Genomic DNA, 54,551 nt, shown 5'->3' with positions numbered 1-54,551 from the left:
CTCGGGCAGCACGACGTCATCGGCGATGCGCTGCCAGTCAATGCGGCCAGCGTGATCATAGTCCACGCCCTGGCGGTCGCCCTCGCCCACGTGTTCATAGAACACGTGGCGGCGCACATTGGGATAGCGGCGCGCGGCCTCGGCCACGGCGTCGCGCATGGCATGCGCCGACGCGGCGCGGCAGGCATGCACAAAGCGCAGTTGCCGCGGCGGGCCGCCAGCCTCCTGGCGCTGCAACAAGGCATTGAGCATGGACATCATCGGCGTGATGCCCACGCCGCCCGAGATCATCACCACCGGCGTCTCGCCCTCGGTGTCGAGCACGAAATCCCCTTGCGGCGGCGCCACATCCAGCACATCGCCCTCCTGGACGTGGTCATGCAGGCGGTTGGACACCCGTCCGGCCGGGCCCGTGCCGGCCGGCTCGCGCTTGACGGAAATCCGCAGGCTGTCCTTGCCCGGCGCGTCCGACAGACTGTATTGGCGCGGCTGCATCAGTCCCAGCTCGGGGATGTACAGACGCACCGACAGGTATTGGCCTGGACGGAAATCCGGCAAGGCGCCGCCGTCGGCCGGACGCAGGTAGAAAGATGTGATCTCCGCGCTTTCGGGGACTTTGCCCACGACCTTGAATCCGCGCCAGCCGGTCCAGCCGCCTTGCTTGCTCGCCGAGGCGGCGTAGAGCTGCGACTCCAGGCCCACCAGCACATCGGCCAACTGGCCATAGGCCGCCGCCCAGGCGTTGATCAGCGCGTCGGTGGCCGCCTCGCCCAGCACCTCGCGGATCGAGGCCAGCAGGTGCTTGCCCACGATGGCGTAATGCTCGGGACGGATGCCCAGGCTGACATGCTTGTGCGCGATGCGTTCCAGCACCGGGCCCAGCACGGAGGGATCGTCGATATGCTCGGCATAGGCCGCCACGGCCATGGCCAGCGCCTGCTGCTGCTGGCCGCTTTGCTGGTGGCCCTGGTTGAAGACCTGTTTGAGTTCCGGATTGCCCTGGAACATACGGGCGTAGAAATGGCGCGTCAGGGCCTCGCCATGGGTTTTCAGGACGGGCGCCGTGGATTTGACCTGCTCACGGACGGTTACGCTCAACATGCACTGCTCCTAGAGGTTGCCGGTATTCCGGCTTAAACATGTATTTATTCTACATCTTTAAAAACCTGGGACAACTTGCCGCCCTGCCCGGCGCAGGGTTAAAACACGGGCTTTGCAGCAACCCTCAAGGATTTCCCCATGAGCACCGACACGCTCAAGACCACGCTCTCCGACGCCATGAAACAGGCGATGCGCGCCAAGGACAGCGCCCGCCTGGCGACCCTGCGCTTCCTGCTGGCCGCGGTCAAGCAGAAGGAGGTCGATGAGCGCCGCGACCTCAGCGACGCCGAGATCACCGCCATCATCGAGAAACAGGTCAAGCAGCGCCGCGAATCCATCGCCGCCTTCGAGGCCGCCGGCCGCACCGAGACCGCCGAGCAGGAAAAGGCCGAAGTCGTCGTGCTGCAGGAGTTTCTGCCGCAGGCCGCGGCCGCCGAGGAAATCGATGCCGCCATCGCCGCGGCCATCGCCGAGGTGCAAGGCCAGGGAGTCACCGGCCCGGCGGCCATGGGCAAGATCATGGCCATCCTCAAACCGGCCCTGGCCGGTCGCGCCGACATGTCGCAGGTCTCGCAGCAGGTCAAGGCCCGCCTGGCCTGAGGCTTGCCGCCCTAGAACGCGCCGCCGAACAGATCCGGCTGGCGCGCGCCTTGCCCGGGGTCGGCAAAGTTGCTCATGCCGACCCCGGCCAGCCGATAGTGCGTCTGCGCCGGCAGATCCACCCTCGCGCACAGCCGCCGCGCAATGGCGGCCAGCTCCTCGGCCGACGATGGCGGCTGCGGCAGCGTCAGGCTGCGCGTCAGGATGCGGAAACGGTCGGTCTTGAGCTTGAGCACCACGGTGCGCCCCAGCTGGCCTTTCTTGCCCGCCTGCTCCCAGACGCGGCCGGCCAGGCGGTCCAGGGCCTCGCCCAGTTCGGACAGGCGCAGGTCACGCTCGAACGTGGTCTCGGAAGAGACCTGCTGCAAGGGCTGGTCGGCTTGCACTTCGCGCTCGTCCACCCCTCGCGCCAACTCATACAGGCGTGTGCCGTAGCGGCCGAAATGATGCTCCAGCTCGGCCAGCTCCCGGGTGGCGAGATCGCCCACGGTATGGACGCCCAGGGCCTCCAGCCGCGCCTGGGTCACCTTGCCCACGCCGGGCACTTTGCGCACCGGCAGCGGCGCCAGGAAGGCCAGCACCCGGGAGGGGCGGACCACGAAGAGGCCGTCGGGCTTGTTCCAATCGGAAGCGATCTTGGCCAGGAATTTATTGGGCGCCACGCCGGCCGAAGCCGTCAGGCCGGTTTCCGCGCGGATCTGGGCGCGGATGGCCTCGGCCACCGCCGTGGCCGACGGCAGGCCTTGTTTGTTGACCGTGACATCGAGATAAGCCTCGTCCAGCGACAGCGGCTCGACCAGGTCGGTATGGCGGGAGAATATCTCGCGCACCTGCCTGGAAACGGCCCGATAGCGGTTGAAGTCCGGCGGCACATAGATCGCGTCCGGGCACAGGCGCCGGGCGCGCGACACCGCCATGGCCGAGTGCACGCCAAAGGGCCGCGCCTCATAGGAGGCTGCGCAGACCACCGAGCGCGCGCCCGTCCAGGCCACGATGACCGGCAGGCCCTTGAGCTCCGGGCGGTCGCGTTGTTCGACGGAGGCATAGAAAGCATCCATGTCGATGTGCACGATTTTGCGGGTCGGGACGGTCATGGCTTGCGCGCGGCCGTGCCGGCCGGCCGGACTACTGGATAAATATACGGTAGCACTATTATGACCGAGACTGACCACGGAGGGGACAGCCGCCTGGGGGCGGCCGGGGGTTTCGCGCTACAGTCCAGGGTTTGTCGGCACACCGGCCCATCGGGCCTCTCTCCCCATGACGCAACACAACACGATAGAACGCGCGCCCACGGATTATTTCGGCCTGGAAATCCCCATGATGGACTATCTGGGGCTGATCCCCGAGTCCCTCGACAATGGCGTGGCGCGCTGCCGTCTGCCCTGGCGGCGCGAACTGACCAACAGCCGCGGCCACGTGCATGGCGGCACCATGATGAGCGTGCTGGATTTCACCCTGAGCGCGGCGGCGCGCGGCAACCAGGCCGACATCGGCATGGCCACCATCGACATGACTACCAGCTTCATGGCGCCGGGCCTGGGCGACCTGGTCGTCGAGGCGCGCTGCCTGCGCAAGGGCAGCTCCATCGCCTTTTGCGAAGGCGAGATCCGCGACGAGAAGGGCCAACTGGTGGCCAAGGCCTCGGCCACCTTCAAGCTGGTCGCGCAGCGCCCGGGCGGCGACTGACGCGCGCCCCGCGCCCTAGCGGGGCTGGGGCAGCTTCCAGACCTCTTCCTTGGGCTGGGGATCGCCCGGCATATACGCCACGCAGGAGGGCACGCCGAAGGTGATGGCCTCCTTCATGGCGCGCAGGGCGTCGGCATTCCAGATGCTGCGCCCCCACATATTGATGTGCACGGCCGAGGAAGCCGGGCCGGTGGACGTGATCTCCACCCGTGCCATTTCGTTGCCGCCGAAAGGCGTGAGCACGCGCATCATGGCCGAGCGCTCATTGACCTGGCCGTCCACCCGGTAGCCGCCCTGGCCGACCAGGCAGCGCTCGGCCTGCGCCACGGCGGCGTCATAGGCCGCCTGGACCGGCACCTGGGCCTGCATGTCGGCCGACAGCGCGCCGCCGTTGGGGCCGGATCCGACCGAGCACCCGGCCAGGGCCAGGACAGCTGCGGCAAGCGGGATGGCTTTGAACATGATTCCTCCATAGACTGCGGCGGATTATCCCGCATTCGGGCCGGTTCGACACCTGTCCGGAGGCTGTGGCATGATCGAACACCCCAGGCGCCCGCCCCGATCCGGACGCGGCGCACGCTTTCCGGAGGTCATCTTGCTCAAAACCCTCACGCGCACTCTCCTGGCCGCGGGCCTGATCGGCGCTGCCCTGGGCGCCTCGGCCCAGCCGCCGCGCCAATATCCCCTGAAAGACTTTTTCCGCAATCCGGAGAAGGGGTTCTTCCGCCTGGCCGACGATGGCAAGACCCTGGGCTTCATGCAGCCGGTCAGCATCGAGGGCAGTCCCCCGCGCATGAACATCTATGTGCAGCCGCTGGCCGACGGCCAGCCGCAAGGCCAGCCGCGCAAACTCACCAGCGAAAGCCTGCGCGACATCAGCAACTTCTTCTGGAAGGGCTCGCACACGGTGCTCTACCAGAAGGACTTCGGCGGCGACGAGAACTTCCACGTCGTGGCCGTGGACATCCGCAACGGCAAGGTCACCGACCTCACGCCCTTCGAAGGCGTGCGGGCCGGCATCGAGGACGACCTGCCCGATGATCCCGACCACGTCCTGATCTCGCACAACCAGCGCAACCCCCAGGTCTTCGATGTCTACCGCGTCAACGTCCATACCGGCCAGGCCACGCGCGTGGCCGAGAATCCCGGCAACGTGGTCGGCTGGCAGACCGACCACCGGGGCCGCGTGCGCGCCGCCGTCACCAGCGACGGCCTGAACACCACCCTGCTCTACCGCGACGACGAGCAATCGCCCTTCCGCCCCCTCATCACCACCGACTACCGCACCAGCGTCAGCCCGTCTTTTTTTACGTTTGACGACAAGAAGCTCTACGCGCTGTCCAATCGCGGCCGCGATCGCCTGGCGCTGGTCGTGATCGACCCGGCCACCCCCGATGTCGAAGAGAAAATCTTCGAGGCCGACACGGTGGACCTGGACGCGGCCGGCTACTCGCGCAAGCGCAAAGTCCTCACGCTGGCGGCCTACCAGACCGACAAGCCGCAGTACCGCTTTTTCGACGCGGAAACCCGCCAGTTGTTCGACCGGCTCAAGCAGCACCTGCCCGGTTATGAGTTCGCCCTGCAAAGCTGGAACCGCGCCGAAGACACATTCATCGTGGCGGCCTATAACGACCGCACCCCGGGCGTGCGCTATCTCTACGATGCCGCCCGGGACAAGCTGCATGAGCTGGCCATCATCAACCCCGCCCTGCCCGAAGCCGACATGGCTTCGGTGCGGCCCATCCAGTACACCGCGCGCGACGGCCTGACCATCCACGGCTACCTGACGCTGCCCAAGGGCCGCGATCCCAAGAACCTCGCCTGCATCGTCAATCCGCACGGCGGGCCGTGGGCGCGCGATGGCTGGGGCTACAACCCCGAGGTGCAGTTCCTGGCCAACCGGGGCTTTTGCATCCTGCAAATGAACTTCCGCGGCTCGACCGGCTATGGCCGCAAGTTCTGGGAAGCCAGCTTCGGACAATGGGGCCTGGCCATGCAGGATGACATCACCGACGGCGTCAATTGGCTGATCGGGCAAGGCATCGCCGATCCCAAGCGCATCGGCATCTATGGCGGCAGCTACGGCGGCTACGCCACGCTGGCCGGCGTCACCTTCACCCCCGATCTGTACGCCGCGGCGGTGGACTACGTGGGCGTGTCCAACCTGTTCACCTTCATGCAGACCATCCCGCCCTACTGGAAGCCCATGCTCGAAAAAATGCAGGACATGGTGGGCGATCCGGTGCGCGACAAGGAGCGCCTGGCCGCCACCTCGCCCGCCCTGCATGCGGACCGCATCAAGACGCCGCTGTTCATTGCCCAGGGCGCCAAGGACCCGCGCGTCAACAAGGCCGAGAGCGATCAGATCGTCGAGGCGCTGCGCCGCCGCGGTGTCGACGTCGAATACATGGTGAAAGAAAACGAAGGCCACGGTTTCCATAACGAAGAGAACAAATTCGAGTTCTATGCGGCGATGGAAAAATTCTTCGTCGAACACCTCAAGCCGTGAAGCGGCGCGCGGGCGCGTAAAATAAGCGGGATGCCGCCCACGGGCGGCGTCCCTTTTTTGTCCGCGCACAAGCCCGCCGGCCTGCCCCGCCATGTTTGGTTACGGAAACCTTTGGCCCCCCAGGCCGGTCTATGCGGTTCTGCCCTAGAATCGGCTCCGATGAATCACGCACCGCACTCCCCGGACCGCCCGGCCAAGCCCGGCGGCAAACGACGTCTACTCGTCCAAGCAGGTATCGCCGCCGCCGGCCTGGCGCTGGCCGGCATCGTCACGCTCGGCCTGGCCCTGGCGCTGGCCTGGCCCAGCCTGCCGGAGCTGCACGCCATGACGGACTACCGTCCCCGGGTGCCGCTGCGCGTCTACACGGCAGACAAAGTCCTGATCGGCGAGTTCGGCGAAGAACACCGCAACGTGCTGCGCTTTGACGAGATCCCCGAGGTGATGCGCCATGCCGTGCTGGCCGCCGAGGACGATCGCTTCTATGAACACAACGGCATAGACTGGACCGGCGTGCTGCGCGCCGGCCTGACCAACCTGGTCAAGATGTCCAAGACCCAGGGTGCCAGCACCATCACCATGCAGGTGGCGCGCAATTTCTACCTGTCTTCCGAAAAGACCTATTCGCGCAAGTTCTACGAGCTGCTGCTCACCTACAAAATTGAATCGGAGCTCAGCAAGGACCAGATCCTCGAGCTCTACATGAACCAGATCTACCTGGGCCATCGCGCCTATGGGTTCGCCGCCGCCGCGCGCACTTATTTCGGCAAGGCGCTGGCCGACGTCACGCCGGCCGAGGCCGCCATGCTGGCTGGCATCCCCAAGGCGCCCTCCCGCTCCAATCCCCTGTCCAACTTCGGACGCGCCAAGGCGCGCCAAGGCTATGTGCTGGGCCGCATGCAGGCGCTGGGCTATCTCACCCCCGAGCAGGTCACCGAGGCGCGCGCCGAGAAAATCGTGCTGCGCGGCGCCGAGGGCGGCCCGTCGCACGGCTATGCCGTGCATGGCGAATATCCGGCCGAAATGGCCCGCCAGCTGATGTATGGCGTCTTCAAGGAAGACGCCTATACGCGAGGCATCGATGTCTACACCACCATCGACTCCAAGGCCCAGCAAGCGGCCTACCAGGCCGTGCGCGACGGCGTGCTGGACTACACGCGCCGCGCGCCCTACCCCGGCCCCGAAGGCCAGGTGGACTTGCCCGATGGCATCGAACGCGATGCCCAGGCGCTGGACGACGTGCTCGACGGCGTCCAGGAAGAGCATCCCGACAGCGATGGTCTGTTTGCCGCCGTGGTGCTCTCGGCCAGCCCGGGCGAGGTCAAGGTGGCCCGCAGCAGCAACGACATCATCACCATCAGCGACAAGAAGGCGCTGGCCGTGGTGGCGCGCGCCCTCAACCCCAAGGCCGATTCCAGCCTGCGCCTGCGGCGCGGGTCGGTAGTCTATGTCCACAAGAACGCCGACAGCTGGGAAATCATCAACATGCCGGCCCTGCAGGCCGCGCTGGTCTCGCTGCGGCCGCAGGATGGCGCGATCCGCGCCATGGTGGGCGGCTTCGACTACTACCGCGGCTCGTTCAACCGCGTCACGCAGGCCTGGCGCCAGCCCGGCTCCACCATCAAGCCCTTCATCTATGCCGCCGCGCTGGAGCGCGGCTTCACGCCGGGCACCCAGATCTCCGACCAGCCCTTCATGCTGACCGCCGCGCAGACCGGCTCGCGAGACTGGCAGCCCAAGAACGACAACAACCAGTACGAGCCCATGCTGACGCTGCGCGAAGGGCTCTACCGCTCCAAGAACATGGTCTCGATCCGCCTGCTGCAGGCCATCACGCCGCAATATGGGCAGGAGTACCTGACACGCTTCGGCTTCGAGCGCGAACGCTGGCCGGCCGTGCTGCCCATCGCCCTGGGCGCTGGGGCGGCCACGCCGCTGCAGGTGGCCAACGCCTACAGCGTCTTTGCCAATGGCGGCTACCTGCTCACCCCCTTCCTGATCGATCGCGTGACCGACCGCTCGGGCAAGGTGCTGATGCAGGCCAAGCCCGTGGTGGCCGGCGACGAGACCGCGCGCGCCATCGATCCGCGCACCGCCTGGCTGGTCGACGACATCATGCACGACACCACGGTCAAGGGCACGGCCGCGCGCGTCTACCGCAGCCTCAAGCGCAATGACCTGGCCGGCAAGACCGGCACGACCAATGGCTCGGTCGACGTCTGGTTCTCGGGCTATAACCGCGACATGGTCACCACGGTCTGGATGGGCTTCGACCAGCCGCGCAGCCTGGGCAGCAACGAGTTCGGCAGCGGCCTGGCCCTGACCACCTGGCTGGATTACGCCAGCCCCATGCTCAAGGGCGTGGCCGAGACGCCGCGCGCGCCCCGGCCGCAAGGCCTCATCGCCGACAACGGCAATTACTACTACACCGAGTTTCCGCCAGGCCAGGCCATCGCGGCGCTGGACTTGACTACGGGGGATTCGCTGTCCGACTTCCTGAACAACTTCCGTCCCGCCGACGACAGCGACACCCGCGTCAGGCAGCCCGGCCAGGCCGCGCCCGCGCCGCTGAGCATCCCGGTCCCGGCCGCCCCGCCCGCCGCCCATGCTGTCTCGCCAGCCGCGCCGACGCCCGCCGCGGCGCCGGCCGGCGGCGTGGGCACGGTGCAAGTGCCCAGCGCCATCGCCGCCCAGCCGCTCTGAACTAGGGCCGCGGGGCGCGTGCCGGCCGCGGCCAGGCGCTCAGGCTGCCCAGGTCCAACAACGTGAAATACCCTTCATCCTGCCAGCCGCCTGTGTCGATGTGGTAGACGTTGCCCAGCACCACCGGTTCGGGCACGGGCGTGTGGCCGGCCACCACCGCCCGCACATTGGCCACCCCTGAAGCATCCCCCTGGGCCAGCCGGTCGCGCGACCACTGGGCGCGCCCCCGCGCGCGCCGTCGATGCGCGCGCAGGGTCCCGGCCAGCCGCGACCAGTCGCGCACCGGGCTGTCGGCGTGCAGCAGGCCGACTGTGCCGGCGGCCGTCGCCAGTTCGATCACCACGGGCAGCGCTTCATAGCGCCGCGCCAGCACGCGCTGGCGTTCGGGCGGCAGATCCAGAAACCAGCCGCCGCCGTAGCGCCGCCAGTTATCCTGGTCGACCCGCCCGTTACGGACATGACGCACCGCCAGGTCTTCGTGATTGCCCTGGACCGCGAAAAACCAGGGCTCGTCCAGCCAGGCGACGGCCGACTCGCTTTGCGGGCCCCGGTCGATCAAATCCCCGACGGAAAACAGGCGATCGCGCGCGGGGTCGAAACCATAACGGTCCAACGCCTCGCGCAGGCGCGAAAAATGGCCATGGATGTCGCCCACGGCGACATCCCGGCCGCGAGGATTGGCCGGCAGGCGGAGAATGCCGCCGGCATCGGGAATATGGGTGGACAGCATGCAAGGAATTAAACCACCGCCCCCTGCCCAGTCACAAAATCTTGATTTATGATGTTGCGAATAACTATTATTCTTGGTTCTTTTCCGGAACGATCTCCCGCGCCATGACCGCCGCCGCAAAAATCAAGACCTGGTATCTGGTCCATAAATGGACCAGCCTGGTCTGCACGCTGTTCCTGTTCATCATCTGCGTCACCGGGCTGCCGCTGATTTTCCACCACGAGATCGAGCATCTGCTCGACGAGGGCAAGCCCATCGTCGACATGCCGCAGGACACGCCCATGGCCAGCGTGGACAGGATCGTGGCCACTGCCAGGGCCCAGTATCCCGATGAGCTGGTCGACTACGTCTACTTCGACCCCGACGAACCCCAGGCCTATGTCGGTATGACGCCCGACCAGGCGCGCGCGCGCGAAGTCGGCCACGCCGTGCGGGTGGACACGCGCACGGCCGAGCTGCTTCACGACGGCCCGCTCTACAGCGAGGACCGCTTTTCCTTCATGGGGATCATGCTGTCGTTGCATGTCGATCTCTTCGCGGGGCTGGCGGGCGAATTGTTCCTCGGCTTCATGGGGCTGCTGTTCTGCATCGCCATCGTCTCGGGCGTCGTGCTCTATGGCCCCTTCATGAAAAAACTGGAGTTCGGCACCGTGCGCGCCGGGCGTTCGACCCGCATCAAATGGCTGGACCTGCACAATCTGCTGGGCGTGGTCACGCTGGTCTGGGCTTTCGTCGTCGGGCTGACCGGCGTCATCAACGAACTGTCCACGCCGCTGTTCCGCCTCTGGCAAGCCACGGAACTGACCGCCCTGCTCGAACCCTACAAGGGCAAGCCCGTGCCCAAGCAGCTGGCCGCGCCCCAGGCCGTGGCCGACGCCGCGCTGGCGGCCCTGCCCGGCACCAAGATCACCACCATCGCCTATCCCGGCAATCTCTTTGGCAGCCCGCAGCACTTCACGGTCTGGATGCGCGGCGACAGCCCGCTGACTTCCAAGCTGCACACCCCCGTTCTGATAGATGGCGTGAGCGGCGAACTGACCAAGGTGGCGCAGATGCCGTGGTATCTGACCGCGCTGGAGCTCTCCCGCCCGCTGCATTTCGGCGACTACGGCGGCATGCCGCTGAAGATCATCTGGGCCATCCTGGACCTCATCACCATCGTGGTGCTGGCCAGCGGCCTCTATCTCTGGATCGCCCGCCGCAAGGCCACCGACGCGCGCGTGGCCGAACTGGTGCGCAAGCATGAGCAGGCCGCCGCGCCGCAAGGCAGGCCCGCATGACGCCCCGCCGACAGTTCTGGTTTGTCTGGGGCGCGCCCATCTACCTGGGCTTGCTGGCCGTGTTCGGCCTGCTGGCCGCCTTGCTGGGCACGGGACCGTGGCACTGGGCTTCCTGGGGCGCGCTGACGTGGCCCTTGCTCGTGATCGCCTGGTACTGGCTGCGGCCGCGGGAAAAAAAGGCCCGCGGCTAGCCGCCCCGCTCCAGGCGCGGCTCAGCGCCTGGCCTGGGTGAAGCCCGCCACCGGATGCGGCACATAGGCCGCCTCCAGCTGCGCGATCTCCTCCGCGTCGAGCTTGAGCGCCAGCGCGGCCTGGGCATCCTGCAGATGCCCCGGACGGCTGGCGCCAATGATGGGCGCGGTCACGCCCGGCTGATGCAGCAGCCAGGCCAAGGCGACCTGGGCGCGCGAGACGCCGCGCGCAGCGGCCACATCGGCCACGGCCTGCACCACCTGGCGGTCCGAATCGGCGGTGGCGCGATAAATGCTCTGCAAGACTTCGTCCGTCTCGGCCCGATGGCTGCTCTCGTCCCAATCGCGGGTCAGCTTGCCGCGCGCCAGGGGGCTCCAGGGCAACACACCGATCTTCTGGTCCGCGCACAGGCCCAGCATCTCGCGCTCTTCTTCGCGGTAGATCAGGTTGTAGTGGTTTTGCATGGTCACGAAGCGCGCCCAGCCCCGCTGTTCCGACAGGAACAAGGCGCGGGCAAACTGCCAGGCGTGCATGGACGAGGCGCCGATGTAGCGGGCCTTGCCGGCGCGCACCACGTCGTTCAGGGCCTCCAGCGTTTCCTCGATGGGGGTTTCATAGTCCCAGCGATGGATCTGGTAGAGGTCCACATAGTCCGTGCCCAGGCGGCGCAGGCTGGCGTCGATCTCGCGCATGATGGCCTTGCGCGACAGACCGCCCGCATGGCCGGCGACCGGGAAATACACTTTGGTGGCGATGACGACGTCATCGCGGTTGACGAAGTCGCGCAGCGCCCGGCCCACGATTTCCTCGCTGGAGCCGTCCGAATAGCTGTTGGCCGTATCAAAGAAATTGATCCCCATGTCCAGCGCCTGGCGCAACAGCGGCCGGCTCTGCGCCTCGTCCAGCGTCCAGGGATGTTTGCCGCGCAGGGGTTCGCCGTAAGTCATGCAGCCCAGGCAGAGCCGCGAGACTTTCAGGCCGGTGTTGCCCAATTTGACGTATTGCATGCTTTAGCCCTTGAACACAGCGGGGTCGGGCCCCAGCCGCTTGCCGGTGGGCAGGCCGTCGATGGCCTGCATATCCTCGCTGCTGAGGTCGAAGTCGAAAACATCGATATTGGCCCGGATGCGCGCCGGCGTGACGGACTTGGGAATCACGATCAGGCCGCTTTGCAGATGCCAACGCAAGATCACCTGCGCGGCGCTCTTGCCCAGGCTCCGGGCGATCGCGCCTATGGTGTCGTCGTGCAAGGCCACGCCCTGGCCGAGCGGGCTCCAGGACTCGGTGGCGATGCCGTGATCGGCATGGAAAGCGCGCAATTCGCGCTGCGCGAAGCCCGGGTGCAGTTCGATCTGGTTGACCGCCGGGATGACATCGGTGGCCTCCATCAACAGGGTCAGGTTTTCGCGCGTGAAATTGGACACCCCGATGGAGCGGGTCAGGCCGGCCTCGCGCAGCTCGATCATGGTGCGCCAGGCGTCCACGAAGGCGGTGCTGCCGGCCACCGGCCAATGGATGAGGTAGAGATCGACGTAGTCGAGGTCGAGCTTGCGCAGGCTTTCCTCGAGGGCCTGGCGGGCATGATGATGGCGGTCGTTCCAGAGCTTGGTGGTCACGAACAGCGCCTCGCGCGCCACGCCAGCCGCCTTCAGGCCCTCGCCCACGCCAGCCTCGTTGCCGTAGATGGCGGCAGTGTCCACCGAGCGGTAGCCAGCCGCCAGGGCGGCCTGGACCGCCGCGCTGGCTTCGCTGTTGGGGACTTGCCAGACGCCCAGCCCGAGCTGGGGCATGGAGTTGCCGTCATTCAACGGCATGACAGGAACGCTAGTCGCCATACAACCTCCTGGAATAGACCCGCCCCTTCAGCCGGCAGCGGTATTGCAGACCATCATAGCGTCGTGGACGATAATCCGGAGATTTCCCCTATCCCGCGGCCGGAAATGCCGCCCGCCATCCCACGATATGCCCGCAACCCTTTCCCGAGCGCCGCGCGGCGGCCTGGCCACCATCCGCACCCTGCTGCCCTATCTGTGGCCGCCCGGCCGCCCGGGCCTGAAGGCGCGCGTGGTGCTCGCCGTGCTCAGCCTGATCATCGCCAAGGCGGCGGTGGTCTATGTCCCCATCCTGTACAAGCAGGCCATCGACGCGCTGGGCCAGGGCACGCCCGGCGCGCTGGTCGTGCCCGTGGGCCTCATCCTGGCCTATGGCGCGGCGCGCGTGCTGTCGCTGCTGTTTTCGGAGTTGCGCGACGCCATCTTCGCCCGCGTGGCGCAGCACGCCATCCGCGCGGTGGGCCTGCAAATATTCCGCCACCTGCATGGCCTGGGCCTGCGCTTTCACCTCGAGCGCCAGACCGGCGGCCTGACGCGCGCCATTGAGCGCGGCACCAAGGGTATCCAGACCCTGCTGACCTTTCTGCTCTTCAATGTCCTGCCCACCTTCTTCGAGATCGGCCTGGTCTGCGTCGTGCTCTGGAAGATGTTCGACGGCTGGCTGGCTCTGGCCACCGGCCTGACGGTCACCCTCTACCTGGCCTACACCTTGATCGTCACTGAATGGCGCGCCAAGTTCCGCCGCCAGATGAACGAAACCGATTCCCAGGCCAACACCAAGGCCGTGGAAAGCCTGCTGAACTACGAGACCGTCAAGTATTTCGGCAATGAAGAACACGAGGCGCGGCGCTACGACAGTTCGCTGCGCAGCTATGAGCGCGCCGCGGTGCGCAGCCAGGTCAGCCTGTCCATCCTGAACATCGGCCAGGCGCTCATCATCTCGGCCGGCCTGACCGTGGTGATGTGGATGGCCGCCCAGGGCATCGCCCAGGGCCGCTACACGCTGGGCGATTTCGTGCTGGTCAACACCTACCTCCTGCAGCTCTATGATCCGCTGAGCTTTTTCGGCTTCATCTACCGCGAGATCAAACAGGCGCTCATCGATATGGAACGCATGTTCGAGCTCCTGGGCCAGGACCGCGAGGTGGCCGACAAACCCGATGCGCCCGCCCTGCGGCTGCAAGGCGGAGCCATCGAATTCCGCGACGTGGTGTTCGGCTACGACGACCGCCGCCCCATCCTCAAGGGGGTCAGCTTTGAGGTGCCGGCCGGCAAGACCGTGGCCGTGGTGGGCAGCTCAGGCGCGGGCAAGTCCACCCTGGCGCGCCTGCTGTTCCGCTTCTATGACGTCAAGCAGGGCGCCATCCTGATCGACGGCCAGGATATCCGCGGCGTCAGGCAGGACAGCCTGCGCGCCGCCATCGGAGTGGTGCCGCAGGACACGGTGCTCTTTAACGACAGCATCCAGTACAACATCGCCTATGGCCGTCCCGAGGCCAGCGAGGCCGAGATCCAGGACGCGGCCCGCCTGGCCCATATCCACCAGCTGATCATGAGCATGCCCGAAGGTTATCGCACCATCGTGGGCGAACGCGGCCTGAAGCTGTCGGGCGGGGAAAAACAGCGCGTGGCCATCGCCCGCACCATCCTCAAAAATCCCTGCATTTTTCTCTTTGACGAAGCCACCAGTGCGCTGGACTCGCACACCGAGCGCGAGATCCAGGACAACCTGCGCGAGGTCAGCCAGGGCCGCAGCACGCTCATCATCGCCCATCGCCTCTCGACCATCGCCGATGCCGACGAAATCATCGTGCTGGCCGAAGGGCGGGTGGTGGAACGCGGCCGCCACGCCGAGCTGCTGGCGCGCAAGGGCCTGTATGCCGGCATGTGGGCGCGCCAGCGGGAGTCGGGCGCTCCCATCGCCGTCTGAACCGCCGGCGCCCATGGCAAAATGGGCGCCGGCTGTCTTCCGGAATACCCGTATGTCCCAATCCTGTGCCGTGCGCGTGTGCGACGCGCAATCCCTGGTCGATGGCGGCCTGGGCGTCAAGCTGCCCGTCACCGATGGCGCGGGCCGCAGCACCGTCTTCTTTGTCCGCTACCAGGGCAAGGTCTACGGTTATCTCAACCGCTGCACCCATATCGGGGTCGAGATGGACTGGGAAAACAGCTTTTTCACGCGGGCGGGCGACCTGCTCATGTGCGCCCGCCATGGCGCCACCTTCCGTCCGGATACAGGGGTGTGCGTGGGCGGCGCCGCGAAAAACAGCCGCTTGACCGCCCTGCAGGTCGAGGAGCGCGACGGCGCGGTCTATTGGCAACCCACGGGCAAGATACAGCCGCTCTGATACGGGCTCAGTCTTCCTCGGGCGGCACCCAGGCCGCATCCGGCATCGGGTCGGGCACGCCCTCCTCCGTGACAAGGCGCACTTGGTCCAGGGCATTGCGGGCGGCCGACATGGCCTCGACCGTGCTGCGGAAACGCCGCGACAGAAAAATCTCGAACACCAGCGGCGCCTCGGGCGGCGGAGGGGTCTCGCCCTCGGCCGGCGGCGGGCCGGGCAGCCGCGAAGTCTCGATGAAAGCACGAGGCGGTGTCCGGCCTTGGGGCTGGGTGGCATAGGCCACGATGCTGAAGCCGTTCAATACCTTCTGCGCCATCTTGCTTCCTTCATTGTCCGGTCACGACACCAGAAATTGACGGCCGCCTGGCCGCCCAACTTAAATCCCGCTCACGGCGCCAGGCGGAACCCTAGATCCGCCCCCCATTTATCGGTCTCGCGCAGCCACTTGGCGCCGCACTCGATGCAACGGAAATGGTCTTCGCGATGCGACTCGCGCCCGCGCTGCGTAGGCTGCGTGTATCCCTGGTGGCCCAACTGCTGATGCGGCACGACCCCAGAAAGCCCCGGCTGGATAGACTGACACGCAGGACACATCACACTCATGGCTTCCCTCTTCAATAATTGCCAAATTGTAAGGGATAGCCACAAATAGGGCGAAGGAGGTAACGAATAACATCAGCGCCCTGGCGGCGTCAGGGCTGGCCGACGTAACCCGTCCAGAGGTGATAAGGCGTGGTGCTCGGCATATCGTGCCGCAGGACCTCGCCTTCCGGCCCCAACACCTCGTGCCAGCCGCCGGCGTGCAGGAAGCGCCCGCGCAGCGCCTGCAGCTGCCTTGGGCGCCGCGGGCTGGACATCAGGGCCAGATACCGCGCGTATTCGGTCTGGGCCCAGATACGCTGCCGGGCGTCGATGATCGTGCCGTCAGGAGCCAGCGCGGCGCACACGCCCCAGGTCTGGGGCGCCACCCCGTGTGCCTCGGCCCAGGCCGCCGCCCGGGGAATCACCGCGGCCAGCTCCAGGCCGGCGAAGACCTCGGGCGCGCTATCGAGCAGCGCATACCATTCGAACTGGTGGCCAGGCTCGATACGGTTGTCCGCCGTGCCCCGCGCCAACTCCATCACGCAATGCGTGCCGGCATCGACATAAACGTCAAAGACCTGCTGCGCCAGCTCACGCAGGCGCTGCGCGAACCAGGCCGGCTCAACCAGCCCGGCCGCCGCCAGATAGGCCTCGGTCAGGTGCATGACGGGATTCTGCTCGTGGCCGCGCAGCAGGCGGCCGTCCGCCGCGCGGGCGGCAATATACAGGCCCTGCTCATCACGAAAGCGGCTCTCGATATCGCGCACCGTCGCCAGCAGCAGCTTGTGCGCGTCGCTGCGGCGCGTGCGCTCGAAGAAGACGGCGCAGGCCAGCACCACGAAAGCATGGGTGTACAGGTCCTGCGTGGTGTCCAGGGGCTGGCCCGCGGCATCGACGCTGTAGTACCAGCCACCTGCCGGATTGCGGAAATGCCGCGACAGGGCATCGAACAGGCGAGCGGCATGCGCCTGGCCTTGCGGCGCGCGCGAATAAATGAATATCTGTCGCGCACAGGCCATGGCGCGATAGCGCGTGACCGGCAAGGGGCGAGCCGTCGCGCCGTCCAGGGCTTCGACAGGCAGATCGAGCTGGGCATTGAAACCCGCGTTGCGCCACAGGGGCAGCACCACGTCGCCATAATGCTGGCGCAAAAGAGACAGGATGTCGGCGAGAACGGATGGGGACATGCTTGCTGGCAAAGGAGATGCATCGCAACCGGCTTGCAGGATAACCCAAGTCGCCGGGCGGGCCCCAGAAACGACGAGGGCCGGCCCTGCTGCAGGGACCGGCCCGATCGTCAACAATGGTCAGGTTCAGCGATATACGTTCTCGCGCAGCCAATCCTGCGCAAACGACTCCGCGCGATCGCGCGCTTCATCGAGCGAAGCGCACTGGCCCAGGTAGGAAAACGCGGCGTCAATCTCGGTGCCGCCTTCGGCCGTCACGGTCAGCAAAACCCCATATCCGCCTGTGTCCATCGCGGCGGTAGACAGGTCTATCAGTACTTCCTGGTCGCGAAGCTGCATGGCGTCCTCCCAGTTTGCTTCAAGCCGGCCGGCTGGCCGTCTTGTGGAGGGCGGAAACTTCCCGCCTTTATTTCTTGGACTGTCCCAATGCCTGCAAGTTCAACCGTCCGGTGAGCGGGTTGCGCAACAGTGTGTTCCTTTATCCCCCTTAATGACGATGAATCGCTCCCGGCCCCTCCATGTGCAGTGCCAGCCTGCCTTTCTCCGTGATCACCAGCTGGCCCTGCTCGCCGCGCTGGACACAGCGCAGCGTCAACAACGCTTCGGCGAAATTCGCCGGCACCTGCGCCTCACCGCCCTGCTCGGCGATGATTTGCAGCCAATAGGCCAATTCTCCTTGTTGAAACGGGTGCCTTGCCATCTGAACCCCAAACTGAAAGCGCAGAACATATCATGCCCGCTTCCGGCGCCTTGCGGGCGCCTGAAACAATTTTCCTCTTGCAGGCGGCACGGCATCGCACTACATTGAAATCGCCGTGCTGCTGACACCCATTGCGTGCGCAAGCCGGCAAGAGCGCCTCAGACTCATCCGCGAGCTGAGGCGCTCTTCATTTGTGTCGCGCCCGCCCTCCACGGCCTGGAACCAGTGTGCCGCCTGTGGCGCGCCCAGGCCTCTCAAAGTGCAAGCCTTCCCGTCCTTTTTTGACTTACCGGCCGCCTGCGCGGCGGGCCGGCAACACGTCCCTACGCCTTTCTACATTGCGCAAGGTTTGCGCAATGCAATAATGCGGCGCAGCATTTCCGGCCCGCCAAGCGCAGGGTTTCGGGGCCTTTGCGCCGCTGGCCCGGTCTCGGACACCTCGCGTCGCCATTGACGCGGCGCAACCGGACAGCCGCCTGCAGCGCAACAGGCCTTGCCACCGCCTGATCCGCCCCTGGAAAACCCTAGGACACTTTCAGCACAAGGGGCGCACAATGAAATCACAACAGCATGAACAAGGCGCCGCGATCCCGCGACGCCGTTGTGCCCCTAGAGGGTGTGACGGAGGCAACATGACCTATGTAGCAGTCTGTTCGTTGTTGGTGATCCTGGCCATCGTCGGTCTCGTCGTGAAAACCTGGCAGTCGGCGGGCACTGAAGTGGCAGCGAAAATGTCCGCCGCCCTCGCGGGGTCGACATATGCCTTTCTCCTGATCATACCGTTGGGCTTTTTGCTCGTATCGTCCCTGGAGTAAGGCGCAAAGAAAAATCCCGGCGAGCCGGGATTTTTCTTTGCCGCGGCGCCATTCAACGCCGCCGGCGTATGGCGCCCGCCACGCGGCCCAGCAGATACGCCGCCGCGCCCACCGCCACCAGCGCGCCCACTGGATGGCGCCGCACCAGCGACTGCACGATATCGGCCACATCATCGATGCTGTCGGCGGCCGTGCCCACCGCGCCCTGCACCTTGCCTTCGACCTGATGCGCCAGCCCGCGCGCGCGCAGCCGGGCATCCTCCAATATCGTGCCGGCGGTCTCTTCGCTTCGGCCCGCCAGTTCCTTCATCTTGCCCGTCACCGTATCTATCGACATCGTCAGCTCCCGTCGTGGCGCCGCCCCCCGGGGCGGCGCGCCTCTTTACAGATCCAGCTTGTTGATCTTGGCCCCTTCCAGCGACACCCCGGCCATCAGGCCGGTGTTGTTCATGACAAAACCCACCACCGGCTGCCGGGCGGTATTGGTGTCGATGCGGCCGTTGGCCCCGATATTGGCCACCGCCACCGAGGCATCGGCGCCGGCGGTCCAGCCATTGCTCTTGCGGAAGCTATCCAGGGCATCCTGCGTCATGAACAGCAGGATGACGGCCTTGGACTGCGCGCCGGCCTGGAAACCCACCGAGCCGGCGGTCGTGCTGTAGTAGCCGGCATTGGCGCCGCCCACGCGCAACACGCCCTTGCCATACTGGGCGCCGACGATGAAACTGCCGCTCACCACTGCCGGGAAGACCAGCACGCCCTTGGCCCTTTCGACCATGGCGCGCGAATCGGGCGAGGCCTGGTACAGGCGCGACAAGGCGCTGTCCGCGCCGGAGTTGATTTCCTGCCGCTGGCTTGCGGCCGTGCCGCTGTCCTGGGGCTTGGTCGTCGTGCAACCCGTGAATACCAGCCCTGCCAGCGCCACCGCCGCGGCGGCCATCCCCGCGCGCCGGGTTCGAGTGTAGGCATCAAACATGGGACTCTCCTTCCGTGGTTGAAGTCCCTTTCACCTTAGCAAAGCGATGGCACCCGATCGCAACAATCCGGCGACAGATGGACTGCAAATGCTACGGACCGTAAGCCATCCGGCCGGCGCGCCGCTCCCCGGCGGCGCCCGGCGCCGCCTCCGGGGAGGGACGATACATCTGGTCATGCCTGTGCCCCGGCATGCGCCCCCCGGCTGCCGGCGACCATGGCCATGGCCGCGCCAGCGCTGCCGCAATGCGCCCTTATCCGCTACGATTGCAGCACACTTGAATGGCTCGGCCTTGAAACGCAATTCGCTCATGCCAGAAATCAACCTCGATGCCACCGACATCCGTATCCTGAACGAGTTGCAGCGCGACGCGCGCCTGTCCAATGTCGAACTGGCCCAGCGCGTCAACCTTTCACCCTCGCCCTGCCTGGCCCGTGTGCGGCGGCTGGAGGCCGACGGCCTGATCGACCGCCGCGTGACCTTGCTCAATGCGCGCAAGCTGGGCCTGAAGGTCAATGTCTTCATCCAGATCTCGCTGGACAAGCAGCGCAAGGCGGCGCTGGACGTCTTCGAGCGCGAGATCGCCGTGCTGCCCGAAATCATGGAGTGCTATCTGATGTCGGGCGACGCCGATTACCTGGTGCGCGCCCTGGTCGAGGATGTCGATGCCCTGGAGCGGCTCATCGTCGAACGCATCACGCGCATCCCCGGCGTGGCCAGCATCCGCTCGAGTTTCGCGCTCAAGCAGGTGCTATACACCACGGCCGTGCCGCTGCGCTAAGCGTCGCGCTCGTCGATGCGGCGCAGGCGTCCCTGCAGGCGGTGGGCCAGATCGGCATAGTGCTGGGCCAGTTGGCGCAGCTCGGCCTCGTCCAGGTCTTCGGCGTCGACCAGGCTGTCGCTGGCGCCCTTGACCGCCAGCAATAGCTCGTCGAGCTTGAGATGCAGGGCTTGGCTGTCCTTGTTCTGGCTTTGCTGGATCAGAAAGACCATCAGAAAGGTGATGATGGTCGTGCCGGTATTGATGACCAGCTGCCAGGTTTCGGAATAGCCGAAGAGCGGCCCGCACACCGCCCAGCCCAGCACGAGCGCCACCGCGCCGGCAAAGGCCAGGGAACTGCCGGTCCAGCGCGTGGCAAATCGGGCGAAATGGTCGAAACCGCGCGCCATGCGCGAGGCAGCCTGCGGCTGCGCGGCGGTCGTGGCCCGCCGAGGCCTGGACTGGGTCATGATTCATCCCCCCTGATGGTCGCCCACCGACCATAGCGCGCCAGCCTGCCGCGGGCAATCGCCTACACTGGCGTTTTGCATCAGGAATTAACATGGACAACCAGGAAGTCCTCGTCGCCTTCGCCCAGGCCATCCAAGAACTGGCCGCCAAGACCGCCGCCGCCGAATCCGCCCTGCACTGCCTCATCGAGGCGCAGGATGCGCAGGCACGCGCCCGCTTCGGCGCCGCCTTCGAAAACATCGCCGCCGGGCTGGTCCAGCCGCGGGCCGACCGCCCCTTGACCGGACATGCGCTTGCCCAGCTGACCCTGGCCGTCAATGCCTACCTGGAGGCGGCCGGCCGGCCGCCGCTGCAAGCGCCGGCCGCCTGACGCGCCGCGCACCTTGTGCTTTCCCGGACTGCCGCGAGACGGCGTTTCGCGGTAGGATCGCACAAGCCGGCCGCGCCGACGGCGCGGCCTGCCCGGGTCTTTCCGAGTGCGGCACTTCAGGGGACGACATGAGCAAGGCCAACGTACTGCGACTGTTGCATCTTTCCGATACCGATCCCGCCGTGGCGGCTCGCCTGCGGCCCCTGGAACGCTGGAGCGTCGCGGCCGCCGCCGAGACACTTGCCGCCCTCTCGCACGAGTTCGGCCTGCCTTTCACCGCCGAACAGGCGCGCGCGGCGCTGGCCAGCCGCGAAGGCCTGCCTTTGTACACGGCCGATACCGGCCGCGGCACCAACCGCGACCCGGGCTAGCGTCCTCCCCGGTCAGGCAGCCGCCGCAAACGCCGGGTCAAAGCTCACCTCCCCTGCCGGGATGGGGCCGTCCAGGCCATGCACCAGCACATACATGGGCGGCACGCCGGCCACATGCAACTGCGGCATGGCCGTGAATCCGAAACGGGCGTAATAGGCCGGGTCGCCCACCAGCACGCAACCCGCCGCGCCGCGCTCGCGCAAGGTGGCCAGCGCGCGCACCATGAGCTGGGTGCCGATCCCCTGGCGCTGGCGCGCCGGCAATACCGAAATCGGGCCCAACCCAAACCAGCCGGGCGTGCCATCGCCGATACGCACCGGCGACAGCGCCACATGCCCGACCAGCTGCGCGCCGTCCTGGGCGACCAGCGATACCGTCAGCCGCCCCGTGCGCCGCAAGGCCCGCAGAATGAGATGTTCGGTATGAGAGGTATGCGGCGCCTGCTTGAAGGCCGCCAGCGTCAGCGCCTCGATAGCCGGTGCATCGGTCGGAATTTCCGTTCGAAATATCAGCGTCATGGCATCGTCTCCCCGCGTCGCCCCTGCATGGCCGCGTCTGGAGCATAGTCGCACAAAGCCCATTGCCACGCACTCGGGCGCTGGAGTATTAATAGCGGCACAAGAACCAGAGAGGGCACCATGGCGCAACAGGCACGCATCCATATCAATCGTCCCGTCTTCTTCACCTCCGGCGCCTTCATTCTTGCCCTGGTGCTGTTCGCCGTGCTGGCGCCGGCGCGCGCCCAGCGCCTGTTCGGGGCGCTCCAGGACTGGATCTTCTCCAATGCCAGCTGGTTCTACATGCTGGCGGTGGCCACCATCCTGGTGACCATGGTGCTGGTGGCCTTCAGCCGCTACGGCGACATCAAGCTGGGCCCCGACCACAGCCAGCCGGACTACCGCGACCCCACCTGGTACGCCATGCTGTTTGCCGCCGGCATGGGCATAGGCCTGATGTTCTTCGGCGTGGCCGAGCCGGTGATGCACTTCCTGGATCCGCCGCTGGGCCAGGGCGGCACGCCCGAAGCCGCGCGCGAGGCCCTGAGCATCACGTTCTTTCATTGGGGCCTGCACGGCTGGGCGGTCTATGCGGCCGTGGCGCTGATCCTGGCGTACTTCTCCTTCCGCCACGGCCTGCCGCTTACGCTGCGCTCGGCGCTCTACCCCCTCCTGGGCGAACGCATCTACGGCCCCATCGGCAACGCGGTGGACATCTTCGCCATCATCGGCACGGTCCTGGGCGTGGCCACTTCGCTGGGCCTGGGCGTGGCCCAGATGAATGCCGGGCTGAACTATCTCTTCGACATCCCCATCAGCATCCCGGTGCAGATCGTGCTCATCGTCATCGCCTGCGGCCTGGCCACGCTGTCGGCCGCCAGCGGCCTGGACAAGGGCGTGCGCTACCTGTCGGAAGCCAATATGGTCCTGGCGGTGCTGCTACTGCTTTTCGTGCTGTTCACCGGGCCTACCGTCTTTCTGCTGCAAGCCTTTGTCGAAAACGTCGGCGTCTATCTTTCCGGCATCGTAGCGCGCACCTTCAACCTCTATGCATACGAACAGACGGATTGGATAGGCGGCTGGACGTTGTTCTATTGGGGCTGGTGGATCGCCTGGTCTCCTTTCGTGGGCGTGTTCATCGCACGCATTTCTCGCGGACGCAGCATCCGCCAGTTCCTGGGCGGCATGCTGTTGGTACCCACGGGTTTCACTTTTTTCTGGATGACCGTCTTCGGCGATACCGCCATCTACCACATCCTCACCGGCGGCATGGCTGATTTCGGCCAGGCCATACGCGCCGACAGCACCCTGGCGCTGTTCGTCTTCCTGGAACAATTCCCCTGGACCGCCGTGGTGTCCTTCTTCTGCGTGGTCATGGTGCTGATCTTCTTCGTCACCTCGGCCGACACGGGCGCGCTGGTGGTCGACATGCTGGCCTCGGGCGTGGACGACGCACCGGTCTGGCAGCGCGTCTTCTGGTCGGTGCTGATGGGCGCGCTGGCCATCGCGCTGTTGCTGGCCGACGGCCTGAAAGCGCTGCAGACCGCCACGGTCGCCAGCGCCCTGCCCTTTTCCATCGTCATCCTGATCTCGATCTATGGCCTGCTCAAGGCGCTCAAGCTCGACAGCGCCAAACGCAGGCTGCGCTACCGTCGCACCAGCCGCGGACCGGTGCGGCCGCAATCCGAGACCTGGCAGCGCCGCTTGCGCAACATGGTCATGATGCCGCGCCGCGCCCATGTGCAACGTTTCATCGCCGACGTGGCCCGCCCGGCCATGGAAGACGTGGCGGAAGAACTGGCCAAGGAAGGCTATGCCAGCCAGGTCGAGGACGGCGAGGACGGCCGGGTCGCGCTGCGGATCGCCCACCACGGCCAGTACCTGGACTTCACCTACGCCGTCATCCCCATGGCCGAAATACGGCCCAGCCTCACGCCAGAAGAGGCCCGCGACGAAGAAGAGCGCCGCTACTTCCGCGCCGAGGTCCATCTGGGCGAAGGCGGCCAGGACTACGACATCATGGGCTGGAGCCGGGCCGAGGTCATCGGCGACATCCTGGACCAATACGAACGCCACCGCCACTACCTGCATGTCGTAAGCTAGCAAGGCCGCCGCGGGCTTGCCCGAGCGGCCCGCGCCACACCGCAGGCCAAGGACCGATGCGGCCGCGTTCAGCGCGCGTCCGGCGGCAACAGGCGCATGCCGGTGCGCCGCACGAACTCCGCGTAGCTGATCGGCGCCTGCGCCCGCGTATCGGGGCTGTTGGCCTGCCAATGCACCCAGGCGCGATGCGTGGTCGCGTCATAGACCACCTTGAACAGCGTCTCGGGCACCGCCACGCCATTGCCGATCCGTTTGGGGTGCGCGGCGTAGACCGGGCCGGTATACACGTAGACGTCGCCGGCCGCGCGCAAGACATATTTGCGCGTGTCCTGCTCGATCCGGCTCCAGGGGCCGGCATTATGCTTCTGGTCCTGGGGCACCATATTGGCCAGCGAAAAACTCTGCGCCATGCCCTCCCGCGTCGCCATATCGCCGGCCGGCGCCATGTGGCCGCGCGAATATCCCGAGCCCCGATAATCGTCCAGCTCGGCCCGCTCGGCGCGCGGCAGACGCGCCTCGGCGTAGAACTTGTCCGTGCGCGGCATGCCCTGGGCCTGGCTGATATGGGCCCGGTTCAAGCGTTCAGCCACCAACACGGGCGTCTTTGTCTGCCCGTTATGCAAAACGGCGAAGGAAGAAAAACACAGCTCGCGCAATCCTGGGCTGAAAGGCACCGCGGGCAACTGCCCGGCCGGGAAAAACTGCGGGCATTGCGCAAACTGCGTCTGGACCACATTCCCGGAAGGCACCACGGCGGGCGCCACCTGTGTCTGCGCAGGCCATCCCAGGCGCGCCAGGATATCGGCGGGCGAAATCGAAAACTTCGGGCCCAAGGCATATGTGGCCGCGCCGAAAGTGGCAATCGACGAAACGACCAGGGCCCGGAAAAACCGGCTGGAACGATTGGCGGATCGGGAGACTGAAGGGCGTCGCTTTGTTGTGGATACTGCTTTTCTCTTGCGCGTCATACTGCTTCTGGCGGACCTGCCGGTATTTGGAAACTGCCGGTGCCGCGATTGTAGAGGAGCGCATCATGATTCACGCCCGGGCGGCGGCGGGCGCGAGGGGAAAATCCGGACCCCGGCCTCGTGCAGAAACACAAAGGCCTGGACCGGCTTTACCGGCCCAGGCCTGCAGCAAACGGGCGCGCTCAGCAATTACCTTTCTTCGCCTGCCCGGGAGGACAGAAGCCGCCGCCGCCACCACCGCGATACGGATCCACTACGACCGCGCCGCCATCCGGTGTATAGACCGCGCAGCCGGCCAATACGGACGCCATCAGGGCAAGACCCAACAAGATTTTCATAAGTGTTCCGGCAAATGAGCAAGGTGGCGCCAGTGTAGTGACCAACGCTGCAACAAGGTTCAAATTGCCGTTACCGAATCCGGCATCGACGGCGGGCCGCCCGCGGTTCGTCGCCCAAGCCCTGGCTGAAATGACGAAAGCCGCTAGCGATTGCTCGCTAACGGCTTTCTTTTTTGGTCGGGACGGCGGGATTCGAACTCGCGACCCCTTGCACCCCATGCAAGTGCGCTACCAGGCTGCGCTACGCCCCGAAAGAGAACGAAACTATAGCAGAAAAAAATTAAGCGTGCACGGATCGAACCCGTTTTTTGTCGTTGCACAGGATTTTTTTTTGCGGCTTTGCTCAAGGAAGAAGCAAAGCCGCGCGCCTGCCGCGCCAAAATGCTCAAGCCTTGCGCAAAGCCGCTGATTTCAAGGCCCATCGCGGACCTGCTGCTCACTTCGGACTCCGGCACCGTAGCCCGCCGCGCATCCTTCTTGGCGCAAGCGCCAGAACGATGGCGGGTATCCGATGATTCGTTGATAAAATCCGCGCGCTTGTTCCGATTCGGGACCGCGTCCATGCACGTCCCCAAACCGTGGTCTTGCCATGAGGAGCATTGGAAGGTGGGAGATACGCAAACCGGACGCGGCCGCGCCCATGTCCTGGCCGTGCTGGCGGCGCTGGCAACGGTATTGGCGCTGCAGGCGGCCCTGCCCGGACACGATGCTCCGCGACAAGCGACGATGTCCGGCCATATGGGCAACCTCGGCGCGGACTACGAAACCCAGCAAGCCGGGGCCCAACGCCTGGGACAAGCGCTCGAGCGCGGCGAGGCGGTCGTGGTTCTCGGCTCTTCCGAGCTGACCAGCGCCGATCTGCGCTTTATTCCGTACAAGTTTCTCAGCGATGAGCTGGCCATGCCTGTGCTGGCCTACGGCCATGCCTATTTCCAGTCGCTGGGGATGTATTTCCTGCTGGCCTCGCAGGAAGAAAAGCTATCGCCGCAATCGCGCCTGGTCATCATGGTGTCACCAGGCTGGTTCGACTCGCGGGGCCTGAACCGCGAGGCCTTCAAGGAGCATGTGCTGCCTTTGCTGCCGCGGCTGCTCGGCCACGACGAGGCGCGCCACGCCTTGCTGCAATGGTGGAACCGGCGGGGCAATGCCGAGGTGGCGCGCGCGGCGCTGGCCGAGCTGGGCTTCAAGCTGCGCGGGCAGGCCGAGCAGACATTGCGTCTTTGGCGACAGCCCGCGATGGCCAGCGCCGAGCCGGCGGCGCCTATCCCTTGGCGCCGCCCGACGGCCGATTGGACGCGCTTGCGCACCGAGGCGGCGGCCCAGGAAACCACCTTCATGGCGAGCAATCCCTATGGGGTCCGCCAGGATTATCTGGACAAATACCTGGGCAATCTGACGCCGGACCGTCTGCTGGCCTTTTCGGACAACTTCGAACCGGCCACGGAACTGGCGGATCTGGAACGCTTGATGGCTTTGCTCGCGCGCCACCAGGCAAAAGTCCTGTTTGTCCTGCAGCCCTTCAATCCGCTGGTCTACCGCGACCTGGACCGTTTCGAAGCCACGCGGCTGCGGATCTCCGTGCTCTGCAAGCAGTATGCGCTGGCCTGCATGGATATGTATGGTGTCCAGCCCTATGCCTTGGGCACGCTGCGCGACAGCCAGCATCTGGGCGAACTGGGCTGGCTTGATGTCAGCCGCAAGATCGTGGAGGTGGTTGGAGAATGAAGCGTTTCCTGCGCCTGTATCTGCTTTATCTGGGGCTTGCCCTGACGATACTGCTGCTTTGCGACACGTCGGCCAATCTGGGCCGGCCGATCACGGTCGAGTTCCAGTATCAGCAGTTCTAGCCGTCCGCGAACAAAAAACCCCGCGCGGGCGCGGGGTCGTCAGTCCGGCAAGCTTCTTCAGGCGGCGGGCCGTTGTCCCAAGGCCTGGTTGAGGCTGGCGGAAATATCGTTGAGTTCGTTGCGCAGCGACTGCAGCTCGGCGGCGGACAGCCGCACCGCGGCTTCGGCGCTGTCATGCGGCGTATCGCGCGTATCGCCCAGGCGGTTGCGGGCGCCGCTGATCGTAAAGCCCTGCTCATAGAGCAGGGAGCGGATACGGCGGATGAGCAAGACTTCGTGGTGCTGGTAATAGCGGCGGTTGCCGCGCCGCTTTACCGGCTTGAGCTGCGTGAATTCCTGCTCCCAGTACCGCAAGACATGAGGCTTGACGCCACACAGGTCGCTGACCTCACCGATGGTGAAGTAGCGCTTGGCGGGGATGGGCGGTAGCGTGACAGTGGATTCAGGTTTCGTCATGGATGAATTTTATGCCGCGTTACGTCGAAGGCCGTTAACAATTGCCGACAAAGCGTATCACTCCGCCGGGTCGTCGTCAGAAGCGTCCGTGGAGCCACCGCTTTGCTCCACAATGCTTTTCAATTTCTGGCTGGCATGAAAAGTCACCACGCGCCGCGCGGCGATGGGGATGGTTTCACCGGTCTTGGGGTTGCGCCCCGGGCGGGGCGGCTTGTCGCGGACCTGGAAATTGCCGAAGCCCGACAGTTTGACCGAGTCACCGCGCGCCAGCGCTTCACGGATTTCTTCGAAGAAGGTGTCCACGATGTCCTTGGCCTCGCGCTTGTTCAGGCCGACCCGCTCGAATAGCAGTTCGGCCAGCTCGGCCTTGGTGAGCGTACGCGGCTCGGCAAGCATAGCGTTCCCCATGATCAAACCCGTTGACGTGCGCTGTGCGCGCTGACCAGGGCATCCTTGATGCGATTGATGCAATCAGCGACCCGCGCCTCATCCAATGTAACCGCAGTGTCCTGGAGCCAGAAGCGGAACGCAAGGCTTTTCTCGCCGGCGGCCTCGGCCTTCCGGGGCTGTTCGCGCCAGACATCAAAGAGCTGGACGTCCTGCACCACAGCCAGTTGCGGATCGGTCTCGACCAGGCCGGCCACGGTATCCAGCATAGCCTGCACCGGGACGGACTCGTCAACCCACAGGGCCAGATCGCGCTGCACAATGGGCTGGCGCGACAGCTCGCGCACGACCGGCAGTTCACCCTGGGACAGCGCCTGGACGTCGAGTTCGAAGACCACGGGCGCATGGGCCAGATCGGCCTGGCGCGCCCATTGCGGATGCAGCTCGCCTATCCAGCCCACGCCCTGGCCGGCCAGCTCGATGCGGGCGGAGCGCCCCGGGTGCAGGGCCGGATGGCGGGCCGCCACGAAACGCAGCTCGCGGGCACGCTTGCCGAACAAGGCCTCGACGTCCATCTTGACGTCATAGAAATCCACCTGGCGCAGCGCCTCGCCCCACTGCTCGTCACTGGCGGGGCCCCAGGCCGCGCCGGCCAGCTTCAGCGGCTGGCGCACACCCGCGACATCGAGCGGTCCATCCGCCATCCGGGCATCGCGCTGGAAGACGCGGCCCAGTTCAAACAGGCGCACGCGCGACTGCTTGCGGTTGGCGTTGTAGCGCACGATGGCCACCAGGCCGGCGATCAGGCTGGAACGCATGACCGACAGGTGGCTGGCGATGGGATTGAGCAGGCGCACCGGGTCGTCGTTGCCGGCGTAGTCGCGCTCCCACTCGGCTTGCACGAAGCTGTAGTTGACCACTTCTTGGTAGTCGCGCGCGGCGATGGCGCGGCGCAGGGCATGCTGGCCGCGGCGCGCCTCGGGGTGGGCATGCATCTTGGCGCGCGCCACCGGCGGCACGCTGGGGATGCGCTCGAAACCGTGGATGCGGGCGACTTCCTCGATGAGGTCTTCCTCGATCTCAAGGTCGAAACGGTACGACGGCGGCGTGACACTGAAGGTCTCGCCGTCGGTCGTGAACGCCAGCCCCAGGCGGGTGAAGATCTGCGCGACCTCGTCGTGCGGGACGGGCACGCCCAGCACGCGGTGGCAGCGCGCCAGGCGCATGCGCACGGGTTCGCGCTTGGGCAGGTTGATGATCTGGTCATCGACCGGCCCCGCCTGGCCGCCGCAGATATCCAGGATCAGGGCGGTGATAAGCTCCATGTGCTCCGGGATGCTGCCATAGTCCACGCCACGCTCGAAGCGGTGGCTGGCCTCGGAGCTGAACTTGTAGCGCCGGGCGCGGCCGGCGATGGCGCCGGGCCACCAGAACGCGGCTTCCAGGTAGATATTGCGGGTCTCCAGCGTGACCGACGTGGCTTCGCCGCCCATGATGCCGGCCATGCTTTCGACAACCGGGCCGGCGGTGATGACGCCGACCTTTTCGTCCAGGTCGACATGCGTGCCGCTGAGCAGCTCCAGGCGCTCTCCCTTGCGGGCCCAGCGCACGGTCAGGTCGCCCTGGATCTTGTCCAGGTCGAAGACATGCGACGGACGGCCGACTTCGAGCATCACGTAGTTGGAGATATCGACCAGGGCCGAGACCGAGCGCTGGCCCGCGCGTTCCAGGCGGGTCTTCATCCAGTCGGGCGTGGCGGCGCGCGCATTGACGCCCCGGATCACCCGGCCGGCGAAGCGGCCGCAGAGGTCGGGTGCCTCGACGCGCACCGGCAGACGATCCTCGATGCCGACCGGCACGGGCCGGGCCTGGGGCGCGGACAGCGGCGCGCCGGTCAAGGCGGCGACTTCGCGCGCCACGCCGAGGATGGACAGGCAATCGGCGCGGTTGGGCGTGAGCTTCAGGACAAAGAGGGTGTCATCCAGATCCAGGGCCTGGCGGATGTCAGTGCCCGGCTTGAGATCGCCGGACAGCTCCAGCAAACCGCCGTGGTCCTGGGACAGGCCCAGCTCGCGGGCCGAGCACAGCATGCCCGAGGACGTCACGCCGCGCATCTTGGCCACGCCGATCTTCATGCCGCCGGGCAGTTCGGCGCCCACGCGGGCCAGCGGAACCACCAGGCCGGCCGCCGCATTGGGCGCGCCGCAGACGATTTGCAGCAGCTCGCCACTGCCATCGTCCACCTTGCACACCCGCAGCTTGTCAGCGTCCGGGTGCGGCGCGATTTCAGCGATGCGGGCCACGACCACGCCGCTGAAGGCGGGCGCGGCGGATTGGGTTTCTTCGACTTCCAGCCCAGCCATGGTGAGCTGATGCGCGAGTTCTTCGGTGCCGATGGCCGGATTGACCAGCGTGCGCAGCCAGGATTCGGAAAATTGCATGATCAGCCGTATTTATTCGTTGAACTGGCGCAGGAAGCGCAAATCGCCTTCGTAGAACTGGCGCAGGTCGTTCACGCCATAGCGCAGCATGGTCAGGCGCTCCAGGCCCGAACCGAAGGCAAAGCCGATGTAGCGCTCCGGATCGAGGCCGAAGTTGCGCACCACCTGCGGGTGCACCTGGCCCGAGCCGGAGATTTCCAGCCAACGGCCACGATTGGGGCCGGAGGTGAACATCATGTCAATTTCGGCCGAGGGTTCCGTGAAGGGAAAGAACGACGGGCGGAAACGCACGACCAGGTCATCGCTCTCGAAGAAGCAGCGCAGGAAGTCGGTATAGACGCCCTTGAGGTCGGCGAAGGAAATGTCTTCGGCGATCCACAGACCCTCGACCTGGTGGAACATGGGAGAGTGGGTGGCGTCACTGTCCACGCGATAGGTGCGCCCCGGGGCGATCACCTTGATGGGCGGCTTGTGCATGCGCGCATAGCGCACCTGCATGGGGCTGGTGTGCGTGCGCAGCAGCAGCGGCAGGCCTTCGGCGTCGTGCATGTCGACGTAGAAGGTGTCCTGCATGGACCGCGCCGGATGGTCCAGCGGATTGTTCAGCGCGGTGAAATTAGTCCAGTCGTTTTCGACTTCGGGGCCGTCGGCCACATCGAAGCCGATGGAACGGAAGATGGCCTCCACACGTTCCCAGGTACGGATCACCGGATGGATGCCGCCTGCGGCGCGGCCACGGCCGGGCAGCGTGACATCGATGGTTTCCGAGGCGAGGCGGGCGTCCAGCTCGGCCTGCGCCAGTTCGGCGCGCCGGGCATTGAGCAGTTCCTCGACCTTTTGCTTGGCCTGATTGATACGGGCTCCGGCCTCGCGCTTGGCGGCAGGATCGAGTTGCGCCAGCGCCTTGAGCAGCACGGTCAGCGCGCCCTCTTTGCCCAGGAAGCGGGCCTTGGCGTTTTCCAGCGCGGCCGCGTCTGTGGCGGCGGCGAATCGTTCTTGCGCCTGGGAAACCAGGTCGTCAACCGGTAGAGTCATGAGAATTAGCCTTCAAAACGCAAACGGGGCCCATCGAGCCCCGTTTGCAGCGATCCGCGATGAATGAACGCGATCAGGCAGCCAACGCAGCCTTGGCTTGTTGCACGATGGCGGCAAAGCCGGCCTTGTCGCGCACGGCCAGATCGGCCAGCACCTTGCGGTCGAGTTCGATCGCAGCCTTCTTCAGGCCGGCGATGAACACGCTGTAGCTCAGGCCCTGCTCACGCACGGCGGCGTTGATACGGGTGATCCACAGGGCGCGGAAGGTACGCTTCTTGTTGCGGCGGTCGCGGTAGGCGTACTGGCCGGCACGCATGACCGCTTGCTTGGCAATGCGGAATACGTTGCCACGGCGGCCACGGTAACCCTTGGCGGCGGCAATGACTTTCTTGTGACGGGCACGGGCGGTAACGCCACGTTTAACGCGAGGCATAGTAGATCTCCCTTATCAAGCGAACGGCATCATCGCCTTGACGGAGGCGATGTTGGTTTCATGGACCGCAGCCGAACCGCGCAGTTGGCGCTTGTTCTTGGTGGTCTTCTTGGTCAGGATGTGACGCTTGAACGCCTGACCACGCTTGATGGAGCCGCTGCCGCGGACCTGAAAGCGCTTGGCGGCGCTTTTCTTGGTCTTCATCTTGGGCATGATGATTCCTAAAACAGTTTGTTGATGTACATGGCAACAGGTGATCGAGCCGCCCAAGAGGATCCGGCCCAACACTTGATAAACCCGCGCCACTTCTCTTCTTTTCCGGATTGCCTCCCTGGCTGGCCAGGTCGGCTGCGTGCGCAGCCTCTAAAGCCACGACTAAAGCCACGACTAAAGCCCCACGCCTAAACTGAAAGCGGTAAGCCAAATGCCGGAAAGCCTTTGATTATATGGCGATTTCCATGGCTTTGTCGAGCCGCCCGCCTAAATCCCTCAAGAAGACCGCCGCAACCGTCCCGGATTTACCCGCCGGGCTTGCCCGCGTCGCGGAAACGCAGCGCCTCGGCCAGTTGCGGCCTCCCGACCCGGGCCTCGCCGGCCAGGTCAGCCACGCTGCGGGCCACCCGCAGCACCCGGTGGCTGGCCCGGGCCGAACCGCCCAGTCGCCGCATCGCCTGCACGAACCAGGCCCGCGTCGGATGATCCAGGGACACATGCCGGGCCAGCGCCTCCCCTTCGAGATGGGCGTTCAGGCGCCCCTGGCGCTGCCATTGCCGCTGGCGGCAGGCGCGCACCCGCTCGCGCACCACGCTGGAGGCCTCGCCTGGCGGCCCGGCCAGGCAATCCGGGTCGACCGGCGGCAGCCAGAGATGCAGGTCTATGCGGTCGCGCAGCGGCCCCCCGATGCGGTCGGCATAGCGGGCCACCTGGTCCGGCGTGCAGCGGCAAGGCCGCGTGGGGTGGCCGCGCCAACCGCAGGGGCAGGGATTCATGGCGGCGATCAACTGGAACCGCGCCGGAAAGCGCAGGCGCCCCGCAGCCCGCGACAAGCTCACTTCGCCGGTTTCCATGGGCTCGCGCAGCGCCTGCAAAGCGCGGCGCTCGAATTCGGGCAGCTCGTCGAGGAAGAGCACGCCCTGGTGCGCCAGGGAGATCTCCCCGGGCCGCGGCGGCGTCCCGCCCCCGACCAGGGCCGCGGCGGTGGCACCATGATGGGGCGCGCGAAACGGCGGCAGCCCGAAGGGCGGATCCGCGCTGGCGGCCAGGCGGGCGATGGCAGCCGCCTCCAGGGCCGCCGCGTCATCCAGGACGGGCAGCAGGCCCGGCAGCCGCTGGGCAAGCATGCTCTTGCCGGCGCCGGGCGGCCCGCTCATGAGCAGGCTGTGCCCGCCGGCGGCCGCGATTTCGAGCGCGCGCCGCGCCCCCGCCTGCCCGCGCACATCGGACAGACAGGGTCCCGGCACGACGGACGGCCGGGGTGGCGCCTGCGCGGCGGGCAAGTCGGCCTGCCCGGCCAGATGCGCCGCCACCTCGGCCAGGCAGCGCGCCGACAGGACCCGCAGGCCCGGCACCCGCGCGGCCTGGGCGGCGCTGGCCTCGGGCAGGATGAGCGCGCTCACGCCGGCGTCGCGCGCCACGCCCAAAGCCAGGGCCAGCGGGTCGGCCACCGGCACCAGCGCCCCGGACAGCGACAGCTCGCCGGCCAGCACCAGGCTGTCCGCCGGCGCCGCGGCCACGACCTGGCCGGAAGCCATCAGGATGCACAGCGCGATGGGGAGGTCGAAGCGCGACGACGCCTTGGGCAGATCGCCCGGCGAAAGATTGATGGTCACGCGGCCGACGGGGAAATCGAAACCGCTGTTGACGATGGCCGCCCTCACCCGCTCGCGGCTCTCGCGCACTTCGAGGTCAGGCAGGCCGACAATGCAGAAAACGGGCAGGCCGGGGCCCAGATGGGCCTCGACACGCACGGCGGGGGTTTGCAAGCCGGCCAGGGCGCGGCTGCTCAGCATGGCAAGCGTCATGGGGCATGGCGAAGGCAAAAAGCCAGTATCCCCTGCCCCGCGCCCGCGCCAGGGGCCGGCGGGATGCCGCCGCCCCTTGGGGCTGACCGAGGGTCAGTCGCGTGGCGAGTCGTTGACCAGCGCGTTGACCCGAGCCTCGAGCTGCTGCACCTGGGCCGAAAGCTGGTCGATGCGCGTGCGCGCGCGGGCCAACAGGTCCGTCTGCACGTCGAACTCTTCGCGGGTGATGAGATCCAGGCGCGCGAAGCCCTGGGTGAGCATCGCGCGCACATTGCGCTCCACATCGGCCGCGGGGCTGCGGGCGATGAGATCCGATACGTTCTTCTGCAGGTCTTCCATCCATTGGGTGCGATTCATGATGCCCTCGCTTGAAACAGTCATACCAGGAGTGTAAGACGTCCGGGCGAAAAAAAAGCGGCCCGGAGACGGTGCCGCTTTTCAAAGCACAGGAGAAAAACAGAATCGCCGGGAAGCGATCCGGGGCCAGCCGCCCTAGACTGGCCCACGTGCGGTGTGAAAACCGATTGCCGCGGCTTGCACACCGAGGCAGGCCGTTGCAGAGCCTGCACTGATTTGATTCTTCATGAGCCGCCGCCGCGTAACAAGCCGCCAGCTGTAATCCGGCGTTTCAATCATGACAAAGCATGCCCGGCCCGCACGCCGGCAACCGGCCGGCCGCCATCGGCGCTCGGCCCGCAAGCGCCGGGTTTGACGGCCTCTGCCGGCCACGGGCGCCGACAACCCGGCCCCGTTTTGCCGGAAACAAGCGGTACACCCACAGCAATTTGCAACACTTTTGGCGCCGCTCAAACAAACCGTTGCATGCCTGCCGCAACATTCGAACTGCGCAAGAAATGCGCACTGTTTTGAGGCCGCGTGCCCGGCTTTTTGCCCCAGTTTGGGGCATGTGCGCACCCCCGGTGCCTGCCCTTGCCCGCCCCGCGGGCAAAAAAAGATGGCATGGAATTTGCTTGATTGGCGATGCCCACGTGCAACCATGAGAGGAAAAAGCCATGAAACTTGTCATCGCCATCATCAAGCCATTCAAGCTGGACGAAGTGCGGGTGGCGCTGTCCGGCATCGGCGTCCAGGGTCTGACGGTCACTGAAGTCAAAGGCTTCGGACGCCAGAAAGGCCACACCGAGCTCTACCGCGGCGCCGAATATGCGGTCGACTTCCTGCCCAAGCTGCGGGTCGAGGCGGCCGTTCCGGACCACCTCGTCGACCAGGTCATCGAAGCCATCGAACAGGCAGCCCGCACCGGCAAGATCGGTGACGGAAAGATCTTCACCGCGCCGCTGGAGCAGGTCATCCGCATCCGCACGGGCGAATCGGGCGAGGCTGCCCTCTAAGCAAGCACGCAAGAACAAAAAATCAAGACCCTATTGGAGCCATGAAAAATGGATAAAGCGGATATCTCCTGGTTGCTGGTATCGACCCTGCTCGTGCTCATGATGGCCGTGCCGGGCCTGGCCCTGTTCTACGGCGGCCTGGTGCGCAGCAAGAACGTGCTGTCGGTCCTCATGCAAGTGCTTTGCACGTTTGTGCTGGCCTTGGTGCTGTGGTTTGTCTACGGCTACTCGCTGGCCTTCACCGAAGGCAATGCCTTCTTTGGCGGTCTGTCGCGGACCTTTTTCTCGGGCATGTTCAGCGCCGTCGATGGCAAATACGCCATGTCGGCCACGCTGACCGAACTGCTGTTCGCTTCGTTCCAGGCGACTTTCGCGGGCATCACCTGCGCGCTGATCGTGGGCAGCTTTGCCGAACGCGCGCGCTTTTCCGCCGTGCTGCTGTTTACGGTGATCTGGTTCACCTTCGCCTACGTGCCCATCGCCCACATGGTGTGGTTCGCCTCCGAAACGGCGCCGGGCCTGCTCAATGCCCGCGGCGCGCTGGACTTCGCGGGCGGCACCGTGGTGCATATCAACGCCGGCGTGGCCGGCCTGGTGGGCGCCTATGTGATCGGCAAGCGCGTGGGCTACGGCCGCGAAGCAATGCAGCCGCACAACCTGCCCATGACCTATATCGGCGCCATGCTGCTGTGGGTGGGCTGGTTCGGCTTTAACGCCGGCTCCGCCCTGGCCGCCAACGAAGGCGCCACCCTGGCCTTCTTCAACACCATGATCGCCACCGCCGCCGCCGTGCTGGCCTGGATCTTCACGGAGTGGTCCATCAAGGGCAAGCCCTCCATGCTGGGCGCGGCCTCGGGCGCGGTGGCCGGCCTGGTCGGCATCACCCCGGCCGCCGGCCTGGTCGGTCCCGTGGGCGCCTTCATCATCGGCGTGGCCGCCGGCGTGATCTGCGTCTGGGGGGTCAATGGCCTGAAGCGGCTCTTGCGCGCCGACGATGCGCTGGACGTGTTCGGCGTGCACGGCGTGGGCGGCATCATCGGCGCCCTGCTGACCGGTGTGTTCAACGCCAAGGCGTTGGGCGGCCCGGGCCTGGACAGCGCCGGCATGATCCTGGGCCAGGTCTGGGTGCAGCTCGAAGGCGTGCTGCTGACCATCGTATGGTCGGGCGTGGTGGCCTGGGTGGCCTACAAGATCGCCGACATGGTCTGCGGCCTGCGCGTGCCGGAGGACCAGGAGCGCGAAGGGCTGGATGTCACCAGCCACGGCGAATCGGCCTATCACAGCTGATTCGCGCGCAAGGCCGGGCCCTGCCCGGCCCCTGCGAAAAAAGGCGGCGCCCGCGGGCGCCGCCTTTTTTCTTGCCGCCCCGGGTGCCTAGGGCTTGGCGGGCAGGCTGGCGTCGATCAACCGCTGGGCGGCGGCCACCAGGCTGCGGGCCGGACCGTCCGGGCTGGAAAACAGCTGGCCGGTCACGAAGGCGCCTTCCATCAGCAACATCAGCGCATCGCCCAGTTCTTGCGGGTCGCGCGCGCCCATGCCGCGCGCCATGTCCTGCAGGCGCCGATGCAACACACGCTTGTGGTCCACCGCCACGCGCCGGGCCGGATGCCCGTCCTCCGGATACTCGATCACCGCATTGCTCAGGCCACAGCCGCGATAGTCGGACAACTGGGTGGCGCGCTGGGAAAGGACATCGAAATACATCATCAGCTGCGCGCGGGGATCCTCGGGGTGCTCGGCCATGCCGGCCTCGAAGCGCTTCCAGAACTCGGCCTCGTAGTCGCGCAGATACGTCGCCGCCAACTCGTCCTTGGACGAAAACGCGCGATAAAGAGACGGTTTGGTGACGCCGGCCTCGTGCACGATGGCGTCCACGCCGACCGCGCGTATGCCCTCGCGGTAGAACAGCCTGCGCGCCGTTTCGCGGATGCGCTCGGCGGCCGATTTGCCCTTGGGCGCCGGTGAGGTCAGAGTGGTCATGCGTCCTCCGTCATCAAAAAGACTTGACGATGTTACTGACCGGTACGTACTATGCACAAACCCCATACGTACCGGTGAGTAACATGAGTATAGCCCGCCTTCCCCGCCCCTTCCAGCGTCTTGGCCAGCACTACGCCTTCGTGGTCGTGGCCGTGATTTTCTTTGCCCTTCTGGTTTCCGCCGGCCTGCGCTCGACGCCCGGCGTGCTGCTGACGCCGCTGCAGGAAGACTTCGGCTGGAGCCGCGCGACCATCTCCGCGGCCGCCGCCCTGGGCATCTTTCTGTATGGCCTGGTCGGCCCCTTCGCCGCCGCCGCCATGGAGCGTTTCGGCCTGCGCCGCGTGCTGATCACGGCCCTGGTGGTGATGTCGGCCTCCAGCGCGGCCAGCGCCTTCATGACCGAATCCTGGCATCTGCTGCTGACCTGGGGGCTGTTCTCCGGACTGGCCAGCGGCGCCGTGGCCGTCGTGCTGGGCGCGACCGTGGTCAACCGCTGGTTCGTCACCCGCCGCGGGCTCATGATGGGCTTGCTCACCGCCAGCACGGCCACCGGCAACCTGCTCTTTCTGCCGGTGCTGGCCGCCCTGGCGGCTTCGGGCGACTGGACGCGCGTGGTCTGGGCAGTGGCCGCCGGCGCCGCCGTGATCGTGCCCTTTGCCTGGTGGCTGGTGCCCGACCGGCCGGCCAGTGTGGGCCTGCGCCCTTATGGCGCCGATCCGCATGCGCCGCCGCCTTCGGCCGCCCCGCGCACCGGCCTGCTCGCCCAGACCTTCGGCGCCCTGAACCGCGCCCGCCGCACGCGCGCCTTCTGGTATTTGTTCGCCACCTTCTTTGTCTGCGGCTTCACCACCAATGGCCTGGTGGGCACCCACCTCATCTCGCTTTGCGGCGACCATGGCATCGCCGAAGTGCAGGCGGCCGGCCTGCTGGCGCTCATGGGCGTCTTCGACCTGGTGGGCACCACGGCCTCGGGCTGGCTGACCGACCGCTATGATCCGCGCAAGCTGTTGTTCGTGTACTACGCGCTGCGCGGGCTGTCCCTGATGTATCTGCCCTACTCCGACTTCTCGTTCTACAGCCTGTCAATCTTCGCGATTTTCTTTGGCCTGGACTGGATCGCCACCGTGCCGCCCACGCTGCGCCTGGCCACCGAGGCCTTCGGCGAGCGCGACGCGCCCGTGGTCTTCGGCTGGATCGTGGCCGGACACCAGGTCGGCGCGGCCGCCGCGGCCTGGATGGGCGGCGCCGTGCGCGAAATGTCGGGCAGCTATCTGATGGCCTTCGTGCTGGCAGGCTCGACCGGCCTGGTGGCCGCGGTGATCGCCCTGCGCATCAACCGCAAGCCGGCCGCGCCGCAGCTGCGGCAAGCCGGGGCCTAAGCCTCGATCTCGCCCAGGTAGGCGGCGCGCACCTTGGGATCGTCCAGCATGCCGCGCGCCGGCCCGGTCAGCGTGATCTCGCCCGACTCCATCACATAGCCGCGGTCGGCATGTTCCAGGGCCAGGCGGGCGTTCTGTTCGATGAGCAATATGGTCACGCCTTCGGCGGCGATGCCACGCACGACCTCGAAGACCTTGTCCACCATGAGTGGCGCCAGGCCCATCGAGGGCTCATCCAGCAGCAGCAGCTTGGGGCGCGCGATCATGGCGCGGCCCATGGCCACCATTTGCTGCTCGCCGCCGGACAGCGTGCCGGCGGCCTGGCGGCGGCGTTCGGCCAGGCGGGGAAAAAGCGTGAACACCCGCTCGGTGTCTTCGCGGATGGCGGCCGCGTCGCGACGGACATAGGCGCCCATGGCGAGGTTTTCCTCGATGGTGAGCTGGCCGAAGATGCCGCGCCCCTCGGGCACCATCACCAGGCCGCGGCGCACCAGCTCGAAAGAACGCGCCCCCGAGATGGACTGGCCGTCATAGTGGATCTCGCCCCCGGCGGCCGGCACCAGGCCGCAGATGGCGCGCAGCGTGGAGCTTTTGCCCGCGCCGTTGGCGCCGATCAGGCAAACCAGCTCGCCGGCCTCGACCCTGAGATCGACCCCGCGCACGGCTCGGATGCCGCCATAAGCCACTTCCAGGCCACGTAGTTCAAGCAAGGCCTGCGTCATGAGGGCTGCTCCGTCGAAAGATGCAACAAGGGATCCTGGGCCGCGCCCGCGCCCAGATAGGCTTCGATGACCTTGGGATCGCGCTGGACGTCGGCGGGTCGGCCCATGGACAGCACCTTGCCGTATTCCAGCACGAGCACGCGGTCGCACAGGCCCATGACCAGCTTCATGTCGTGCTCGATCAGGAGCACGGTAATGCCATCGGCACGGATTTTCTCGATCAATTGGCGCAGGACCACGGTCTCCGAGGCGTTCATGCCCGCGGCCGGCTCGTCCAGGGCCAGCAGCTTGGGATCGGTCGCCAGGGCCCGGGCGATTTCCAGGCGGCGCTGGTCCCCATAGGGCAGGGAACGCGCCAGGTCATTGGCGCGATGCCCGATGCCGACATAGTCGAGCAGCTCATGCGCCCGGCGCTCGATGGCCGCTTCTTCGGCGCGCTGGGCGCGAGTGCGCAGCACGGCCCCCAGGACACCGGCGCGCGTGCGGGCATGCCGCCCTATCATCACATTCTCGATGGCGCTCAGATTGGCGAACAGGCGGATATTCTGGAAGGTCCGCGCCAGGCCGGCCTGGGACACCTCATGCGGCTTGCTGCCGACGATGGACAGGCCGTTGAATTCGCAGCGCCCCTCTTCGGGGATGTAGAGGCCCGTCAGCACATTGAACAGCGTCGTCTTGCCCGCGCCATTGGGGCCGATCAGCCCATAGATCTCGCCGGCTTCGATATCGAAACTGACGTCGGTCAGCGCGCGCAGGCCGCCGAAGCGCTTGCCCAGGCCCTGGGCTTGCAGCAGTTTGCTCATGCCGCCCCTCCCTGGCGATTGCCCGCCAGTTCGCGCCGGCGCACCGCGGACGGCCACAGGCCCGCCGGCCGGAACAGCATGACGCAGACCATGGCCAGCCCGAAGAGCAGCATGCGTATGCCCTCGGGATCCAGCACCACGGCGCCGAAGAGGAAATGCTGCGCCGGCTCGACCACGGCGCGCAGGAATTCGGGCAGCGCCGCCAGGATGATGGCGCCCAGGATGACGCCGGGGATGTTGCCCATGCCGCCCAGCACCACCATGCACAGGATGGAGATGGATTCCGTCAGGCTGAAGCTTTCGGGGCTGACGAATCCCTGCATGGAGGCAAAGAGCGCGCCCGCCACGCCGCCGAACGATGCGCCCATGGCGAAGGCCAGCAGCTTGATATTGCGCGTGTTGATGCCCATGGCCTTGGCCGCGACCTCGTCCTCCCGTATGGCCTCCCAGGCGCGCCCGATGCGCGAGTTCTGCAGCCGCGCGCAGACCAGCATGATGAGCAGGGTCAGCAGGACCAGCAGGTAGTAATACTTCTCGGGCCCGGTGACGCGCAATCCCAGCAGGGTTTCGGTGCGGCCGAAGTTGAAGTCGCCGATCTTGAAGGGATCGATCCGGTTGATGCCCTGCGGACCGTTGGTGATGTTGACCGGCGCGTTCAGGTTGTTCAGGAAGATGCGGATGATCTCCCCAAAGCCCAGGGTCACGATGGCGAGATAGTCGCCGCGCAGCTTCAGGGTGGGCGCGCCCAGCAGCACGCCGAAGATGCAGGCCAGCACCAGCGCGATGGGCAAGATGGCCCAGAACGGCAGGTGCAGGCCGAAGTGCGGCGAAGCCAGCAAGGCCCAGGTATAGGCGCCTACGGCATAGAAAGCGATATAGCCCAGGTCCAGCAGGCCGGCAAAGCCCACCACGATGTTCAGGCCCAGGGCCAGCATCACGTAGAGCAGCGCGAAATTGAGGATGCGCACCCAGCTCTGGCCGGCCATGCCCAGCACAAAGGGCAACACGGCCAGCACCACGCCGATCAGCACGATGCCCAGGAGAGTGGCAAGGGGAATCTTTCTGGCCGTCATGCGCGGTCTCCCACACGTTCGCCCAGAAGACCCGAGGGACGGAAAATCAGCACCAGCACCAGCACGATGAAAGCAAAGACGTCCTGGTAATGGCTGCCCAGGAAGCCGCCGGTCAGGTCGCCGATATAGCCCGAGCCCAAGGCCTCGATCACGCCCAGCAGCAAGCCGCCCGCCATGGCGCCGACCAGATTGCCAATGCCGCCCAGCACGGCGGCGGTGAAGGCCTTGAGCCCCAGCATGAAGCCCATGGTGTATTGCGAGACGCCATAGTAGGTCGTGACCATCATGCCGGCCACGGCGGCCAGCGCCGAGCCGATCAGGAAGGCCGCCGAGATCACCGTATTGATGTTCACGCCCATCAGGCCGGCCACTTCGCGGTTCTGGGCCGTGGCGCGCATGGCCGTGCCCAGCCGCGTCTTGTGCACCACGAGCAGCAGCGCGCCCATGATGGCCGCGGCGATGACGACGATGGCGATCTGCAGCGTGCTCAGGCGCGCGCCGAAGACATCCATCACCTTGGGCGAGAGGATCTGCGGAAAATTGAGGTAGTTGCGCCCCCAGACCATCATCGCCAGGTTCTGCAGGATGATGGACACGCCGATGGCGGTGATCAGGGCGGCCAGGCGCGGCGCGCGGCGCAGCGGCCGGTAGGCCACGCGCTCGGCGGTCCAGCCCACGGCCATGCACAAGGGCACGGCCGCCAGCAGGCCTACGCCCAGCACGACGAAAGCCGAGGTATTGGCGTCGGCGCCGATCAGGGAGGCGGCGATCATGGTCGCCGTCATCGCGCCGATCATGACCACATCGCCATGGGCGAAGTTGATCAGGCCGATGATGCCGTAGACCATGGTGTAGCCCAGGGCGACCAGCGCGTACACGCTGCCCAGCGTCAGGCCGTTGATGAGTTGCTGAATGAAGATATCCATACGGGCTGCGGTAAAGAGCCGGAAAAGACCGTCGCGGCGTGGACGGATGCACCCCGGGGCGCCCCAGGGCGCCCGGCGGCGGCGGCGCGCCGCCGGGCCAGGCTTATTGCGCCTGGCTGACCATGGTCTCGACCATTTCCCACTTACCATTCTTGACCTGGTAAATGGTGACCGAGATTTCCTTCAGATCGCCCTTGTCGTCGTAGGCGATGTGTTCGCTGGTGGCGCCCTTGCGGTTGAGCTTGGCCAGCTGGGGCAGATATTTCTCGGGCTTGGCCGAGCCGGCTTTCTCGATGGCGGTGATCATGTTCCAGGCGCCGTCGTAGGCATAGGGCGCATAGACGCCCGGGGCCTTTTTGAAGCGGGCCTGGTAGCGCTGCTCAAAATCCTTGCCCGCGCTCATCTTGTCCAGCGGCACGCCGGCCAGCGACGCATAGGTGCCGTCGGCGGCGTCTCCGGCGAGCTTGATGAAGGTGTCGCTGCGGGTCATTTCCCCGGAAACCAGCGGCGCCTTCAGGCCCAGCGTCGCCATCTGGCGCTTCATGGGGCCGGACTGCGCGTCCAGGCCGCCGTAGAAGATGGCGTCCGGCGCCACGCCCTTGATATTGGTCAGGATGGACGTGAAATCGTTGGCCTTGTCCGTGGTGTACTCGCGGCGCACGATCTGGCCGCCGGCCGCCTTGACCGCCTTCTCGACCTCGTCGGCCAGGCCCTGGCCGTAGGCGGTGCGGTCGTCGATGAGGGCGATCTTCTTGGCGTTGAGCTTCTCGACCATGAACTTGCCCACCGCCCCGCCCTGCTGGGTGTCACTGGTCATCATGCGGAAGGTCGTCTCATAGCCCTGCTTGGTGTACTCGGGCGAGGTGGCCATGGCAATCTGCGGCAGGCCGGCGTCGTGGTAGACGCGCGAGGCCGGGATGGTGGTGCCCGAGTTGAAATGGCCCAGGATGCCGTTGACATCCTGGTCCACCAGTTGCTGCGCCACCTGGACGGCCACGCGGGCATCGGCCTGGTCGTCACGCGAAACCAGCACGAACTTGGCCGGTTTGCCGTCGACCTGGATGCCTTTCTGGTTGGCTTCCTCGAGGGCCAGCGTCAGGCCGTTCTGCATGTCCTCGCCGTAGTGCGACTGCGGTCCGGTCAGGGGCGCGGCGAAACCGAACTTGATGTCGGCGGCCTGGGCCATGCTGGTAAGGCAGGCGGCGGCGATACCCGCGGCCAGCAGCTTGATAGGGGTGCGCAACGTCATGGTTTCCTCCCGTGATGACGTACTGGGTCTGGCTTGTTATACCCGCGCTTGTGGCGAAGGTGCCGGTTTTTTCCCCGCGCAGGTGTGCCGCGGAGAGGGGTCGCCGACCGGCATGCAGCCCGGCCGGTCAGCGAGTGGGACCGGATTTTCCTTGGAGTACAACCCGGTCGCCTATTGGAGATAACCCGAGGCCCACCCTCGGGCTAACCCGATACCTAAGAATGGTCAACCTATGGTCATCAGGCTGGCGTTGCCGCCCGCCGCCGCCGTGTTGATGCTGATCGCCCGCTCGTTGAGCAGCCGCTCGGGAGCATAGGATGCCCCGGCAGCCACTTCGTCGGGACTCAGGCCGTGCACGGCCAGGATAGGCCCCTCGCGGCGGGCGATGCGCTGGTTCAGGGTCCGCAAGGCATCGCCGTCTCCTTCGAACAGCACCGCCTGGAAATCAGCCGCGTCGATTTCGGACTCGTCCAGCAGCGCTGCCTGGCCATCCAGGGCGGCGGCATCGAGCGTGGCGAGCAGGTCGCGCGCGGCCGGCGTGTCGGCGAACCAGGCCAGATTGCCGGTGCCGCGCACTGCGGCCCATTGCGCCCGGGCGCCCAGCGGGGTCGCGGCGACGCAATAGACCGCGCCGCGCGGCTCGACCCGGTAGGTATTGGTTTCGCCGGTGGGCCCGGGCAAAGCCAGGCTGATGGGCACGTCGCCCGCCCCTTCCAGGGCCGGGGGCAGCCCCCCGGGGCGCACCGACAACAGGCGGTAGAGGTACAGCGGGCCGCCCGCCTTGGGGCCGGTGCCCGAGAGGCGCTCGCCGCCAAAGGGCTGCACGCCCACCACGGCGCCGACGATATTGCGGTTGACGTAGATATTGCCCGCGTCGACCGATTCGGTGACGCGCCCCACCGTCTCGTCGATGCGGGTATGCACGCCGAAGGTCAGGCCATAGCCGGTGGCATTGATGCTTTCGATGACGCGGTCCAGGTCGTCACGGGCGTAGCGCAGCACATGCAGCACGGGCCCGAACACCTCGCGCTTGAGCTCGGCGATGTCGCCGATTTCGATCAGGGTCGGCGGCACGAAAGTGCCAAATCGGCATTCGGGCGTGCCTTCGGCCTGCACCACTTCGTGGCCGGCGGCGCGCATATCGTCGATATGGCGCAGGATATTCTGCCGCGCCTCGGCATCGATGACCGGCCCCACGTCGGTGGACAGGCGATCCGGATTGCCCATGCGCAGTTCGCGCATGGCGCCGCGCAGCATGGTGATGACGTGATCGGCGTTGTCTTCCTGCACGCAGAGCACACGCAGGGCCGAGCAGCGCTGGCCGGCCGAATCAAAGGCCGAATTCAGGACATCGAACACCACCTGCTCGGCCAGCGCGGAGGAATCGACCACCATGGCATTCTGGCCGCCGGTCTCGGCGATGAGCGGGATGGTATGCCCCTGGTCGTCCAGCCGGTCCGCCAGGCTGCGGGCAATCAGCCGCGCGACTTCGGTCGAACCAGTGAACATGACACCACGCACAGCCGGATGGGCCACCAACCGCGCGCCCACGGTCTCGCCGCGGCCGGGCAGCAATTGCACCGCGCCGGCCGGCACGCCGGCGGCCCGCAGAATCCCGATCGCCTGGGCGGCGATCAAGGGCGTCTGCTCGGCCGGCTTGGCCAGCACGGTGTTGCCCGCCGCCAGCGCTGCGGCGACCTGTCCGGTGAAAATGGCCAGCGGGAAATTCCATGGGCTGATGCACAGCACCGCACCCAGCGGACGATGGGTGTCGTTGTCGAATTCGCGCTCGACCTGGTCGGCGTAGTAGCGCAGGAAATCGACCGCCTCGCGCACTTCGGCGATGGCATTGGGCAGTGTCTTGCCCGCCTCGCGCACGATCAGGCCCAGCAGGGTCTGCATCTGTTCTTCGAGCATTTGCGCGGCGCGGCGCAGGCATTGCGCCCGCTCGGCCACCGGGGTGGATTGCCAGATGGGCGCGACATTGCCGGCGGCCCGCAAGGCGGCCTCGACGGCGGCTTCGTCGGCTTCGATCACACGGCCCACCACGTCGCGCTGATCCGCCGGATTCAGCACGTCCAGAGCCCGCGCCTCGTCCCAGATATCGTCGGCCTCGCCCAGCATGGGCATGGCGCGCCAGGGCGTGCCGGCGCCGGCCTGCAGCGCGGCCGACAGCGAGCCCAGGCGATGTTCGTTGGACAGGTCCAGGCCAGCCGAGTTGGCGCGCGCCGGACCGTAGAGATCGCGCGGGAGCGGGATTTTTTCGTGCGGAGCGCCCAGCGGCACGATGCGGGCCGCGGCCTGCACGGGATCGGCGACCAGCTGCTCGACGGAAATACTGTCGTCGCCGATCAGGTTGACGAAGGAAGTATTGGCACCGTTTTCGAGCAGGCGCCGCACCAGATAGGCCAGCAGGGTCTCGTGTGTGCCCACCGGCGCATAGATGCGGCAGGGACGGTTGAGCTTGCCCTGCGCCAGCGGACCGACCACCTCGTCATAGAGCGGCTCGCCCATCCCATGCAGGCATTGGAATTCATATTGGCCCGGGTAGTAGTTCTGCCCGGCCAGGTGGTAGACGGCCGCCAGGGTATAGGCATTGTGGGTGGCGAACTGCGGGTAGACCGCCTCCGGCGCGGCCAGCAGCTTGCGGGCGCAGGCCAGATAGGCCACATCGGTATAGACCTTGCGCGTGTAGACAGGATAGCCCTCCAGGCCATCGATCTGGGCGCGCTTGATCTCGCTGTCCCAGTAGGCGCCCTTGACCAGGCGTATCATCAGGCGGTGGCTGCTGCGGCGGGCCAGGTCGATCACATAGTCGATCACAAAGGGCGCGCGTTTCTGGTAGGCCTGGATCACAAAGCCGATGCCGTTCCAGCCCTCCAGTTCGGGCGTGAAGCACAGGGCCTCGAGAAGATCGAGCGAGATCTCCAGACGATCGGCCTCTTCGGCGTCGATGTTCAGCCCGATGTCGTACTGGCGCGCCAGGATGGCCAGGTGCTTCATGCGCGGCAGCAGCTCGCTCATCACACGCTCGCGCTGCGCGCGGGCATAGCGCGGGTGCAAGGCCGAGAGCTTGATGGAAATGCCCGGACCTTCGTAGATGCCCCGGCCGGCAGCCGCCTTGCCAATGGCGTGAATGGCCTGTTCATAGGCCGCGTTGTAGCGTTCGGCGTCCTCGGCCGTGGTGGCCGCCTCGCCCAGCATGTCGTAGGAGTAGCGAAAGCCCCTGGCCTCCATCTTGCGGTTGTTGGCCAGCGCCTCGGAGATCGTCTGGCCGGAGACGAACTGCTCGCCCATCATGCGCATGGCCATGTTCACGCCTTTGCGCACCAGGGGCTCGCCGCCCTTGCCGATCAGGCGGGTCAGCGCCTTGGACAGCGATTGCTCGCTGCTCACCGCCACGAGCTTGCCGGTGATCATCAAGCCCCAGGTGGCGGCGTTGACGAACAAGGATTGCGAACCGCCCATATGGGACTTCCAGTCGCCGCGGGCGACCTTGTCGCGGATCAGGGCGTCGCGAGTGGCGCGGTCCGGGATGCGCAGCAGGGCTTCGGCCAGGCACATGAGGGCAACCCCCTCCTGGCTGGAGAGCGAAAACTCCTGGATCAAGCCTTCGACGCCGCCGCCGGTCCGCTTGTCGCGCAGGGTCTGCACCAGCTTGGCGGCCATGGCATGGATTTTTTCCAGCTGCGGCATGCGGGCTTGGCCCAGCAACAGCGGCACGCACTCGGGTTCCGGACGGCGGTAGGCCGAGGTGATGGCCGCGCGCAGCACCGATTGCGGCTGCACATCCTGGCCGAACTCATAGAAAGGCGGGGTCGGCCCCGTGTCGGGCGATGCTTCGCCGGGCTCCTCGTCACGGCCCAGGTGGGCCATCTCCGCCGGCAGGTGGCCGCGCTCGATCTTGTCCAGATAGGCCACCAGGGCCTGTTTGTGAAGCCAGTGAGGCGTGCATTGGAGTTTTTGGGCGGCCGCCTTCAGGCGATCCCGCAATGCGTCATCGACCTTGACGCCCAGGGTGGTGCTAGCCATAGCGTTTTGCTTTCCTCGATACCGCGGCAGGCAGCCGCGACCGCGCGCGGCTGTACCGGCCCCAACCGGTGGAACCGAATGCTAAAGAAGTTGCAACCGGCTAGATATACTGGTTAACCCTAGACCAAGCCAGGTTAACCGGGCGCCCGGGATATCAATCGGACGCGGCCTTGCAGCCCTGCAGGCTCACCTCGGGCCCGGCGGGCTCCGCGCCCTGCCCGCCCCGGCGTATGCCCGAAGCAATGGTCCGGGCCAACAGCGCGACGGCCTGCTGCTGGGCCGCCACCAGCCTGGGCACGTCGCCGCCGGCCGCCGGCACCGTGATGACGCTGCGGCAGATCAGGGCCTGGCCTTTGAGGCTAATGGGGCGGGCGCGCCAGGTGACATCCAGCACGGCCGGCCCCTGGGTGCTGACGTCAAAGCGCTGCACGTCGGTCTGCACCCGCCAGACGGGGGTCTCGGCGGGTGGACGCACCACCCTGACGTCCAGGGCCCCGAGTTCGCGCGTCAACCCATCGGACAGCGCCGAGCGCAGTTCATCGCCCAGGGGCGCGCTCCAGCGGTCGGAATACAGGGGCGCGATGCTGCCCGCGCCGGTGCGCAACATGATCTGCGGCTGGTCGGCCTGCGCCGGCACGATGACGGGCAGCACCTCGATCATGAAGCCGGCATTGCCGGCCATGGCCGTCCCGCCGCCGGCCGGCGCTTGCAGGGTGTAGTAGCGGGCAGGCGGCGAGCTGCCGCAGGCAGCCAGCCCGGACAGCAGGATCAGCACAGCGCAAAGTCGGATGGGTTTCATGGGATTCAGTTCCTGACGGGACCGGAGCCGGGGATGGGATCTTCACCCCTGCCACGCAGCAGGGATTGGGGATTGGCCTGCAGGAAGTCCGCCAGATTGCGCAGCGAACGGGCCGCGCGCGACAGTTCCTGCATGGAGCGTTCCGCATTGACCGGCAACGCCGAATCCGAAGAAAGCAGCTCGTTGATCTGCGCCAGCGAGCGGCGCGCCTCCTTCATCATGGCCGCCGCGTCCGGCGCCAGGTCCTTGTCCAGGCGCGTCATCAGCTTGGAGGTGCTGGCCAGCGTGTTGCGCAGGTCCTGGCCGATCTGGTCGAAGGGGATTTTCTCGATCTTGGCGACGATGCTGCCGATCTGCTCCTGCAACTGGTCGAACTGGCCCGGGATGGTCGGGATATTGGCCGGCTCGGTCACCTCGTAGTCGACCGGCTTGACATGGGGGAAGTGATCCAGGACCACATACATCTGGCCGGTCAGCAGATTGGCCGAGCGCAGCTGCGCGCGCAGGCCGTACTTCACGAGCACGCTCAGGGTGCGGCCCGGGGCAAGATCCTTGCTGCCCGTATCGCGCTGCACGCTGCGCACGATCTCGTCGAACAGGCTGCCCAGGCGTTCGGGGTAGATGGTCGCGTCGACCACGCCATAGAAGCGCTTCTTGCTGCCGTCGAAATCAATGGCCACGTGGGTGACTTCGCCCAGGGAGATGCCCTGGAAGTCGATGGGCGCGCCCACCGACAGGCCGCGCACGGACTGGTCAAAGCGCATGCGGATACGGAAAGGCGTGCCATCGGTGTTGGCCTTGGCGGCGGCCTCGCTGCCATAGAGCTGGAAGCGGCTGTTGGCCTGGGCTTCGCCGCCATCGCGCTCGACGACGTTGTCAAAGGCGACACCGCCCACGGCCACCGACACCAGGGACTGGGTGCGCACCTTGAGCCCGTCGGCATTGACGGAGAAGTCCACGCCGCTGGCGTTCCAGAAGCGCGCGCCCTCGGTGACGAAGCGGTCGTTGGGCGCATCGACAAAGACCTGCACGTCCACCGCCTTGCCATCCTCGCTCAAGGCATAGCCGACCACCTGCCCGACGCTGATGCGCCGGTAATAGACGGGCGAACCGATATCCAGTGAACCGAGGTCATTGGCGCGCAGCGTGAAGCGCTTGCCCGGCCGGTCATGCGCCACGGGCGGCGGCGTCTCCAGGCCGACGAAATGCGTCTTGCTGGCCTTGCGGTCCAGCGTCTCGGGGTCGCCCACGGCATCCACGCCGATATAGGCGCCCGACAGCAAGGTGCCCAGGCCCGAGACGCCGCTGATGCCCAGGCGCGGCCGCACGACCCAGAAATTGGTGCCCTCGCGGGCCATGTTCTGGACTTCCTTGGCCAGTTCGGCTTCGACCACGACCTTGCTGCGGTCGGCGTTGAAATGGATGCCCTTGACCGTGCCTATGGTCACGTCCTTGTAGCGCAGCTGGGTCTTGCCGACCTCCAGCCCTTCGGCGGTATTGAACTCGATGGAGATCTCGGGGCCGGCCTGCATCCAGGTGCGCACGACCAGCGACAGGCCGGCCAGCGCGGCCACCAGCGGCACCAGCCAGATCCAGGAAATGCGCGAGCGCTCTTTCTTGGATACCTTGACCTTGCCCAACGGATTGTCCGGCAAATCGGTCGACTCAGCCATGTCGTGCGCTTCCTTGTGATGTCGCTTTTTATTCAGGAATTGCCCGCGGGCGCGCCCGCGGCGGCTTCGGGATGATCCGCATCCCACTCCGATGCACTTTCAAGATCCCAGGCCTGGCGCAGGTCGAAAGTCATGGCCGCCAGCATGGTCAGGACCACCACCAGGCCGAAAGACGCGGCCCCCGCGCCGGCGCTGATTTCCATCAGCCCCTGGAAATCGGCCAGCGCCGCCAGAATGATAACCACGAAAACGTCCAGCATCGACCATTGGCCGATGAACTCTACCATTTGATAGAGGCGCGTGCGTTGCTGCAGATTGGTTGTGCTGCGCCACTGCAGCGTCAGCGCCAGGAAACCCAGCGACAGCAGCTTGGTCAGCGGTACCGCGATACTGGCGATGAAGACGATGAGCGCGATATCCCAGGAGCCCATTTGCCAAAGCTCGACCACGCCCCCCAGGATGGTGTGCGCGCTGTCGCCGGTAATGGAGCTGATCTGCATCACCGGCAGGGCATTGGCCGGGATGTAGAAAATCGCCGCGGCGATCAGCAGCGCCCAGGTGCGCGACAAGGTCTCGGGCTTGCGGTAATGCAGCACGGCGCGGCAGCGCCGGCAATGGTGCATGGCATGAGGATCCTCGTCCAGCGCCTGCACCTGGCCGCAGACATGGCAGCCGGCCAGCACCGTATCGGCGGTCATCTCGGGGATGTGCACCGGCACCACGCCCGCTCGTTCGGCCATGCGCCAGATGACGGCCGGCGCCAGCCGGCTGAGCATGGTGAGAAAGACCGTCAGCGCGCCAAAGGCCAGCAGGCCCACCCGCGGCTCGACCGAGGCCATGCCGGCAAGCTTGACCACCGAGACCACCACCCCCAGCAGGAACACCGGCACCATGCTCCATGGCCGCAGCAGGCCCAACAGGCGCACGACGCCGGCAAAGCCATAGGGCAAGGCGCCCCGCGACAAGGGACCCAACACCCAGAGCAGGGCCAGTAATTGCAGCAGCGGAATGCCGAAGCCGACCGTGCCGGTCATGATGGCCACGGCATAGTGCCCCTGGCGCCAAGTGATACCCACGGCGTCGAGCAGCGTGGCCGTGCTGGTCATGCCCTGCACCGACAGCGCGGCGACGGGATAGGCGTTGGCCACGCCAAAGAGGATGAGACCGGTGATGGCCAGCGCCAGCCAGTTCGACAGCGTCAGGCCGCTGTAGCGCCACAGCGTCGAGCCGCAGCGCTCGCAGGCGGCCGCCTCGCCCGGATCGAGGCTGTGCCAGCGGTAGACGCTGGCACAGTGTTCGCAGGCGATGAGAGAGTGGCGCTCCAAAGGCGGGCCCTGGTCAGCCTGGCTCAGTCAACCAGCTCGACTTCCGGCTTGTCCTTGGCGCTGGGCGTGGACTTGGCCGCCTCGTCGAAAGACAGCACGACCTTGTCGTTCTCGTCCAGGTCCACCGTGACATTGCCGCCGTCGACCAGGCGTCCGAACAGCAACTCGTCGGCCAGGGCGCGGCGGATGGTGTCCTGGATGAGCCGCTGCATCGGGCGCGCGCCCATGAGCGGATCGAACCCATGCTTGGCCAGGTAGTCGCGCAGCTTCTCGGTGAACACCGCCTCGACGCGCCGCTCGTGCAACTGGTCCTCGAGCTGCATGAGGAACTTGTCGACCACGCGCAGGATGATCTCGCGGTCCAGCGGCGCGAAGGGGATGATGGCATCCAGCCGGTTGCGGAACTCCGGCGTGAACATGCGGCGGATCTCGGCCATTTCGTCGCCCACCACGCGCGTATTGGTGAAGCCGATGGCCGCGCGGTTCAGGGTCTCGGCCCCCGCGTTGGTCGTCATGATGAGGATGACGTTGCGGAAGTCGGCCTTGCGCCCGTTGTTGTCCGTCAGCGTGCCGTGATCCATGACCTGCAGCAGGATATTGAAGATATCCGGATGGGCTTTTTCGATTTCATCGAGCAGCAGCACGCAGTGCGGCTGCTTGGCGATGGCCTCGGTCAGCAGGCCGCCCTGGTCAAAGCCGACATAGCCGGGAGGCGCGCCGATCAGGCGCGAGACCGCGTGACGCTCCATGTACTCCGACATGTCAAAGCGCAGCAGCTCGACCCCCAGCGTGAAGGCCAGTTGGCGGGCGACCTCGGTCTTGCCCACGCCAGTGGGGCCGGAGAAGAGGAAGGCCCCGATGGGCTTGTCGGGCTTGCCCAGGCCGGAGCGCGCCATCTTGATGGCGGCGGCCAGCGCGTCGATGGCCTGGTCCTGGCCGAAGACGACGGTCTTCAGGTCGCGGTCCAGCGTGGCCAGCTTGCTGCGGTCATCGCTGGAAACCGACTGCGGCGGGATGCGCGCGATCTTGGACACGATGGCTTCGATCTCGGCCTTGCCGATGACTTTCTTCTGGCGCGAACGCGGCAGCAGGCGCTGGGCGGCGCCGGCCTCGTCGATGACGTCGATGGCCTTGTCGGGCAGGTGGCGGTCATTGATATAGCGCGCCGACAGCTCGGCGGCCGCGCTCAGCGCGGCGGCCGAATAGCGCACGCTGTGGTGCTCTTCGAAGCGGCTCTTCAGGCCGCGCAGGATCTGCACGGTCTGGTCGACGCTGGGCTCGGGCACGTCGATCTTCTGGAAACGGCGCGACAGCGCGTGGTCTTTCTCGAAGACCCCGCGATATTCGGTGTAGGTGGTCGCGCCGATGCACTTGAGCTGCCCGGACGACAGGGCCGGCTTGAGCAGGTTGGACGCATCCAGCGTGCCCCCCGAGGCCGAACCCGCCCCGATCAGGGTGTGGATCTCGTCGATGAAGAGCACGGCATCCGGATTGCCGCGGATCTGCTTGAGCACGCCCTTGAGACGCTGCTCGAAATCGCCGCGGTACTTGGTGCCGGCCAGCAAGGCGCCCATGTCCAGCGCATAGACCTGGGCCGACTGCAGGATCTCGGGCACCTCGCCGCGCGTGATGCGCCAGGCCAGGCCTTCGGCGATGGCCGTCTTGCCCACGCCTGCCTCTCCCACCAGCAGCGGGTTGTTCTTGCGGCGGCGGCACAACACCTGGATCACGCGCTCGACCTCGTGTTCGCGGCCGATGAGCGGATCGATGCGGCCGGCCAGCGCGGCGGCGTTCAGGTCGTTGGCGTACTGGTCCAGCGGCGATTGGCGCGACTCGCCGCCCTCCTCGCCGGGACTTTGCTGTTCTTTCTGGACAGCGGAAGGTTCTTCCTGGGGCTGCTTGGTGATGCCATGCGACAGGAAATTGACCACATCCAGCCGCGTGACGCCCTGCTGCTGCAGGTAGTACACGGCGTGCGAGTCTTTTTCGCCGAAGATGGCGACCAGCACATTGGCCCCGGTGACGGGCTTTTTGCCCGTGCCGCCGGCCGACACATGCATGATGGCGCGCTGGATCACGCGCTGGAAACCCAGCGTGGGCTGGGTATCGACCTCGGCGCCGCTGGGAATGACGGGGGTATTTTCTGTCACGAATTGGCGCAGGTTTCGGCGCAAGTCGTCCAGATTGGCCGCGCAGGCGCGCAAAACCTCGACTGCCGAGGCGTTGTCCAGCAACGACAGCAACAAATGCTCGACAGTAATGAACTCATGTCGGGCGGAGCGGGCCTCGACGAATGCCATATGCAGGCTGACTTCAAGCTCTTGGGAAATCACGCTTCCTCCGTAACGCACGAAGCGGCAGGTACACGCTTCATATTCTATGCCGATCAGGGCGTAACGCCAGCGATTTCAAACTCGAGGCCAGTGTACCGGCCCGCTTCGTCCATCACGGTGAGACGGTGCAAGCCATTGCGCGCCAGGGACAATCCCTGTGTTTCGCCTGCCCCGGCCTGACGATATATCTTGCCATCGAGCATCCACCATACCCGGCCCTGGGCGCCCTGCACGCCGACATCCAGCGCCACGGCGCGCGCGCCGGGCACCGGCCGCAGCACGGAACCCTGGGCCACGCCCTCGATGCGCATGGGAGCGCGCGACACATTGGCATACTCCGCAAATGAGGGCGGAACCGTATCATTCAAGGCCCAGGCGGCCCGCTGCTCGGGGCAGATTCCGCCGGGCGCGCTTTCCAGGCGCCAACCCAGCGGCCAGCAGGTGACGACGGCGCGCACCGCTTCGGGGCGCTTGCGCGCCCGCGGCGGGCCCGCCGGCAGCGCCGAAGCCACATCGCGTAACAAAGGCGCGGCAACATTGGCGCCAAAAAAACCGGGATTGGGTGTGCCATCCGGACGGCCGACCCAGACGCCCAGGGTCCACCGATCCGTCACTCCGATGGCCCAGGCGTCGCGGAATCCGAAACTGGTGCCGGTTTTCCATGCCAGCGCGGGCTCGGCCCCACCCTGCTGGAACAAGGGTCTTTCCGGGTGCCCCCCCGCTTCCAGGATATCGCGCACGATCCAGGCCGCGCCGGCGCTCATGGCGCGGCTTTCGCGCCTGGGCTCATCGGGGCTCAGGCGCGGCTGGCCCGCCAGGCCCTCCCGTGCCAAGGCGCGATAGGCGCCCACCAACTCTTCCAGCGTCGTCCCGCCGCCGCCCAGGATCAGGCTCAGATTGGGCGCCGCCCCGGCCGGCATGCGCAGGCGCACGCCGGCATTGAGCATGGCCGAGGCGAAGCGGACGGGCCCCACACGATCCAGCAAATCCACGGCCGGCACGTTCAGGGAACGCTGCAAGGCCTGGGACACGCTGACGGGCCCGGAAAACGCGGCCTGGAAGTTGCCCGGTGCATAGCCGCCAAACGACATGGGCACGTCCATGAGCAGGCTTTCCGAATGCACCAGCCCGTCGTCCAGCGCCTGGGCATAAAGAAAAGGCTTGAGCG

The 54,551-nt window shown here is 66.4% G+C and carries 55 protein-coding genes and 1 tRNA gene (2 of these 56 cut by a window edge); 18 read left to right on the top strand and 38 right to left on the bottom strand.

Going from position 1 to position 54,551, the window contains the following annotated elements; genetic code table 11:
* A protein-coding gene (gene hmpA, locus AXA74_RS02470; protein ID WP_029579543.1) for an NO-inducible flavohemoprotein crosses the window boundary here: on the bottom strand, positions 1 to 1,101 show its 5' portion. Its footprint begins 126 nt before the window's first position; the window shows 1,101 of its 1,227 coding nt (coding positions 1-1,101); its start codon is at positions 1,099 to 1,101; its stop codon lies beyond the left edge, outside the window.
* A 138-nt stretch (positions 1,102 to 1,239) separates the two neighbouring features.
* Here hmpA and AXA74_RS02465 point away from each other — a divergent pair, with 138 nt between their 5' ends.
* Positions 1,240 to 1,701 carry a GatB/YqeY domain-containing protein gene (locus AXA74_RS02465; RefSeq protein WP_029579544.1) on the top strand — a complete coding sequence of 154 codons (462 nt, stop codon included), beginning with the start codon at positions 1,240 to 1,242 and terminating at the stop codon, positions 1,699 to 1,701.
* An 11-nt stretch (positions 1,702 to 1,712) separates the two neighbouring features.
* Here the strand turns inward: AXA74_RS02465 and dinB are convergent, their stop codons facing one another.
* Positions 1,713 to 2,795: a DNA polymerase IV gene (gene dinB, locus AXA74_RS02460; protein WP_032979598.1), complete on the bottom strand. Its 1,083-nt coding sequence runs from the start codon at positions 2,793 to 2,795 to the stop codon at positions 1,713 to 1,715.
* A gap of 166 nt (positions 2,796 to 2,961) precedes the next feature.
* On the opposite strand from dinB, the gene AXA74_RS02455 reads away from it, so the two are divergent.
* The gene (locus tag AXA74_RS02455; protein WP_029579546.1) at positions 2,962 to 3,390 is read left to right on the top strand and encodes a PaaI family thioesterase; all 429 of its coding nucleotides are present in this window, start codon (positions 2,962 to 2,964) and stop codon (positions 3,388 to 3,390) included.
* Positions 3,391 to 3,405: 15 nt separating this feature from the next.
* On the opposite strand, the gene AXA74_RS02450 is transcribed toward AXA74_RS02455, so the two are convergent.
* A complete protein-coding gene (locus AXA74_RS02450; RefSeq protein WP_032979597.1) occupies positions 3,406 to 3,852 on the bottom strand; it encodes a BPTD_2524 family lipoprotein in 447 nt (148 codons plus the stop codon).
* Between the two features lie 70 nt (positions 3,853 to 3,922).
* Between AXA74_RS02450 and AXA74_RS02445 the strand changes: the two genes are divergently transcribed.
* Together AXA74_RS02445 and AXA74_RS02440 are read left to right on the top strand one after the other, a co-directional pair.
* Positions 3,923 to 5,899, top strand: coding sequence for a S9 family peptidase (locus tag AXA74_RS02445; protein ID WP_376740350.1), 1,977 nt, complete (start codon positions 3,923 to 3,925; stop codon positions 5,897 to 5,899).
* Positions 5,900 to 6,058: 159 nt separating this feature from the next.
* On the top strand, positions 6,059 to 8,599 hold the full coding sequence (locus tag AXA74_RS02440; protein WP_032956622.1) for a penicillin-binding protein 1A: 2,541 nt from the start codon (positions 6,059 to 6,061) through the stop codon (positions 8,597 to 8,599).
* Position 8,600: 1 nt separating this feature from the next.
* Here the strand turns inward: AXA74_RS02440 and AXA74_RS02435 are convergent, their stop codons facing one another.
* Positions 8,601 to 9,329, bottom strand: a complete 729-nt coding sequence (locus tag AXA74_RS02435; RefSeq protein ID WP_095075188.1) for a metallophosphoesterase — start codon at positions 9,327 to 9,329, stop codon at positions 8,601 to 8,603.
* Positions 9,330 to 9,433: 104 nt separating this feature from the next.
* Between AXA74_RS02435 and AXA74_RS02430 the strand changes: the two genes are divergently transcribed.
* Together AXA74_RS02430 and AXA74_RS02425 are read left to right on the top strand one after the other, a co-directional pair.
* Positions 9,434 to 10,609: a PepSY-associated TM helix domain-containing protein gene (locus AXA74_RS02430; protein ID WP_029579551.1), complete on the top strand. Its 1,176-nt coding sequence runs from the start codon at positions 9,434 to 9,436 to the stop codon at positions 10,607 to 10,609.
* Complete coding sequence (locus tag AXA74_RS02425) at positions 10,606 to 10,800, top strand: hypothetical protein (protein ID WP_032961629.1); 195 nt, start codon at positions 10,606 to 10,608, stop codon at positions 10,798 to 10,800. The genes AXA74_RS02430 and AXA74_RS02425 overlap by 4 nt, the downstream gene beginning before the upstream one ends.
* 21 nt (positions 10,801 to 10,821) lie before the next feature.
* Here the strand turns inward: AXA74_RS02425 and AXA74_RS02420 are convergent, their stop codons facing one another.
* Positions 10,822 to 11,808 carry an aldo/keto reductase gene (locus AXA74_RS02420; RefSeq protein WP_029579553.1) on the bottom strand — a complete coding sequence of 329 codons (987 nt, stop codon included), beginning with the start codon at positions 11,806 to 11,808 and terminating at the stop codon, positions 10,822 to 10,824.
* A gap of 3 nt (positions 11,809 to 11,811) precedes the next feature.
* Positions 11,812 to 12,636 (bottom strand): aldo/keto reductase, encoded by an 825-nt coding sequence (locus tag AXA74_RS02415; protein WP_032979596.1) that lies wholly within the window; start codon positions 12,634 to 12,636, stop codon positions 11,812 to 11,814.
* A 127-nt stretch (positions 12,637 to 12,763) separates the two neighbouring features.
* Between AXA74_RS02415 and AXA74_RS02410 the strand changes: the two genes are divergently transcribed.
* Positions 12,764 to 14,563: an ABCB family ABC transporter ATP-binding protein/permease gene (locus AXA74_RS02410; RefSeq protein WP_032979595.1), complete on the top strand. Its 1,800-nt coding sequence runs from the start codon at positions 12,764 to 12,766 to the stop codon at positions 14,561 to 14,563.
* Between the two features lie 52 nt (positions 14,564 to 14,615).
* On the top strand, positions 14,616 to 14,981 hold the full coding sequence (locus AXA74_RS02405; RefSeq protein ID WP_032979594.1) for a Rieske (2Fe-2S) protein: 366 nt from the start codon (positions 14,616 to 14,618) through the stop codon (positions 14,979 to 14,981).
* A gap of 7 nt (positions 14,982 to 14,988) precedes the next feature.
* Here the strand turns inward: AXA74_RS02405 and AXA74_RS02400 are convergent, their stop codons facing one another.
* The 5 genes from AXA74_RS02400 to AXA74_RS02380 all read right to left on the bottom strand — a co-directional run bounded on the left by AXA74_RS02400 (position 14,989) and on the right by AXA74_RS02380 (position 17,447).
* The gene (locus tag AXA74_RS02400; protein ID WP_029579557.1) at positions 14,989 to 15,294 is read right to left on the bottom strand and encodes a hypothetical protein; all 306 of its coding nucleotides are present in this window, start codon (positions 15,292 to 15,294) and stop codon (positions 14,989 to 14,991) included.
* A gap of 71 nt (positions 15,295 to 15,365) precedes the next feature.
* Complete coding sequence (locus tag AXA74_RS24820; protein ID WP_029579558.1) at positions 15,366 to 15,581, bottom strand: hypothetical protein; 216 nt, start codon at positions 15,579 to 15,581, stop codon at positions 15,366 to 15,368.
* Positions 15,582 to 15,670: 89 nt separating this feature from the next.
* Positions 15,671 to 16,747: an AGE family epimerase/isomerase gene (locus AXA74_RS02390; protein ID WP_032979593.1), complete on the bottom strand. Its 1,077-nt coding sequence runs from the start codon at positions 16,745 to 16,747 to the stop codon at positions 15,671 to 15,673.
* 126 nt (positions 16,748 to 16,873) lie between these two features.
* Positions 16,874 to 17,086 (bottom strand): hypothetical protein, encoded by a 213-nt coding sequence (locus AXA74_RS02385; protein ID WP_029579560.1) that lies wholly within the window; start codon positions 17,084 to 17,086, stop codon positions 16,874 to 16,876.
* Between the two features lie 148 nt (positions 17,087 to 17,234).
* Positions 17,235 to 17,447, bottom strand: coding sequence for a hypothetical protein (locus AXA74_RS02380; RefSeq protein ID WP_029579561.1), 213 nt, complete (start codon positions 17,445 to 17,447; stop codon positions 17,235 to 17,237).
* A gap of 632 nt (positions 17,448 to 18,079) precedes the next feature.
* Between AXA74_RS02380 and AXA74_RS02375 the strand changes: the two genes are divergently transcribed.
* Positions 18,080 to 18,262 (top strand): hypothetical protein, encoded by a 183-nt coding sequence (locus AXA74_RS02375; RefSeq protein ID WP_029579562.1) that lies wholly within the window; start codon positions 18,080 to 18,082, stop codon positions 18,260 to 18,262.
* 52 nt (positions 18,263 to 18,314) lie between these two features.
* Here AXA74_RS02375 and AXA74_RS02370 read toward each other — a convergent pair whose 3' ends face one another.
* Both AXA74_RS02370 and AXA74_RS02365 read right to left on the bottom strand, forming a co-directional pair.
* Positions 18,315 to 18,599 carry a CsbD family protein gene (locus AXA74_RS02370; protein WP_029579563.1) on the bottom strand — a complete coding sequence of 95 codons (285 nt, stop codon included), beginning with the start codon at positions 18,597 to 18,599 and terminating at the stop codon, positions 18,315 to 18,317.
* A gap of 45 nt (positions 18,600 to 18,644) precedes the next feature.
* Entirely contained in the window at positions 18,645 to 19,238 is a 594-nt protein-coding gene (locus AXA74_RS02365; protein WP_029579564.1) for a BPSL1445 family SYLF domain-containing lipoprotein, read from the bottom strand.
* A gap of 310 nt (positions 19,239 to 19,548) precedes the next feature.
* Here AXA74_RS02365 and AXA74_RS02360 point away from each other — a divergent pair, with 310 nt between their 5' ends.
* Positions 19,549 to 20,019 (top strand): Lrp/AsnC family transcriptional regulator, encoded by a 471-nt coding sequence (locus AXA74_RS02360; RefSeq protein ID WP_029579565.1) that lies wholly within the window; start codon positions 19,549 to 19,551, stop codon positions 20,017 to 20,019.
* Here AXA74_RS02360 and AXA74_RS02355 read toward each other — a convergent pair.
* The gene (locus AXA74_RS02355) at positions 20,016 to 20,468 is read right to left on the bottom strand and encodes a low affinity iron permease family protein (RefSeq protein ID WP_029579566.1); all 453 of its coding nucleotides are present in this window, start codon (positions 20,466 to 20,468) and stop codon (positions 20,016 to 20,018) included. The genes AXA74_RS02360 and AXA74_RS02355 overlap by 4 nt on opposite strands.
* Positions 20,469 to 20,560: 92 nt before the next feature.
* Here AXA74_RS02355 and AXA74_RS02350 point away from each other — a divergent pair, with 92 nt between their 5' ends.
* Positions 20,561 to 20,839: a hypothetical protein gene (locus AXA74_RS02350; protein WP_029579567.1), complete on the top strand. Its 279-nt coding sequence runs from the start codon at positions 20,561 to 20,563 to the stop codon at positions 20,837 to 20,839.
* Between the two features lie 128 nt (positions 20,840 to 20,967).
* On the top strand, positions 20,968 to 21,210 hold the full coding sequence (locus tag AXA74_RS02345) for a hypothetical protein (protein ID WP_029579568.1): 243 nt from the start codon (positions 20,968 to 20,970) through the stop codon (positions 21,208 to 21,210).
* A 12-nt stretch (positions 21,211 to 21,222) separates the two neighbouring features.
* Here the strand turns inward: AXA74_RS02345 and AXA74_RS02340 are convergent, their stop codons facing one another.
* Positions 21,223 to 21,729 (bottom strand): GNAT family N-acetyltransferase, encoded by a 507-nt coding sequence (locus tag AXA74_RS02340; protein WP_029579569.1) that lies wholly within the window; start codon positions 21,727 to 21,729, stop codon positions 21,223 to 21,225.
* 120 nt (positions 21,730 to 21,849) lie between these two features.
* Here AXA74_RS02340 and AXA74_RS02335 point away from each other — a divergent pair, with 120 nt between their 5' ends.
* Entirely contained in the window at positions 21,850 to 23,811 is a 1,962-nt protein-coding gene (locus AXA74_RS02335) for a BCCT family transporter (protein ID WP_032979592.1), read from the top strand.
* Positions 23,812 to 23,879: 68 nt separating this feature from the next.
* Here the strand turns inward: AXA74_RS02335 and AXA74_RS02330 are convergent, their stop codons facing one another.
* The 3 genes from AXA74_RS02330 to AXA74_RS02325 form a co-directional block, all read right to left on the bottom strand.
* Complete coding sequence (locus tag AXA74_RS02330; protein WP_164725170.1) at positions 23,880 to 24,779, bottom strand: DNA/RNA non-specific endonuclease; 900 nt, start codon at positions 24,777 to 24,779, stop codon at positions 23,880 to 23,882.
* Positions 24,780 to 24,961: 182 nt separating this feature from the next.
* Entirely contained in the window at positions 24,962 to 25,117 is a 156-nt protein-coding gene (locus AXA74_RS24445; RefSeq protein ID WP_095075187.1) for a hypothetical protein, read from the bottom strand.
* 174 nt (positions 25,118 to 25,291) lie between these two features.
* Positions 25,292 to 25,368 (bottom strand) — tRNA-Pro (locus AXA74_RS02325).
* A 355-nt stretch (positions 25,369 to 25,723) separates the two neighbouring features.
* Between AXA74_RS02325 and AXA74_RS02320 the strand changes: the two genes are divergently transcribed.
* Positions 25,724 to 26,842 carry a D-alanyl-lipoteichoic acid biosynthesis protein DltD gene (locus AXA74_RS02320; RefSeq protein WP_051593857.1) on the top strand — a complete coding sequence of 373 codons (1,119 nt, stop codon included), beginning with the start codon at positions 25,724 to 25,726 and terminating at the stop codon, positions 26,840 to 26,842.
* Positions 26,839 to 26,964, top strand: a complete 126-nt coding sequence (locus tag AXA74_RS24760) for a hypothetical protein (protein ID WP_257784713.1) — start codon at positions 26,839 to 26,841, stop codon at positions 26,962 to 26,964. The genes AXA74_RS02320 and AXA74_RS24760 overlap by 4 nt, the downstream gene beginning before the upstream one ends.
* A 57-nt stretch (positions 26,965 to 27,021) precedes the next feature.
* On the opposite strand, the gene AXA74_RS02315 is transcribed toward AXA74_RS24760, so the two are convergent.
* The 8 genes from AXA74_RS02315 to AXA74_RS02280 form a co-directional block, all read right to left on the bottom strand.
* Positions 27,022 to 27,420 carry a MerR family transcriptional regulator gene (locus AXA74_RS02315; protein ID WP_029579573.1) on the bottom strand — a complete coding sequence of 133 codons (399 nt, stop codon included), beginning with the start codon at positions 27,418 to 27,420 and terminating at the stop codon, positions 27,022 to 27,024.
* Positions 27,421 to 27,477: 57 nt separating this feature from the next.
* Entirely contained in the window at positions 27,478 to 27,828 is a 351-nt protein-coding gene (locus AXA74_RS02310; RefSeq protein WP_029579574.1) for an integration host factor subunit alpha, read from the bottom strand.
* 2 nt (positions 27,829 to 27,830) lie between these two features.
* Positions 27,831 to 30,248: a phenylalanine--tRNA ligase subunit beta gene (pheT, locus tag AXA74_RS02305; RefSeq protein ID WP_032979591.1), complete on the bottom strand. Its 2,418-nt coding sequence runs from the start codon at positions 30,246 to 30,248 to the stop codon at positions 27,831 to 27,833.
* Positions 30,249 to 30,260: 12 nt separating this feature from the next.
* Positions 30,261 to 31,283, bottom strand: coding sequence for a phenylalanine--tRNA ligase subunit alpha (gene pheS / locus AXA74_RS02300; RefSeq protein WP_029579576.1), 1,023 nt, complete (start codon positions 31,281 to 31,283; stop codon positions 30,261 to 30,263).
* 73 nt (positions 31,284 to 31,356) lie between these two features.
* Entirely contained in the window at positions 31,357 to 31,716 is a 360-nt protein-coding gene (gene rplT / locus AXA74_RS02295) for a 50S ribosomal protein L20 (protein WP_012417735.1), read from the bottom strand.
* A 15-nt stretch (positions 31,717 to 31,731) separates the two neighbouring features.
* Positions 31,732 to 31,929 (bottom strand): 50S ribosomal protein L35, encoded by a 198-nt coding sequence (gene rpmI, locus AXA74_RS02290; RefSeq protein WP_005012868.1) that lies wholly within the window; start codon positions 31,927 to 31,929, stop codon positions 31,732 to 31,734.
* 305 nt (positions 31,930 to 32,234) lie between these two features.
* Positions 32,235 to 33,737, bottom strand: a complete 1,503-nt coding sequence (locus tag AXA74_RS02285; RefSeq protein ID WP_032970138.1) for a YifB family Mg chelatase-like AAA ATPase — start codon at positions 33,735 to 33,737, stop codon at positions 32,235 to 32,237.
* 93 nt (positions 33,738 to 33,830) lie between these two features.
* A complete protein-coding gene (locus tag AXA74_RS02280; protein ID WP_029579578.1) occupies positions 33,831 to 34,094 on the bottom strand; it encodes an accessory factor UbiK family protein in 264 nt (87 codons plus the stop codon).
* Positions 34,095 to 34,750: 656 nt separating this feature from the next.
* Between AXA74_RS02280 and AXA74_RS02275 the strand changes: the two genes are divergently transcribed.
* Together AXA74_RS02275 and amt are read left to right on the top strand one after the other, a co-directional pair.
* A complete protein-coding gene (locus tag AXA74_RS02275) occupies positions 34,751 to 35,089 on the top strand; it encodes a P-II family nitrogen regulator (protein WP_029579579.1) in 339 nt (112 codons plus the stop codon).
* A 48-nt stretch (positions 35,090 to 35,137) separates the two neighbouring features.
* A complete protein-coding gene (amt, locus tag AXA74_RS02270; protein ID WP_029579580.1) occupies positions 35,138 to 36,376 on the top strand; it encodes an ammonium transporter in 1,239 nt (412 codons plus the stop codon).
* An 87-nt stretch (positions 36,377 to 36,463) separates the two neighbouring features.
* On the opposite strand, the gene AXA74_RS02265 is transcribed toward amt, so the two are convergent.
* Positions 36,464 to 37,069, bottom strand: a complete 606-nt coding sequence (locus AXA74_RS02265) for a TetR/AcrR family transcriptional regulator (RefSeq protein WP_029579581.1) — start codon at positions 37,067 to 37,069, stop codon at positions 36,464 to 36,466.
* Positions 37,070 to 37,152: 83 nt separating this feature from the next.
* Here AXA74_RS02265 and AXA74_RS02260 point away from each other — a divergent pair, with 83 nt between their 5' ends.
* Positions 37,153 to 38,448 carry an MFS transporter gene (locus AXA74_RS02260; protein WP_029579582.1) on the top strand — a complete coding sequence of 432 codons (1,296 nt, stop codon included), beginning with the start codon at positions 37,153 to 37,155 and terminating at the stop codon, positions 38,446 to 38,448.
* Here the strand turns inward: AXA74_RS02260 and AXA74_RS02255 are convergent.
* From AXA74_RS02255 to pbpC, 11 genes are all read right to left on the bottom strand, one after another.
* Entirely contained in the window at positions 38,445 to 39,170 is a 726-nt protein-coding gene (locus AXA74_RS02255; protein ID WP_029579583.1) for an ABC transporter ATP-binding protein, read from the bottom strand. The genes AXA74_RS02260 and AXA74_RS02255 overlap by 4 nt on opposite strands.
* The gene (locus tag AXA74_RS02250) at positions 39,167 to 39,973 is read right to left on the bottom strand and encodes an ABC transporter ATP-binding protein (RefSeq protein WP_029579584.1); all 807 of its coding nucleotides are present in this window, start codon (positions 39,971 to 39,973) and stop codon (positions 39,167 to 39,169) included. The genes AXA74_RS02255 and AXA74_RS02250 overlap by 4 nt, the downstream gene beginning before the upstream one ends.
* A complete protein-coding gene (locus tag AXA74_RS02245; protein ID WP_032979590.1) occupies positions 39,970 to 41,046 on the bottom strand; it encodes an ABC transporter permease subunit in 1,077 nt (358 codons plus the stop codon). The genes AXA74_RS02250 and AXA74_RS02245 overlap by 4 nt, the downstream gene beginning before the upstream one ends.
* Positions 41,043 to 41,894: a branched-chain amino acid ABC transporter permease gene (locus AXA74_RS02240; RefSeq protein ID WP_370736782.1), complete on the bottom strand. Its 852-nt coding sequence runs from the start codon at positions 41,892 to 41,894 to the stop codon at positions 41,043 to 41,045. The genes AXA74_RS02245 and AXA74_RS02240 overlap by 4 nt, the downstream gene beginning before the upstream one ends.
* Before the next feature lie 181 nt (positions 41,895 to 42,075).
* Positions 42,076 to 43,221, bottom strand: coding sequence for a branched-chain amino acid ABC transporter substrate-binding protein (locus AXA74_RS02235; protein WP_029579587.1), 1,146 nt, complete (start codon positions 43,219 to 43,221; stop codon positions 42,076 to 42,078).
* 225 nt (positions 43,222 to 43,446) lie between these two features.
* Positions 43,447 to 47,253: a trifunctional transcriptional regulator/proline dehydrogenase/L-glutamate gamma-semialdehyde dehydrogenase gene (putA, locus tag AXA74_RS02230; protein WP_029579588.1), complete on the bottom strand. Its 3,807-nt coding sequence runs from the start codon at positions 47,251 to 47,253 to the stop codon at positions 43,447 to 43,449.
* Positions 47,254 to 47,407: 154 nt separating this feature from the next.
* The gene (locus tag AXA74_RS02225) at positions 47,408 to 48,052 is read right to left on the bottom strand and encodes a PqiC family protein (RefSeq protein ID WP_032979589.1); all 645 of its coding nucleotides are present in this window, start codon (positions 48,050 to 48,052) and stop codon (positions 47,408 to 47,410) included.
* 5 nt (positions 48,053 to 48,057) lie between these two features.
* Positions 48,058 to 49,725 (bottom strand): PqiB family protein, encoded by a 1,668-nt coding sequence (locus AXA74_RS02220; protein WP_029579590.1) that lies wholly within the window; start codon positions 49,723 to 49,725, stop codon positions 48,058 to 48,060.
* A 32-nt stretch (positions 49,726 to 49,757) separates the two neighbouring features.
* Positions 49,758 to 51,050, bottom strand: coding sequence for a paraquat-inducible protein A (locus AXA74_RS02215; RefSeq protein WP_032970135.1), 1,293 nt, complete (start codon positions 51,048 to 51,050; stop codon positions 49,758 to 49,760).
* Positions 51,051 to 51,073: 23 nt separating this feature from the next.
* Complete coding sequence (gene clpA / locus AXA74_RS02210; RefSeq protein ID WP_029579592.1) at positions 51,074 to 53,383, bottom strand: ATP-dependent Clp protease ATP-binding subunit ClpA; 2,310 nt, start codon at positions 53,381 to 53,383, stop codon at positions 51,074 to 51,076.
* Positions 53,384 to 53,436: 53 nt separating this feature from the next.
* A protein-coding gene (pbpC, locus tag AXA74_RS02205; protein WP_048940205.1) for a penicillin-binding protein 1C crosses the window boundary here: on the bottom strand, positions 53,437 to 54,551 show its 3' portion. 1,042 nt of this gene lie beyond the right edge of the window; only the last 1,115 of its 2,157 coding nucleotides appear in the window; the start codon falls outside the window, past its right edge; its stop codon occupies positions 53,437 to 53,439.

The sequence above is a fragment of the Bordetella hinzii LMG 13501 genome, assembly GCF_001548475.1.
Lineage (GTDB): Bacteria > Pseudomonadota > Gammaproteobacteria > Burkholderiales > Burkholderiaceae_B > Bordetella > Bordetella hinzii.
This window is presented reverse-complemented; position numbering and strand designations above follow the sequence as displayed.

What these genes read in the sequence shown, in the direction of transcription:
- AXA74_RS02380 (WP_029579561.1), bottom strand. Translation starts at nt 17,447, where the DNA reads ATGGCAAGGCACCCGTTTCAACAAGGAGAATTGGCCTATTGGCTGCAA.
- rpmI (WP_005012868.1), bottom strand. Translation starts at nt 31,929, where the DNA reads ATGCCCAAGATGAAGACCAAGAAAAGCGCCGCCAAGCGCTTTCAGGTC.
- AXA74_RS24445 (WP_095075187.1), bottom strand. Translation starts at nt 25,117, where the DNA reads ATGAAAATCTTGTTGGGTCTTGCCCTGATGGCGTCCGTATTGGCCGGC.
- AXA74_RS02355 (WP_029579566.1), bottom strand. Translation starts at nt 20,468, where the DNA reads ATGACCCAGTCCAGGCCTCGGCGGGCCACGACCGCCGCGCAGCCGCAG.
- AXA74_RS02405 (WP_032979594.1), top strand. Translation starts at nt 14,616, where the DNA reads ATGTCCCAATCCTGTGCCGTGCGCGTGTGCGACGCGCAATCCCTGGTC.
- AXA74_RS02275 (WP_029579579.1), top strand. Translation starts at nt 34,751, where the DNA reads ATGAAACTTGTCATCGCCATCATCAAGCCATTCAAGCTGGACGAAGTG.
- AXA74_RS02285 (WP_032970138.1), bottom strand. Translation starts at nt 33,737, where the DNA reads ATGACGCTTGCCATGCTGAGCAGCCGCGCCCTGGCCGGCTTGCAAACC.
- AXA74_RS02310 (WP_029579574.1), bottom strand. Translation starts at nt 27,828, where the DNA reads ATGGGGAACGCTATGCTTGCCGAGCCGCGTACGCTCACCAAGGCCGAG.
- AXA74_RS02250 (WP_029579584.1), bottom strand. Translation starts at nt 39,973, where the DNA reads ATGAGCAAACTGCTGCAAGCCCAGGGCCTGGGCAAGCGCTTCGGCGGC.
- AXA74_RS02255 (WP_029579583.1), bottom strand. Translation starts at nt 39,170, where the DNA reads ATGACGCAGGCCTTGCTTGAACTACGTGGCCTGGAAGTGGCTTATGGC.
- pheS (WP_029579576.1), bottom strand. Translation starts at nt 31,283, where the DNA reads ATGACTCTACCGGTTGACGACCTGGTTTCCCAGGCGCAAGAACGATTC.
- AXA74_RS02350 (WP_029579567.1), top strand. Translation starts at nt 20,561, where the DNA reads ATGGACAACCAGGAAGTCCTCGTCGCCTTCGCCCAGGCCATCCAAGAA.
- AXA74_RS02245 (WP_032979590.1), bottom strand. Translation starts at nt 41,046, where the DNA reads ATGACGGCCAGAAAGATTCCCCTTGCCACTCTCCTGGGCATCGTGCTG.
- AXA74_RS02425 (WP_032961629.1), top strand. Translation starts at nt 10,606, where the DNA reads ATGACGCCCCGCCGACAGTTCTGGTTTGTCTGGGGCGCGCCCATCTAC.
- AXA74_RS02315 (WP_029579573.1), bottom strand. Translation starts at nt 27,420, where the DNA reads ATGACGAAACCTGAATCCACTGTCACGCTACCGCCCATCCCCGCCAAG.
- AXA74_RS02340 (WP_029579569.1), bottom strand. Translation starts at nt 21,729, where the DNA reads ATGACGCTGATATTTCGAACGGAAATTCCGACCGATGCACCGGCTATC.
- AXA74_RS02365 (WP_029579564.1), bottom strand. Translation starts at nt 19,238, where the DNA reads ATGTTTGATGCCTACACTCGAACCCGGCGCGCGGGGATGGCCGCCGCG.
- AXA74_RS02435 (WP_095075188.1), bottom strand. Translation starts at nt 9,329, where the DNA reads ATGCTGTCCACCCATATTCCCGATGCCGGCGGCATTCTCCGCCTGCCG.
- AXA74_RS02330 (WP_164725170.1), bottom strand. Translation starts at nt 24,779, where the DNA reads ATGACGCGCAAGAGAAAAGCAGTATCCACAACAAAGCGACGCCCTTCA.
- AXA74_RS02385 (WP_029579560.1), bottom strand. Translation starts at nt 17,086, where the DNA reads ATGCAGCTTCGCGACCAGGAAGTACTGATAGACCTGTCTACCGCCGCG.
- AXA74_RS02410 (WP_032979595.1), top strand. Translation starts at nt 12,764, where the DNA reads ATGCCCGCAACCCTTTCCCGAGCGCCGCGCGGCGGCCTGGCCACCATC.
- AXA74_RS02430 (WP_029579551.1), top strand. Translation starts at nt 9,434, where the DNA reads ATGACCGCCGCCGCAAAAATCAAGACCTGGTATCTGGTCCATAAATGG.
- AXA74_RS02360 (WP_029579565.1), top strand. Translation starts at nt 19,549, where the DNA reads ATGCCAGAAATCAACCTCGATGCCACCGACATCCGTATCCTGAACGAG.
- AXA74_RS02415 (WP_032979596.1), bottom strand. Translation starts at nt 12,636, where the DNA reads ATGGCGACTAGCGTTCCTGTCATGCCGTTGAATGACGGCAACTCCATG.
- AXA74_RS02440 (WP_032956622.1), top strand. Translation starts at nt 6,059, where the DNA reads ATGAATCACGCACCGCACTCCCCGGACCGCCCGGCCAAGCCCGGCGGC.
- AXA74_RS24760 (WP_257784713.1), top strand. Translation starts at nt 26,839, where the DNA reads ATGAAGCGTTTCCTGCGCCTGTATCTGCTTTATCTGGGGCTTGCCCTG.
- AXA74_RS02370 (WP_029579563.1), bottom strand. Translation starts at nt 18,599, where the DNA reads ATGTCGATAGATACGGTGACGGGCAAGATGAAGGAACTGGCGGGCCGA.
- AXA74_RS02260 (WP_029579582.1), top strand. Translation starts at nt 37,153, where the DNA reads ATGAGTATAGCCCGCCTTCCCCGCCCCTTCCAGCGTCTTGGCCAGCAC.
- AXA74_RS02235 (WP_029579587.1), bottom strand. Translation starts at nt 43,221, where the DNA reads ATGACGTTGCGCACCCCTATCAAGCTGCTGGCCGCGGGTATCGCCGCC.
- AXA74_RS24820 (WP_029579558.1), bottom strand. Translation starts at nt 15,581, where the DNA reads ATGAGTGTGATGTGTCCTGCGTGTCAGTCTATCCAGCCGGGGCTTTCT.
- AXA74_RS02450 (WP_032979597.1), bottom strand. Translation starts at nt 3,852, where the DNA reads ATGTTCAAAGCCATCCCGCTTGCCGCAGCTGTCCTGGCCCTGGCCGGG.
- AXA74_RS02400 (WP_029579557.1), bottom strand. Translation starts at nt 15,294, where the DNA reads ATGGCGCAGAAGGTATTGAACGGCTTCAGCATCGTGGCCTATGCCACC.
- putA (WP_029579588.1), bottom strand. Translation starts at nt 47,253, where the DNA reads ATGGCTAGCACCACCCTGGGCGTCAAGGTCGATGACGCATTGCGGGAT.
- rplT (WP_012417735.1), bottom strand. Translation starts at nt 31,716, where the DNA reads ATGCCTCGCGTTAAACGTGGCGTTACCGCCCGTGCCCGTCACAAGAAA.
- dinB (WP_032979598.1), bottom strand. Translation starts at nt 2,795, where the DNA reads ATGACCGTCCCGACCCGCAAAATCGTGCACATCGACATGGATGCTTTC.
- AXA74_RS02345 (WP_029579568.1), top strand. Translation starts at nt 20,968, where the DNA reads ATGAGCAAGGCCAACGTACTGCGACTGTTGCATCTTTCCGATACCGAT.
- AXA74_RS02420 (WP_029579553.1), bottom strand. Translation starts at nt 11,808, where the DNA reads ATGCAATACGTCAAATTGGGCAACACCGGCCTGAAAGTCTCGCGGCTC.
- AXA74_RS02335 (WP_032979592.1), top strand. Translation starts at nt 21,850, where the DNA reads ATGGCGCAACAGGCACGCATCCATATCAATCGTCCCGTCTTCTTCACC.
- pheT (WP_032979591.1), bottom strand. Translation starts at nt 30,248, where the DNA reads ATGCAATTTTCCGAATCCTGGCTGCGCACGCTGGTCAATCCGGCCATC.
- AXA74_RS02455 (WP_029579546.1), top strand. Translation starts at nt 2,962, where the DNA reads ATGACGCAACACAACACGATAGAACGCGCGCCCACGGATTATTTCGGC.
- AXA74_RS02240 (WP_370736782.1), bottom strand. Translation starts at nt 41,894, where the DNA reads ATGGTCTACGGCATCATCGGCCTGATCAACTTCGCCCATGGCGATGTG.
- amt (WP_029579580.1), top strand. Translation starts at nt 35,138, where the DNA reads ATGGATAAAGCGGATATCTCCTGGTTGCTGGTATCGACCCTGCTCGTG.
- AXA74_RS02280 (WP_029579578.1), bottom strand. Translation starts at nt 34,094, where the DNA reads ATGAATCGCACCCAATGGATGGAAGACCTGCAGAAGAACGTATCGGAT.
- AXA74_RS02375 (WP_029579562.1), top strand. Translation starts at nt 18,080, where the DNA reads ATGACCTATGTAGCAGTCTGTTCGTTGTTGGTGATCCTGGCCATCGTC.
- AXA74_RS02465 (WP_029579544.1), top strand. Translation starts at nt 1,240, where the DNA reads ATGAGCACCGACACGCTCAAGACCACGCTCTCCGACGCCATGAAACAG.
- AXA74_RS02390 (WP_032979593.1), bottom strand. Translation starts at nt 16,747, where the DNA reads ATGTCCCCATCCGTTCTCGCCGACATCCTGTCTCTTTTGCGCCAGCAT.
- AXA74_RS02445 (WP_376740350.1), top strand. Translation starts at nt 3,923, where the DNA reads ATGATCGAACACCCCAGGCGCCCGCCCCGATCCGGACGCGGCGCACGC.
- AXA74_RS02220 (WP_029579590.1), bottom strand. Translation starts at nt 49,725, where the DNA reads ATGGCTGAGTCGACCGATTTGCCGGACAATCCGTTGGGCAAGGTCAAG.
- AXA74_RS02225 (WP_032979589.1), bottom strand. Translation starts at nt 48,052, where the DNA reads ATGAAACCCATCCGACTTTGCGCTGTGCTGATCCTGCTGTCCGGGCTG.
- AXA74_RS02265 (WP_029579581.1), bottom strand. Translation starts at nt 37,069, where the DNA reads ATGACCACTCTGACCTCACCGGCGCCCAAGGGCAAATCGGCCGCCGAG.